Genomic DNA, 57671 nt, shown 5'->3' with positions numbered 1-57671 from the left:
CTGGTCGTTGCCATGGAGATGGTGAATACCGCTGTGGAGGTTTTGGTGAATCTGGAATCCCCCGCTTATAACAGCCTCGCCCGCATCGCCAAGGACGTCGCGGCCGGGGCGGTGTTGGTCTGCGCCATTTTTGCGCTGGTCATCGGCCTCTTGCTGTTCTGGCGGCCGGCAGTGCTTTTGAAGATTGGACAGACCCTGTGCGCCAATCCGGTGTGGGGCGGATTGTTTCTGTTTTCCATCCCGCTCGCGCTGGCGTTTATCTTTATCGGACCGGTCCGCATTTGGCGCTGGTTGGCCCGGCAAAAAAGCGAACGATAGGGGGCGCGCCATGAGGCTCGACATCCACACCGCAAAAAGGGAAGAGGCTGCGGCGATCAGCCGCATCTATGCTGCGAGCTGGAGACAGGCTTACCGGGGAATGGTGCCGCAGCATTATTTGGACGAGCTGCCGGACAGCCATTGGACAGAGGCCCTGGGGCGTTGGATCGACGACCCGGAGGTTTCGGTCGCGGCGGCTTACTTGGACGGCACTCCGGTGGGCGGCGTGGTTTACCGCGTCTCCCAGAGGCGGGAGTTGCCCGGGTGTCTGGTGTCGGCCGCGGCACAGGTGCTGGACGGCTGGGGCGAGGTGGTCTCGCTCTATGTGCGTCCCGATGCGTGGCGGCGCGGCTGCGGCGGGGCGATGCTGCGCCACGCGGCGGCTGAGCTGAGCGCCGCCAGCTGTGAAGGGGGCTTTCTTTGGGTGCTGCGGGAGAACCTCCCCGCGCGCCGGTTTTATGAGAGCAACGGCTGGTCGGATGACGGGGCGACCTGTACAGTGGAGCTGGCCGGCGTCCCCTTGACCGATCTGCGCTACCGGCAAAATTGGAAATAAGGGTGGATATAGAATCAAGATGGAGAAGAGTTATTCGGGATTTGTCGCGATCGTGGGGCGGCCCAACGTCGGCAAATCCAGCCTGATGAATCGCTTTGTGGGGGAAAAGGTGGCGATCGTGTCCCCCAAACCGCAGACTACGCGCAACAAGATCATCGGTATTGTGACGCGGGGCGGCGTGCAGTTGGTGTTTATCGATACGCCGGGTATGCACAAGCCCCGCACCAAGCTGTCGGAGTATATGGTCAAGCAGGTGAACGAGTCGGTCGCGGATGTGGATATCGGCGTACTGGTCACCGAACCCACCGGCGAGATCACCCGCGCGGAGCACGACCTGGTGGCTCGCCTCAAATCCGCAAAGGTTCCAGTGATCCTGGTGATCAACAAGATCGACCTGCTCGCACAAAAGGAACAGATGATGGCCAAAATCGCCGCATTTTCGCAGGAGATGGACTTTGAGGCGATCATCCCGGTTTCTGCGCGCACCGGAGAAGGGGTCGATATCCTGCTCGATAAGATCGAGAGTTATGCGCCGGAGGGTCCGCACTTTTTCGACGACGACGCGATGACCGACCAGCCGGAGCGGGTGATCGTCTCGGAGATCATCCGCGAGAAGGTGCTCGGCAACATGCAGGATGAAATCCCCCACGGGGTCGCGGTGGTGATCGAAAATATGAAGGAACGGACCAATGCTGAGGGTGAGGAGCTCGCGGATATCGACGCGACCATTTATTGCGAGCGGGACAGCCACAAGGGGATGCTGATCGGCAAGGGCGGCGCGATGCTCAAAAAAATTGGCACCCAGGCCCGTGTGGACGCCGAACGGTTCCTCGGCATCAAGCTCAATCTGCGCCTGTGGGTAAAGGTAAGGGACTGGCGCAACAATGAGGTTCAAATTCGCAACATGGGTTACAAATAATCAGTCATAACAGGACGACTATTGGCGAAAGACGCGCCCTTCCCCCAAAACAGTGAAAAAGCTGTTTGGCGGGTGGGGCGCGTCTTTACTCATTTATCATCACAAAAAATTTGACAAAAATTTATGCAAAAAACCTATTGATTTTTTGGGACAATATATATATATATATATATATACGTTTTTGAAAAAATTTGTGCACGAGCACGAAATAAATAATATTCTGTATGAAAAAAGTGATTTTGGTTTATTTAATACAAGCTGTTTAGTGTTTTTTATTTAATATTTTGTGCTCGGGCACAAAGCGAGATTGGAGGGGAACTGACATAGGAAAGAACACCAGACAGGGAAACTTTAAGGAGGAGGTGGCAGAAAAAGCAAAAGAATGGTCGGTTCCGCTGGTAGTATCGGCATGGGATCGGTTTTTGGCTGTTTTTGGCAGACAGTGAGGTAAGAAAAGCTCAGAGATGTTAAAAAATTAGGAAAGAGGAGGTCAACTGAATGTCAATAAAAAAGAGGCTATTGTCCATTGTTTTGGCGGCTTCCATGGTATTTGGGACTGCACCCGGCGGTGCTTTAGTTGCATCCGCGGCTGAAAATGACAGCTTTCTTGTCTTCAGCGACACCAGCAACAACAGGTACCTGACAACAGTGGATTCCAACGCGTTCAACGTCATCATGTACAACAATACGTTCTCTGGAACGTTCGGCGACCAGCACATGGGCGGTATTGAGCTGTCCCTGCACGGTTCCCGCATCGCCACAAACGGCGACATCCATCTGCTGCCCACCCCCGAGCAGTGGGATGCCACCCCGGCCCCGTCGAGAGGCACCAAACAATATGACGACGAAACCAATACCATCACGGTGCCGATGACCTTCAACGGCAGCCCGGACGGTAAACTTGGGTATGATCTGGTTGCCACCCCAACCGAAGACGGTGTGCAGCTCAAGGTCGTACTGACCACGGATATCCCGGCGGATCTGGTCGGCAAGGCGAGGTTCAACCTGGAATTCATCCCCTCTAAATACCAAAGCAAGAGCTTCCAGGCCGACGGCGACGACGACGGCGAATACGACACCTTCGGCGTGTTCCCGCTGCATCCCCAGGATGATATGGAAGACTCCGAGCGTGCAGACCTGCCCTCGCAGGCGTGGTATGTGCAGGATTGGAACGAGGACAGGGGCGACGCGCAGCCGCTCCCGTTTGCAACCGGTTATGAGTTCTCGTTCGCCCCTGAAGATGAGTATTACAACATCAACATCGAATCGAACTCCGGCGAGCTGGAGCTGTTCGACGGCCGCAACAGGGGCCAGAACGGCTGGTATGTGCTCAGCAACCTGATCACATCGGGCAAGGCTGGCGACACCATCGTCGAATGGAACATCCGCCCGAACGTCAAGGAGGGCTGGGTCCGCGAGCCTGTTGTCGGCTTCAGCCAGGCGGGTTATTCCCCCTACCAGGAAAAATTCGCGGTAATGGAGCTCGATAAGTGGGACAACGATTACCCGACCACCGCTTCCCTGGTACAGGTCCACGCGGATGGCACCAAAGAAGTGGTACATACGGGTTCCCTCACCGAGCCGGTTAACTGGCAGCGCTTTAAATATGCGCGGTATGACTTCACCGATTATACCACAGCCGGTATGTACGTCATCCGCTACGGCGATCAGGAGACCGAAGTGTTCCCGATCGGCAAGGATGTCTACGACAAGTCCTGGCAGTCTGCGCTGAGCGGCTTCCTCGCGGTCCAGATGGATCACATTGAGGTCCGCGAAGGCTACCGCATCTGGCACGGCGCTCCGCATATGGACGACGCCAGCATCGGCCCCCTAGGTGTGTCTTGGTTTGACGGTATGAGTATGCCCGGAAGCATGCCCGCCTCCATTGCCGAAAGAGGCATCGAACCCGGGGAGCATATTCCTGGCCTGAACGTGGGCGGATGGTTTGACGCGGGCGACTTCGATATTCAAACCAATAGAAACATCGAAGTTCTCGAAGACCTTATCTATGCGGCCGAGGCGTTTGACAACATGGAAGGCCACGATACCCTCACCGTCGAGTGGGACGACAAAACCGGCGGTACCGTTGAGATGCACCGTCCGGATGGCATCCCCGATGTCATCCAGCAGATTGCGCACGGTTCCAAACAGATTTTGGCGCAGTATGAGAACCTGGGCGGCGTAGGCGGCACCATGGAAGTGCGTACTCTCAGACAGTACACGCACCTGGGCGATCCCTCCTCCGACACCGACGGTTACATCTACGACCCCGATCTGGATGAAAATGAGATTATCGAGCGCGACGGCGTCGTCTACTCGGGCAAGCCGGACGACCGCTATCTCCTGCTTTCGGGCGGCGGCGGCAGCTTCACCAGCAATCTCACCGGCAACAATACCGCCAACTTTGCGGGCGCGGCTTACCTGCTCAAGGATTACTACCCTGAACTGGCGGAGCGCTGCAAGAAGGCCGTGCTGGAAATTTGGGAGAAAGAGCGCTCCAACCAGGAGCCCAATCTGAACACCGAGTGGAACACCCTGGTTCAGTTGATGCTGATGACCAAGGCGTACGGCATGGAGAAAGAATACGAATCCTTCAAGGCCCGTCTGACCGACTTGGTGGATCAGGCCGTCACTCCCAACAACATGTCCTCGAGATACAACGCTATGTTCATCATGGATCTCATGGACGATGCCTACAAAGCGAAGGTTGAAGACGCTGTCACTCAGTACGCGGCTTCGGTCAACTACGACACCCCGTACGGCGTACAGTGGACCACCGGCTCCGGCTGGGGCGGCAGTCCCAACATCATCTCGCTGGGTCAGCGTATGGGCATCATGTACAAGTTCTTCCCCGAAGTGGAGAACCTGAAGCTCTACACGCTGCGCGCTGTGGATTACATCCTGGGCCGTCACCCCGCCAACAACACCTCCTGGTTGACCGGCGTGGGCACCAAGTCCCATCAGCATCCCTACAACAGCAACCGCGGCGACGAGAGCTACATCCCCGGTTCTATCCTGCCCGGCCACATCACCTTTAACCCGGACTATGTGGAATCTCTGGATGATTTCAGCTTCCTGTGGTTCGAAAATGAGTCGATCATCAACTATCAGTCGCAGTGGATTTCCGCCGGTATGGCTGCCAGCCTGATTGCACAGGCCGAGCAGGAGCCTGAGCAGGCTGAGACCAAGGATTTCTACAACGACTTTATGATGAACATCAAAAAGGTAGGCGACGACGGATATCTGGAGACCAACGGTTTCAACGTGTTTATGTACAGCACCACGTTTGACCGCACCTTTGGCGATCAGCACTGCGCGGGTATCGAGCTGATTCAGAACGGCCGCCGCATTGCTACCAACGGTGATATCCACCTGCTGCCCACCCCCGAGCAGTGGGATGCTACTCCCGCTCCCGTGCGTAACAGCCGCACCTTTGATGAAGCAACAGATACCATCACGGTCGATATGACCTTCCCCGAGGAGTCCACAACGGGAAATCCCGCGGTGGATTATGAGCTGATTGCTGAGCCGGAAGCGGGCGGCGTCAAGCTGACCGTCAAGCTCGACAAACCGCTTCCCGAGGATCTGGTCGGTAAGGCGGGCTTCAACCTGGAGTTCATTCCCTCCGCATTCATCGGCAAGAGCTTCCAGGCCGATTCCGACGGCGACGGCAAATACGACAGCTATGGCGTGTTCCCGCTCGTACCCGAGGACGACATGGTGGATATGGAGAGAGCCAGAACCGGCGATCAGCTCTGGTATGTAAAAGACTGGAACGAGGATCGCGGCGATGCGCAGCCTCTGCCCTTTGCCACCGGTAAGAAGATGACCTTTGCCGCGGAGGACGACGAGAACCGCATCCGCATCACGTCTGATAGCGGTGACCTGATGCTGTTCGACGGACGCAACCGCGCACAGAACGGCTGGTTTGTCCTGCGCACCCTCATCCCCGAGGATGCAACCGAAATCGTGTGGCACATCAGCCCCGATGTTGAGGACGATTGGACCCGCGAGCCCAACATTGGCCACAACCAAGCCGGTTACGAGCCCGCACTGTCCAAAGTGGCCACAATCGAGCTCGATCCCGAGTTTGTCGGCCCTGACACAGCTTCTGTTGAGCGCCTGAACGACGACGGCACCTACACTGAGGTGTTCTCCGGCAAACTCGGCGAGGCGTCCACCTGGCTGAGATACAATTACAGAGACTTCGATTTCTCTGAAGTTACGGAACCCGGTATGTACGTCATCGACTACGCGGGCACCCGCACCGAGCCCTTCCCGATTGCCAAGGGCGTCTATTCCAACACCTGGCAGCAATCCCTGAGCAACTATCTGGCCGTTCAGATGGATCATATGAAGGTTCGTGAGGGCTACAAGATTTGGCATGCGCCCTCCCATATGGACGACGCGCTCCAGGCTCCTGCAAACATGAAGTGGTTCGACGGCTGGAGCATGGGCGACACCATTGAATCCGGCTATGAGCCCTACGAGCACATCCCCGGCCTGAATGTCGGCGGATGGTACGATGCTGGCGACTTCGACATTCAGACCTCCAGAAACCTGGGCGTGATCCTGGATCTGGCGCTGGCTTACAACGAGTACGGCGTGGACTACGATACCCTGGCGGTTGATTGGGACGCGCGCGATGTGGAACTGCATCGTCCGGATGGCATCCCCGATATTCAACAGCAGGTCAAGCAGGGCGTCCTGCAAATTCTGGGCCAGCTTGAAAATGTCGGTTTTGTGTTCCCGGTTCTGGAGGTTCCTTCGCTGCGTCAGTACACCCACCTGGGCGACGGCTCCAAGGACACCGACAACAAGTTTTATGATTCCAGCCTTGCTGAGGATGAGGTCGACGGCCTGCGATCCGGCAAGATGGACGACAGATTGGCGTTTGCAGGCACCAAAAACAGCAGACTCCAGCTCAGCGCCGCCGCTTCACTGGCAGCTGCCTCTAAGGCGCTCAGAGGCTTTGACGACGAGCTAGCGGATACCTGCCTGGATACCGCAATCGCTGTTTGGAACGAAGAAGATCACACCACTGGCGCCAACGACTGGGCTGCCGCTGTGGAGCTGACCATTGCAACCGATGGCGAGCAGGTTTATAAAGACCGTGTTCTCGCTTTGATGGATTCCGTGATGGTAATCGAGCCCGCCGGATGGTTTTCTCCCTCGTTTGGCAGCAATGGCTGGATGGCTGCCAGATTGATTCCGTACATGGATGAAGCTTTTGCAGAGCGTGTAAAGGCTGCTGCTGCGGAATATACCAAGTATTTCGACGGCACTGTGGAGAACAATCCGTTCGGCGTATCCGATACCCGCGGCATGTGGGGCGGCTCGACCAACGTTGTTTCGATGGGCGTGACCATGTCCATGCTCCACAAGTACTTCCCGGATGTTGTCAGCTCGGAATACACCTTCCGCGTGATGGACTACATCCTTGGTAAACACGCTTACAACGATACTTCCTGGCTGTCCGGCGTCGGCACCAAGTCTGTGGAAGTTGCCTACGGCAGCAACCGCGCCGACAGATACTACATCGCCGGCGGCATCGTTCCTGGTTATGTCAACATCAGCCCGGACTTCCCCGAAGCGCTTGATGACTTCGGCTTCCTGTGGTTCGAGAGCGAATATGTCATCGATACCGCAGCCAAGTGGATTGTCCTCGCCAACGGCGCTTCCAAGTTTGCTTCGGACGACGTGGAGTACGATGTTGACTTTGGCGACAAGATCTCCGTTGAAGTTATCAACAACAAGGCCGAGGGCATCGCGGGTCGTGCGACCCTGGAAATCTACGCCAACGATGGCACTCTGGCTACGAGCGAGTCCCTCCAGTTCGATCTTCCGAAGTTCAGCAGATGGAAAGAGAGCTTTCAGACTGATCTGAGCCAGTATCCGTTGGAGGACTATTCTTATCAGGTATCCTTTAAGGATGAAAACGATCAGCTTCTTTGTGAACCGTTTGAAAAGAATTATGATATGTCCAAGCCCAGACTGACCTCCCTGTTGATCGACGGCGCTCCTTTGGAGGGATTCGATGCGAACACCTTTGCCTACCATCTGTGCTTCAGCGAGGCCAGCGATGCGGCGCCGCAGATCTCGGCCACCGCTTCCGATAAACTTCAGGTGAGCATCGAGCAGGCCGAGGGCATTCCGGGTGTCGCGACCGCCACAGTATCCTCCGATACGACCAATGTGACCTACAGCGTGTACTTTGAGGTCACCCCGTTGTCTGACTCCTTCGTGGACGGCACCATGGACGACCTGTGGACCATCCACAACGAGGATCCCGAACAGTATTCGCTCGTCAGAGGCGTCGGACTGAGACTGCCCACTCTGCAGGGTGACATCTACAGCACCAACCGCAACTGGAACAACGCATTTACCCGTCCCGCTGGCGGCGACTGGGAAATTGTCAGCAAGGTCTTCTATGACACCAACGTGCCTCTGGCCACCTACCAGCAGATTATGATGATGGTATGGCAGGATGAGGACAACTATGTCAAGCTAAACTGCCAGCCCGGCGGCTGGGGCGGCGGCATCAACACGCAGATCAGTGTTGAGAGCGGCGGTTCCTCCGGAGCCAGCAGCAGTGTTGGTATGCAGCCCGACGAGGATGGCACCATTACGCTGTACTATAAGATCACCAAGAACGGCAACAACTACACCGGTGCCTTCTCCAAAGACGGTATCAACTACACCACCGTTGGCACCGTGACTGCTGCGCTGAGCAATCCACAGATCGGTTTGTTCGCGACCAAGAACAGCAACAATCCTGTCATCGATACTTACTGCGAGTATCTCACGGTGACTCAGCTCAACGGCGAAGAGGTCATTTCGTACGAGGATATGCTCAAGAATGCGTTTGACAATGCGTCGAATGTTATCTTTGAGGACTTCCCGACTGCCATCACCGAAGATATCGACTTCAATGCTATCTCCGCGCCGCATGGCTATAAGATTTCTGCTGTTTCCAGCAATCCCGATGTAATCACCAATGAAGGCGCGATTGCAGGCAAGGGTGAAGCTGATCTGGAGGTCACTGTGACCTATGGCGACCTCACTGTCAGCCGCACCATCGCAGTCTCTGTGGGCGGCGAGGCTCCCGATTATGGTGTATCTGAGACCAGCCTGAAGATGAAGAAGGGCGAGACCGGGACCTTCGACGTGACGATGGGCTCTGAAGCGGTGAAAGCCGACATCGAAGTCGCTGATGAGGCGGTCGCCTCCGTCGACCTTGCAAGCGTCGAAGAAGACGCAACTGTTACAGTTTCCGCGCAGAGTGAGGGTGAGACGGAGATCACAGTGACTTGGTACGGCGAGGATGACGTTGTGTTGGGTTCCAAGACCGTTTCGGTGGTCGTCACCGATCAGTCCTTGCCGGAGCCGGACTATGACGTATCTACAACCAGCCTGAAAATTGAAAAAGGCGAGACCGAGACCTTTGATGTGACGATGGGTTCCGAGGCGGTGAAAGCCGACATCGAAGTTGCCGATGAAGAGGTTGTCTCGGTGAATCCTGCAAGCGTCGAAGAAGACGCGGCCGTTGCAGTTTCCGCGCTGAGTGAGGGTGAGACGGAGATCACAGTGACCTGGTACGGCGAGGATGACGTTGTGTTAGGTTCCAAGACCATTTCGGTAGTCGTTACCGAGAAGTCCAAACCCAGCAAACCGTCCGGAAATGGTTCCTCCGCGAAAAATGATGATGACAACGAGCGTTGGGACAATGTAAAGGATAAGATCGCAGGAGCATCCGATGGGGATTCCATCAGCGCTACGCTGGAAGACGGCAAGATGGTTTCCGCAGTTGTGATCGATGTGCTCAAAGGCAAGAACGTCAACCTCGTAATCACAGTGAAGGACAAAGAAGTTGTCCTCAACGGCACCAACCTTAAGGGTTACAACGCGGCGGCAGTTTATTACACGGCGGATGAGATCATCGCTATGGCTGCGCCTGCCGTGGAGCTCCCCGCAGACAACGGCAAAGGAAACGAGAGTGTCAATCCGGAAACAGGTGGAGAGGTAGCTCCAGTAGGACAGGAGATTCCGACAGCTACTATTCCGGTTGAATCGACAGTTCCTGAAGCTCCCAAAGCAGCCGTTCTGGTTGCCCCCGAGGCGACGATTCCGATGGAACCCGTGGTACCCGAGGCTCCCGCAGTGATCGAGCCCACGGTCCCGGCTGAGCCGGAAGCCCCTGCGGCGCAGGTTGCGCCCGCGGTGGGCACCGAAACCGGCATGCCGATTTGGGCAATCGTGGTGATTGTCCTCGCAGCGGCGGCTGCCATCGGCGGCGTGTCCCTGATTGTAATTCGCAAAAAGCACAATAATTAACCTTCTCCTTTCTTTTTTATAGTTGGTTCCGGAGGCGCAAATTATCTGCGCCTCCGGAACCGCTCTATAGGGGAAACCATAGCAATTTATAATTGTGCAGTTGGGCAACCCCTTTTTGTCCATTGAAAATAGTTGGCTGAGCCAGCGCTTTTCAATAGACAAAAAGCAACGCCAACCATGGTTGGCGTTGCTTCTGATGCACTTTTTTAGATGTTGTCAATGACCATAGTAGGCCGTTCCATCCCGCGGCCAACATAGAATGGGGGCTTTTGGGGGAATTTAATTTTGTCCACAGTGGATTGCAATGGCGTCGCTCAGAAAGCGGGCCAAGCCCGGTGCATACCGGTCGATGTTGTCGGTGAAGCGCCGGTCGGCGACGTACATCTCCCCCAGGCCCGCGAGAATTTCGTCGGTACAGGGGTAATAATAACGGGTGATCAGCGCCTGCCAATCGCTCACCAGCTTTTGTACAGATGGATCGCTCGGTGCGCGGCCCATCTGGGAGGCGAGCGCGCGGTAGAACTGATCGGCCTCAGCGTTGATGCGCGCCCAATCCTCCTTTTGGTAGTGTTTGGTTCGTTCGGCGCTTTCGCGGTAGGCATCGGTGCCGCTCCAGCGCTGTCGAGCTTCGTCGGCGTAGCGCTCGCACGCCGCTTCGATTTCCGTCGTATCAAATTCAGCAAAACTCATTTCGCTTTCTCCTTTCAATGTTTGGTCCACCAGGCGGATCAACCCGTTCAGCCGTTCGCGCTTGAGTATCAGCAGCGCGCGGTGGCGGGTGAGCGCCTCATGTTCGTCGAAGGAGGGATTGTCCAAGATGCGCTGGATCTCCTTCAGCGGGAATTCCAATTCCCGAAAAAACAGGATCTGCTGTAACCGCGCCAATTCCTCATCGCCGTAGAGGCAATATCCGGCCGGGGTGGTTTCGGCTGGGTGCAGCAGCCCGATCTGATCGTAGTGGTGCAGGGCGCGCACACTGACACCGCAGAGGTCGGCCACCTGTTTTACCGTTCGTTTCATCCGCTTCATCTCCTTCGATGAGTATAGCATACCCTATAACGCAGCGTAAGGGTCAAGCGGAAATTTTGATTTTTTAACGCATCAGGGACAATCCGCGCGGGTTGAGAATCGGGCGGATGTATGTTACAATGAGACAGATATCTGGGAACGGAGGTCGATGGATCATGAAGATGCAGGAATCCGGTGAGAACTATTTGGAGACCATTTTGGTGCTCAAACGGGAGAAGGGCGCGGTGCGGTCGATCGACATCGCACAGAGGATGAATTTTACCAAGCCGAGCATCAGCAGGGCGATGTCCCTGCTGCGCGAGAATGGCTATATCACCATGGATGAGTCGATGTTTATTGAACTCACCGACGCGGGCATGGAAATTGCGCAGCGCATCTACGAACGGCATACCCTGCTCACCCAATTTTTGGAGCGGTTGGGAGTCTCCCCTGAGACGGCGGCGCACGACGCCTGCAAAATCGAGCACGACCTGAGCGACGAATCGTTTGAAAAGATCAAGGAACATGCCCGCAGCGGGCAGATTCCAGACGGCGGCTGACGCCTGTCAAGTAAAAATAATTGGCAGGCTTGGATTCCTTTCCCGTTCATAACAGCGGCTGGTGCGGCAACACTGATAGCAAGCTAGAAACGGGAGGTATCGTCTTATGGATCCTTTGATGAACGCATGGGAACAGTTTTTGCGCACCGGCCGGGTGAGCGATTATCTCAGCTACCGCCAGTCCCTCGGCGCCTGGGCCGATGACGACGAGAACATTCCGCAGGAGGATGACCCGGATGCAGATGACTACGCAGGCAGTGGTGATTGGTACCCGAAATATTGAGGAAGAAGACCGCCTGCTCACCCTGCTTTCCCGGGATCTCGGGGTAATTCACGCCTATGCAAAGGGTGCGAACCGAATGAAGAGCCGGCTGGCCCCCACCACAGAGCTGCTGTGCTACTCCTCTTTTGTACTATTTAAAAATAAAGATCGCTATACCGTCGATCATGCGGACAGCTTAAACTTGTTCTTTGGACTTCGCCAGGACGTGGAGAAGCTGTCCCTCGCTACATATTTTGCGGAGCTGACCGCGACGGTCGCGCCGCAGAGCGAAGGCGCGGAGGACTTCCTGCGCCTGCTGCTCAACACATTATTCCTATTGGAAAAGGGAAAGCGCAGCGCCGACTTTTTAAAGCCGGTGTTTGAACTGCGTGCCCTCACGCTGGCGGGTTATATGCCCAACCTTGTCGCCTGCCGTTCGTGCGGCCGGTATGAAGCCGGCCCCATGACACTGTTGCTCACAGACGGGGAATTGCTCTGCGCCGAATGCCTCGCGCAGGATGAGCCGGATACTTGGAAACGCGTACCGTTGCCGGAGGGGGTTCTCGCCGCGATGCGGCATATCCTCTACAGCCCGCTCGAGCGGCTGTTCCAGTTTGGCCTGTCCCAAGAGGGGCTGCGCAGCCTGGGGAGCGTGACCGAACGGTATTTACTCGAACAAACCGAAAAGAATTACGCGACGTTGGATTTTTATAAAAGCCTGCGATAAGTTTTTTTACAGCGCCGCGTTGCGACCTGATTGAGGTGAAACGATGGAACAAAACGACCAAAAACATTACCGGGCGCTCGAGCTGGATAAAATATTGGCGCGCCTCGCCGACTGCTGCAGCTGCGAGGAAAGCCGCGCGCGGGCGCTCGAAATCGAGCCGCAGACCGATTACCCCAGGGCAGTGCGGCAGATGCACTACACGCAGGATGCGCACTTGCTCGCCCTGCGGTTCGGGATGCCCACGGTGCTGCACATCAAAAACGTGAAGGGGATGCTCAAACGGGCGCAGGTGGGCGCGCTGCTCAACCTGCGCGAGTTGATGGACATTTCCAATGTACTGCGCACCATTCGCAACCTGTCGTCTTACCGCAAAAACTGCGACGATATGGAGACCGCGCTGGATGCGATGTTTGAGAGCCTGACCCCCCACCGCGACCTGGAGGATATAATCAACAACAACATCCTCTCGGAGGAGGAGCTCGCCGACACCGCCAGCCCCGAGTTGCAGCGCATCCGCCGCAGCATCCGCAACACCGAGCTCAAGGTGCGTTCCCAGCTCGACAAGCTGGTGAAATCGCCGACTTATCAGAAATATTTGCAGGACAGCATCATCACCATGCGAGACGGCCGCTTTGTCGTCCCGGTCAAACAGGAGTACCGCAACGAGATCAAGGGCATGGTGCATGACACCTCCTCGAGCGGTGCGACCTTGTTTGTGGAGCCGATCGCGGTGGTGGAGGCGAACAATGAAATTCGTGTGCTGCAAAACAAGGAGCAGCAGGAGATCGAGCGCATCATCGCCGGGATGTCCGCCGAGGTGGGCGCGCGCGCAGATGTGATCTGTGCCGATTACGACACGGTGGTGGAGCTCGACCTGTACTTTGCCAAGGCGCGTCTGGGTCGGGCGATGAAGGCCACCGTGCCCACCATCACCGACGACGCTGTCATAGACCTGCGCCGCGCGCGCCACCCCATGATCGATCAGGGCAGGGTGGTGCCGACCGACATCCGCCTGGGCGGTGCATTTGATACGCTGGTGATCACCGGCCCCAATACCGGCGGCAAGACGGTATCGCTCAAAACGCTGGGCCTGTTCACCCTGATGGCGATGTGCGGCCTGATGTTGCCGGTGGCGGATTCCAGCACGGTGTCGGTGTTCGATCATGTGCTGGCCGACATCGGCGACGAGCAGAGCATCGAGCAGAGCCTGTCCACCTTCTCCGCGCATATGACAAACATCGTCTCTATCCTTCAGCGCACCGACCACAGGACGCTGGTGCTGCTCGATGAGCTGGGTGCGGGCACCGACCCGATCGAGGGCGCAGCCCTCGCTATCGCCATCCTTTCGGCTCTGCGGGAGAAGGGCGCCAAGATCGCGGCCACCACCCACTATGCGGAGCTCAAGGTTTTTGCGCTGGAGACCGATGGGGTGGAGAACGCATCATGCGAATTTGACGTGGAGTCGCTCAGCCCCACCTACCGGCTGTCGATCGGCGTGCCGGGGCGTTCCAATGCGTTTGCCATCTCTGAGCGGCTCGGTCTCGACGCCTACATCATCGAGCAGGCCAAACAGCATGTCAGCAACGAGAACACCCGCTTCGAGGATGTGGTCTCCCAGTTGGAGGACACCCGGCTGGGCTTGGAGAAAGAGAAGGACGCGGCACAGCAGATACGGGAACAGGCCGAGCGCATGAAGAGCGAGATCGCCGACTATAAAGCGAAGCTGGAAAAGGAGAAGGAGCGGGAGATTGAGCGCGCCAAGAACGAGGCGAAGCGGCTGATCGACAAGGTTCGTGTAGAGTCGCAGCGGCTGGTCGACGAGCTTGAGGAGATCAAAAAGCAGAAGGACAGCGAGCACTATGCCAACATGCCGGCGATGGCCAAGGCGCAGATGAAGGCCGGCATCAACAAGCTGTATGAGCTGGCTGATCCGGTGCGGCAGGAGAGGGAGAACGACTATGTCCTTCCGCGTAAGCTGGTGCGCGGCGATATCGTCTCAATCGTGGATCTGGGCAAGGACGGCACTGTGCTTTCCCCCGTGGACAATGCGGGCAATGTGATGATCCAGGTCGGCATCATGAAGATCAAGGTCGCGCAAAGCCGCCTGCGTCTGGACGAGCGCAAGAATAAGGTGACGCTGGGCGGCAAGAAGGGCAGCGTCGGCAAGAACATCACCAGCCGCGCGGAGCGCACCGGAAAAAACGAACTCGATTTGCGCGGTATGACGGCTGAAGAAGCGCTCATCGAGCTCGATAGGTTTATCGACGGCGCGGTGCTCGCCGGCCTCGGGACGATCACCATTATACACGGCAAGGGCACCGGTGCGCTGCGTGCCGCCGTCCACCGCGACCTCAAGCAGAACAAGAGCATCAAGACCTTTCGCTTGGGGGTTTATGGGGAAGGGGAAGACGGAGTCACTATAGCGGAGCTTAAGTAAAAGCAGTATACAAGGCGGGAGCGCCGTTCCATTTGGAACGGCGCTCCCTTTTTGTACCATGTCGATTGAGTTGACGCGTTGCCGCGTCGCCCGGACTTCAGCCCGCTGTGCGGAGGGCGGCATGGTACTTACGCCCGTGCCGGGCGATATCATATGAAACGCGGCTCTATGCCGCGGGAATCAGTCGCTGCACCAGCAGAATCTGGGGAAGAAACCGTTAGAAGAATTGCGGTTGTTACAGCCGCAGCCGCAACCACAATCATTGCCTTCACGCTCTTCAGAGCGGCAGGCTCTATCCAGAATCTCATCAGCGATCGCACGGGCAAGGGCCGAGTTATTTCTATTGCAACCGCAGCCACAACAGCAGCCACAGCCGCAACCACAAGAATTACAACGATTACACATTCATTATCCACTGCCTTTCACATACTTGTTTTTTATCCTTGGGGGACAATAACAGTCTATGCGGTGCTGTGAGAAAGGGTGCAAGGAGGGACTTGGCCACGACGCGACGGAAATAGACATTTTTGTATGACACCGAGCGACCAAAAATCTGAGCCGCCGCCGTTATACTGGAAATATCGGCGGAGGACAACGCTGGAAGCGGAAAGCGGGGCGGGGAAATGGTTGTTTATGCGGATATCCTCTTTTGCATCAACCTGATTGTCAACTATTTCCTGATGCTCGCCACCGCCCGGCTGTGTAAGCGGGAACAACACCGCTGGCGCGCCCTGTTTTCCGCGGCGGCGGGCGCAGTGTACGCCATGATTTTATTTGTACGTGGAATTCCACCCTGGATTCTTTTGCTGTCCAAGCTGCTGATGTCCGCGGGGATGCTGCTGATCGCATTTCCATATCGCACCTTGCGGCTGTTTGTACGCGAGTATCTGGTGTTTTTCACCGTAAATTTTCTCTTTTCCGGCCTGATGTTGGCCTTATGGCTATTTTTTGCACCGAAGGGCATGGTGTTTTACAACGGGATCGTCTATTTTGATATCTCAGCGCTGGCTCTGGTTGGTTACACCATGGCGGCCTACCTGTTGACCGAATTGTTTTCCAGAATTTATCAAAAGAGGAGTGTGGGCGAAACCATGTATTATGTCACCATCGAATTGGGACAAAAACAGACGATGCTGACCGGATTTTTGGATACCGGAAACACCCTCACGGACGCCTACACCGGCTACCCTGTGGCGATCTGCGATTTTGAGGCGATCCGCGGAATTTTACCGGTGGGTATGCTGGATCTGTTTTCCCAACCAGTCGACCTCGAGCGGCTGGAGAATTTGGTCACAGCGCGCACAGCCAATCATTTTAAGTTGATCCCCTATCATACGGTGGGGTTCAGCGGAATCCTGCCCGCATTCCGCCCCGACAAAATGGTGTTGCAGGGCGGCAGCCTGCTTTATCCGGTAGAGAATGTCTACATTGCGGTGTCGCAGCAGAGGCTCTGCAAAGGAGATTACGACATCCTGCTGAGCCCCGATATGCTGCCGCTCGACTATGCGCCGCAGAGCCGGGGTCAGAAGGCAAAAGTGGGGTAGCGAAAGCGGTACATAGAGAAAATCGACGGAGAAGGGGTAGTGGTAGATGGAGCGGAGTTTGGAAATTGGACGGTCGAAATGGAGGTGGCAGGACACCTGGATCGGGCGGCTAATTCGGGTGTTGTGGCCCGAAGAACAGGATGTATTCTACATCAACGGGCCGGAGAGCCTTCCGCCGCCCCTCACCCGGGAGGAGGAGGCAAAGGTGTTCGATGGGCTGGAACGCAACGACGGCGAGGCGCGGCAGACGCTGATCACCCACAATTTGCGGCTGGTGGTATACATCGCCCGCAAATTTGAGTCCACCGGCGTCGGGGTCGAGGATCTCATTTCAATCGGGACGATTGGGCTGATCAAGGCGGTCAATACGTTTTGCCCCAGCCGCAACATCAAGCTCGCCACCTATGCCTCACGGTGCATTGAAAATGAAATTTTAATGTTTTTGCGCAAGACACAGGGGCTCAAGAATGAGGTGTCGATTGATGAACCGCTGAACATCGACTGGGACGGCAACGAACTGTTGCTTTCGGATATTCTGGGAACCGAGAGCGACAGCGTGAATAAAAACATCGAGAGCGACGTGGAGAAGAGCATTTTACATGAGGCGGTCAATCGCCTCTCCGATCGGGAACGCAGCATCATGCAGCTTCGCTTCGGTCTGCTCGACGGTGTGGAACATACGCAAAAGGAGGTGGCGGATAAAATCGGCATTTCTCAGTCCTACATATCACGCTTAGAAAAAAGGATTATTAAACGGCTGAAAAAGGAGTTGGAGCGAATCGCATAAATCAGAAGGGTCCCGGAATCAATCCGGGACCCTTTTATTCGTCGTGCCAATAATGAAATGTGTTTAGATACTTATTAATATGATCGATTGCTTCAACATGCGCAACAGATTGTCAGTTGTCAGAAAAAGCTGTCACGGTCAAATATCCTTTTTGATTTTGGCGAGCGCGCCCTTCTCCAGACGGCTGACCTGAGCCTGGGAGATGCCCACCTCGGCCGCCACCTCCATCTGGGTTTTGCCCTTAAAAAAGCGCAGCGACAAAATCCGTTTTTCCCGTTCATTGAGAGCAGAAATCGCCTCTTTGAGCGCAATCTCGTCCAGCCAGTTGTTGTCGTCATTGTTGTCTCCAACCTGGTCCATCACATAGATCGTGTCGCCCGAATCGGAGTAGACCGGCTCAAACAGCGAGACCGGTTCCACAATCGCCTCGAGGGCCAGCACCACGTCCTCCTTTTTCATCCCCATTGTTTCTGCGATCTCTTCAATGGTGGGTTCCTTGGAGTGAAGGTTGGTCAGCATCTCTTTGGTCTGCATCGCCTTGTAGGCGGTGTCGCGCAGCGACCGGCTGACGCGAATCGAGTTGTTGTCGCGCAGATAGCGGCGGATCTCGCCGATGATCATCGGGACGCCGTAAGTGCTGTAGCGCACATCCAGATCGAGATTGAAATTGTCGATCGATTTGATCAGGCCGATGCAGCCCACCTGGAACAAATCGTCCATATTTTCTCCCCGATTGGCAAATTTCTGCACCACCGAGAGCACCAGCCGCAGATTGCCCTGAATCAGCTTGTCCCGCGCGGCGCGGTCGCCATCCTGCGCCTTTTTGAGCAGTTCCCGTGTCTCTGATTCCTTCAATGTGGGCAACTTCGCCGTGTTGACCCCGCAGATTTCGACCTTGTTCAGATACATCAAAACCACTCCTGTTGCTTCATTTGCGGCCGTGCGACGGTCACAAACTCAGTATGGGGGCGATTGGGATTTTTCATACAACGCACGCTCTGGCAATTTTTTCTCAGGACAAAATCTTTTTGTACAGAACAGCGCATACACTTTAGGAAAAGGTGAGGTGATGCTTGTGCAGTGCAGAGTGGTGGATTTACGTTATCGGGATGTGATCAACATCAAGGATGGGTGCCGCCTGGGTTGCGTCAACGACATCGAGATCGACACCTGTTCCGCGCGGGTCCTGTGTATTGTGATCTTCGGCCATGCGAAGCTGTTCGGCCTGCTCGGGCGGGAGGACGATGTGATTATCCCCTGGGATAACATTGAAGTGATCGGGGAAGATACCATCTTGGTGTGTTACGACCACAAATATCCGCCCAAAAAGAAGAAATTCTTCGATAAACTCTGGAATTGAGGCGGAAAGCGTATGAAAACAGCAAAATCGCAGAAAATACTTGCCAAACTATCCGATCCGTGGTATACTAATTCAGCAAAAATATGACACACGTTCGGTCGCATCCGCGCGTGGTGCCGTCGGTTACAAGGCGGTGGTAAGGATGCAAAGACCGGGCGGCGGTACAAACCGAAGGAGGAAATTATTATGGCAGTCGTATCCATGAAACAGCTTCTGGAGGCCGGTGTGCACTTTGGCCACCAGACCAGACGTTGGAACCCCAAAATGGCGCCCTACATTTTCACCGAGCGCAACGGCATCTACATCATCGATCTTCAGAAGACGGTGAAAAAGCTGGAGGATGCCTACATGTTCGTGCGCGAGGTATCGGCCGAGGGCGGCGAGGTGCTGTTTGTCGGCACCAAAAAGCAGGCCGGCGATTCCATCCGCGAAGAAGCTGAGCGCTCGGGCGCACACTATGTCAACGCGAGATGGTTGGGCGGTATGCTCACCAACTTCAAGACCATCCAGCGCAGAATTGCGCGCCTTGCGCAGCTGCGTAAGATGGAAGAAGACGGCACTTTCGACCGCCTGCCCAAAAAAGAGGTCATCAAACTCGAGCTTGAGATTGAAAAACTCGAGAAGTTTATGGGCGGTATCAAAGAGATGAAAAAACTCCCGGGCGCGATGTTTGTCGTTGACCCGCGCAAAGAGAAAATTGCGGTTTCCGAAGCGAAAAAACTGGGCATCCCCGTCGTGGCGATCGTCGATACCAACTGCGATCCCGATGAGGTCGACTATGTGATCCCCGGCAACGACGACGCGATTCGTGCAGTCAAGCTGATCGCGCAGACCATGGCCGATGCGATCATCGAAGGCCGTCAGGGCAGCACCGCTGTTGCCGATGTCGATGCCACCGATAAGATCGAGGAGACCGACGCGGAATAAAGCTGAAATCCTTTTGACGCATGTGCGGGGCTGGGCTGTGAAGCCGAGCCTTCGCGTTACCCAATGCCCGTGCCAGCTGCCCGGGCATTTTTGGGATATGAAAGAGAAAACTAATTGTGAAAAAACTTACTAGGAGGAATGTTAACATGGCTTTTACAGCAAAGGACGTGCAGGCGCTTCGCGAGAGAACCGGCTGCGGAATGATGGATTGCAAAAAAGCGCTCACCGAGGCGAACGGCGATATGGATAAGGCGATTGAGCTGCTGCGGGAAAAGGGCCTGGCGGCTGCGGCGAAAAAAGCGGGGCGCATCGCTGCGGAGGGCGTTGTCCTTTCCTATGTGGATGAGGCGAAGAAGATCGGCGTTATCATCGAAGTGAACGCTGAGACCGATTTCGTCGCAAAGAACGATAAATTCCTCGCGTTCGTCGAGGCTTGCGCCAAGACGGTTGCAGAGCAGAACCCCGCCACGGTTGAGGAGCTGCTGGCTTGCAAAATTTCCGGCATGGACGCCACGGTGGAAGAGGAGCTGCGCGACAAGATCCTGACCATCGGCGAGAACATGAAGATTCGCCGCTTTGTCCGCTATGAAGGCGATCTGGTCACCTATATCCACGGCGGCGGCAGAATCGGCGTCATGGTTGATTTTGAAGTTGAGCCCGCTGAGCTCGTCGGCAAGGACGAGTTCAAGGCGATGGCGAAGGATGTCGCGATGCAGATTGCCGCCATCTCGCCCCTTTATCTGGACGAGCAGTCGGTTCCCGCCGAAGTGGTTGCGAAAGAAAAAGAGATCATGATGGTGCAGATTCAGAACGACGAGAAGACCAAAAATAAACCCGCCCAGGTCATCGAGAAGATGGTCGAAGGCAAGATCAAAAAGTTCTACAAAGAGAACTGCTTGATCGATCAGGCGTTTGTTAAGAACGGCGATGTCTCTGTGGGGCAGTTTGTTGCGGATACCGCGAAGGCGCTCGGTGGCAAAATCGCTGTCAAATCCTTTGTTCGTTTTGAGAAGGGCGAGGGCCTGGAGAAGAGAGAGGACAATTTCGCAGATGAAGTTGCCAGCATGATGAAATAATTTTGTATTGAGCTGTGAAGAGGGCGCCGGAGCTATCCCGCAATGGGACGGTTTCGGCGCTCTTTTTAGAGGAAGACGCTATTTTGTATAAAATATGCGAAAAGCGCCCTTGTATCTCGGTGCCTTTTGTAATATAATAAAAAGAACGACCTGATCCATGGTCTTTTGTGGGAATTTTCAAATGGAGGGCAGACACAATGCAAAGAACAGAGATAAAAGCGCTGTTTCAAAACTCGGCGGAGCTGGCGGACCGTCAGGTGACCGTCTGCGGTTGGGTGCGCACGCTGCGCGATTCCAAGCTACTGGGCTTCATCGAGCTCAACGACGGCTCGAATTTTCAGAATCTTCAGGTGGTTTTTGAGGATGCCAAAATCGACAACTTCAAGGAAGTCACCAAATATAATGTGGGCGCTTCGATTGTCGTCACCGGACGGGTGGTGCTCACCCCCAATGCCAAACAGCCGCTGGAAATCCACGCGGATAAAATCGAGCTGGAAGGCGCGTCTGATCCGGCCTATCCGCTGCAAAAAAAGCGGCACAGTCTGGAATATCTGCGGTCGATCGCCCATCTGCGGCCCCGCACCAACACGCTTGCCGCGGTGTTCCGTGTCCGTTCGGTGGCAGCTTACGCCATCCACAAGTTTTTTAATGAGCGCGGGTTTGTCTACGCTCATACGCCGCTGATCACCGGCAGCGATTGCGAGGGCGCGGGCGAGATGTTCCGCATCACCACGCTGGACGCCAAAAACCCTCCGCTTACCGAGGATGGCGCTGTGGATTTTAGCCAGGACTTTTTCGGCAAGATGACCAGCCTCACCGTGTCCGGCCAGTTGGAGGCCGAGGCGATGGCGATGGCGTTCGGCAAGGTGTACACCTTTGGGCCGACGTTCCGCGCGGAAAACTCCAATACCGCACGCCATGCGGCGGAATTTTGGATGATCGAGCCTGAGATCGCATTTGCCGACCTGGAGGACGACATGCAGCTCGCGCAGGATATGATCAAATATGTGCTCGCCTATGTGATGGAGCAGTGCCCGGCCGAGATGAAATTCTTCAACGATTTCTATGACCCGAACAAGGCGCTGATTCAGCGCCTCACCGATCTGGTCAACTCCGACTTCGGCAAGGTCACCTATACCGAAGCGGTGCGTCTGCTCGAGGAGCACAAGGATCAATTCGACTATCCCGTCTATTGGGGCTGCGACCTCCAGACCGAACACGAGCGGTATCTCACCGAGAAGATTTTCCAAAAGCCGGTGTTTGTCATCGACTATCCGAAGGAGATCAAGGCGTTTTATATGCGTCTTAACGATGACGGCAAGACGGTAGCGGCGATGGATCTGCTGGTGCCGGGCGTCGGCGAGATCATCGGCGGTAGCCAGAGGGAGGAGCGCTTCGATGTGCTGACCGCGCGGATGGAGGAGCTCGGCCTGCGCGAGGAGGACTACTCCTGGTATCTTGATCTGCGCCGGTTCGGCGGCACCAAGCATGCGGGCTACGGCCTCGGATTTGAGCGCCTCATCATGTATATGACGGGTGTTTCCAACATCCGCGATGTGATTCCCTTCCCGCGTACCACGGGCTCGGCGGAGTATTAAGTTCTCGCTATCCACAGGCGATTTTTTGAGTTTGGCCGGCTTTGACGATGCGCAAAGCTGGCCCTTTTCTTGCCTGAATTCATAAAGTTGCCCCTTTTTTCTGCAATTGAAGGGACACTTTTTCCAAATTAAGCATAATATATGCAAGAAGAAAAAATAGAACTTGCAAAATTGGCGCGGATAGGGTAAAATCTTGGTTAGGTTCATCTGAATTATGCGAATTCAGACAGATTAAAATTTCATGCAAAGGCGCATGGCGGCAACCGTTTTCCGTTGCGCCTGGATTTGGAGGATGGCTATGGCGTCGTATCAGTCAATGAGTAAGGAAGAGCTTGTGCAGCTAAAGGAAAAGCTGAATGCAGAATATGAGGCGTTTCGGGCAAAGGGGCTCAAGCTGGACATGTCGCGTGGAAAACCGAGTGTGGAACAGCTCAACCTTTCGATGGGCATGATGGATGTGCTTTCGAGCAGCGCGGACCTCAAATGTGAGGCCGGCGTGGATTGCCGCAACTACGGCGTGCTCGATGGCATTCAGGAGGCAAAGCAGCTGCTCGGCGATATGATCGAGGTGCCCGCCGATAACATTATCATCTATGGCAACTCCAGCCTGGATGTGATGTACTCCACGGTAGCCCGTTCGATGACCCACGGCGTGATGGGCGGCACCCCCTGGTGCAAGCTAGATCGCGTGAAATTCCTCTGCCCAGCGCCCGGTTACGACCGCCATTTTGCCATCACCGAATATTTCGGCATCGAGATGATTACCGTGCCCATGACGCCCGCCGGTCCCGACATGGATCTGGTGGAAAAACTGGTCTCGCAGGATGAAGCGATCAAGGGCATCTGGTGCGTCCCCAAATATTCCAATCCGCAGGGCATCACCTATTCGGATGAGACGGTTCGACGCTTTGCACGCTTGCAGCCCGCGGCGAAGGATTTCCGCATCTACTGGGATAACGCTTACGGCATCCACCACCTGTACGATGACGATCAGGATTATCTGCTGGAGATTTTGGCGGAGTGTGAAAAGGCGGGCAATCCCGATCTGGTTTATAAATTCTGTTCCACCTCTAAGGTGAGCTTCCCGGGCTCGGGTGTCGCGGCTATCGCCGCTTCCCCAGCCAACCTGGAGTCAATCCGCAAGCAGCTCGCCATCCAGACGATCGGCTTCGACAAGCTCAATCAGCTGCGCCATGTCCGCTTCTACAAAAACTTGGACGGCATGGTGGAGCACATGAAGAAGCATGCGGCGATCCTGCGGCCCAAATTCGAGGCTGTGCTCGCCACGTTGGACCGCGAGCTTTCCCCCTGCGGTATCGCTACCTGGACCAAACCGAAGGGCGGTTATTTCATCTCGTTCAACTCGCTGGACGGCTGTGCGAAGGCGATTGTGGCCAAGTGCAGGGAAGCCGGTGTTGTCATGACCCCAGCGGGTGCGACCTATCCCTACGGCATCGACCCGCACGACAGCAACATTCGCATCGCGCCCTCGTTCCCGACGCCTGAGGAGCTGGCGCTTGCGAGCGAATTGTTTGTCCTGTGCGTCAAGCTGGTCAGCATCGACCGAATTTTGGCCACCAAATAAACCTGAATAGCAAAAAATCAGGACCGCCTCCGGATGGGGGAGGGCCCTGATTTTTTGCTGCCCCTTTGCGGGCAGTTATGTCATACTATGTCTATTGCGTGGTGCACAATTTTTCGATAGAATAGTAGTCGGATAGCTCAGAAAATTAAAATAGACGGTTGGAGGATACAGGATGAGCAAGCAGTACGAAAGTCCTTTCAGTTCCCGATATGCGAGCCCTGAGATGCAGGAGCTGTTTTCGGCGGACAAAAAGTTTAAAACCTGGCGCAGATTGTGGATTTCCCTGGCGCGTGCGGAGATGGAGCTCGGCCTTCCCATTACCCAGGAACAGATCGATGAGTTGGAGGCACACAAGGACGACCTCAATCTGGATGTGGCGGCCGCCCGCGAAAAGGAGTGCCGCCACGACGTGATGAGCCACGTATACGCCTACGGGGTGCAGTGTCCCAAGGCAAAGGGAATCATCCACCTGGGCGCGACCTCCTGCTATGTGGGGGATAACACCGACGTCATCATCATGAAGGAGGCACTTCAGGTGGTCCGCCGCAAGCTGATTAACGTCATCGCTCTGCTGGCGGATTTTGCCCTGCGTTACAAGGACATGCCTGCGCTGGCCTATACCCATCTGCAACCGGCGCAGCTCACCACCGTAGGCAAGCGCGCCACCCTGTGGATCAATGAGCTTTACATGGATGTGGAGGAGATCGATCACCGCATCGCGTCGCTCAAGCTGCTCGGCAGCAAGGGCACCACCGGCACCCAGGCCAGCTTTGTGGAGCTGTTTGAAGGGGATGCCCAGAAGATCAAGGCGCTCGAGCAGAAGATCGCAGAGGCGATGGGTTTTGCCGAGTGTGTGCCGGTTTCCGGCCAGACCTATTCCCGCAAGATGGACAGTTTTGTGCTGAACACCCTGTCGGGTGTGGCGCAGTCGGCCAGCAAATTCTCCAACGACCTGCGCATCCTGCAAAATTTCAAGGAGATGGAGGAGCCGTTCGAAGCGCATCAGATCGGGTCCTCGGCCATGCCGTATAAGCGCAACCCCATGCGCAGCGAGCGCATCACCTCGTTGGCCCGCTACGTGATGGTGGACAGCCTCAACCCGGCGTTCACCTCGGCGACCCAGTGGTTTGAGCGCACCCTGGACGACAGCGCCAATAAACGCATCGCTGTGGCGGAGGCGTTTCTGGCGGTGGATTCCATCCTCAATATCATGCTCAATGTCTGCGACGGCCTGGTTGTCTATCCGAAAGTGGTAGAACAGCGCGTCATGAAGGAGCTGCCCTTCATGGCCACCGAAAATATCATGATGAGCGCGGTGAAAAAAGGCGGTGACCGCCAGCAGTTGCACGAAAAACTGAGGGTGCATTCGATCGCCGCGGCCAAGCGGGTCAAGGAAGAGGGCCTGGAAAACGACCTCATCGACCGCGTCTGCGCCGACCCGGACTTCCAGATGAAGCGGGAGGAGATCGACGCGATCCTCCAGCCGATCCACTTTGTGGGACGCAGCGTGGAGCAGGTGGAGGAGTACATCGGTGGGATCATCCGCCCGCTGCTCGATGCGAACCGCGAAATTTTGGGAGAGCGCGCGGAGCTTTCGGTCTGACAATACATTGATATAAAAACAGCCGCCCCACGGGGCGGCATTTTTTATGTTCTGAGTTCACAGTTTCAGCAGCATACCCTCCAGTTCAGCCGGGGTGGCCGCGATCGCATCCGCACCGGCGCGCTCAAATTCTGCACGGTCGCCAAACCCATACAGCACACCGATGCAGGGAAGCCCGAACTGATGTGCGCCCTCGATATCAAATTTGCGGTCGCCCACCATGACCGAGCTGCCGATCTGAATCCCCGTGTGTTCCAGCGCGTAGGCGATTACCTCCGGCTTTTCGGTGCGTGTGCCGTCCAAACAACTGCCGCTGATAAAATCAAAATAGCGCATCAGGTCAAACCGCTCTAAAATTTGTTCAGTGAAGAGCTGCGGCTTGCTTGTGGCAAGCAGCACCCGCTTTCCGCGCTCCTTTAGATGCCGTAGGAGCCGCTCCACGCCGTCATAAGGGCGGCATTCCCGTACGCCTGTCTCCCTGTAGTAGCGACGGAACCAGGCGGCCGCTTCATCCGCCTTCTGCTCGTCGAATCCGTAGAACTCCCGGAACGCATGTTTGAGCGGGGGACCGATAAAACGGCGCAGGGTTGCGCGGTCATCCACCTGAATGCCGTATTGTTCCAACGCAAAGGCGGCCCCCTTTGTGATTCCCTCGGAGGTGTCGACAATCGTGCCGTCAAAGTCAAACAGGATAGTTGTTTTTTCGTTCCACATATCGGAGACTCCTTTCGGCAAAATAGAAAAATGTTAAGATTTTTTTCGGCGCGGCTTCCAAACTGAAAGCCGTTATTTGATCCATTATATCAGCCTTTTCGCCATGAGACAACCGATTGCGTGGGAAAGAGGCAAAAATCCATATCGGCCGGGAGATTAAGATTGACTTTTTCTGTCAGATAAAATATAATAGCAAGTATGAATGTCAACGGGGAAGTACGTATGGCCGGTGCAGGTTCCCGCCGACAGGACAAGAAAAAAGTGGAGGTTTACGCATGAAAAGAGTTGGCAAACCAGTGTTTTTCATCGTGGTATTGCTCATCGCGCTCTTCACTTATGCCGCATTTTTTGGCATAAGTAGCACGTTTGGCGATAATACCACGACCTACATCAAAGGTGCGAACGAAATCCGGTGGGGAATTGATATCCGCGGCGGCGTGGACGTGACGTTTAGCCCGCCCGACGGTGTGGATGCCACAGACGCGCAGATGGACTCGGCGACTTCGGTTATCAAGCAGAGGCTGCTTTCGCTGAACATCACCGATTCCGAGGTCTATACCGATTACAATCGCGACCGCATCATCGTTCGTTTCCCGTGGAAATCGGATGAGAAAAACTTTGACCCTGAGGCGGCGATCGCCGAGCTGGGCGAAACCGCTCTGCTCACCTTCCGTGAGGGGATCAATGTCGATGAGACGACCGGGGAACCCACCGGCGTCACCAAGGACAATGTCATCCTGCAGGGTGAGGATATCAAATCCGCCTTTGCCAGCATGAATGAAAAGAACCAATATGTGGTTGTCCTGGAGCTCAATGAGAGCGGAAAAGGAAAATTTGCCGAGGCGACCGGCCGCCTGGTGAGTGAATCCTACCCCAACAACATCATCTCCATCTGGATGGACAATACGGTCATCTCCTACCCGACTGTCAACGCGCAGATCACCGGCGGCGAAGCCACCATCGAGGGCGATTTCACCCTGGAGGAGTGCAAGTCGCTGGCTGATAAGATCAACGCGGGTGCGTTGCCCTTCAAGCTGCAGACTGAAAATTTCAACACCCTGTCGCCCACGTTGGGTATGGGCGCAAAAGACGCCATGGTGATGGCTGGTTTTATCGCGTTCGGCCTCATCGCGATCTTCATGATCGTGGTGTACCGGTTGCCCGGCTTTGTCGCGTCCATCGCGCTGGTGGCGCAGGTTGCAGGCACAATCGCTGCAATTACCGGCTTCTTCCCGACAATCCCGAGCTTTACGCTGACCTTGCCCGGTATCGCGGGTATTATCTTGGCGATCGGCATCGGCGTCGACGCCAACGTGATTACAACCGAACGCATCCGTGAGGAGCTGCGCGCGGGCAAGACGCTCGACGCTGCGATCGATATCGGCTTTAAGCGCGGCTGGAGTGCGATCTTCGACGGCAATATCACCGTTATCATCGTGGCTGTTGTGCTGATGGGCGCGTTCGGCGCGCCGGGCACTTTCTTTGCGAAGATGTTCAGCTGGGCGTTCTTCCTGTTCGGTCCTTCGACGGCAGGTACCATCTATTCGTTCGGTTATACCCTGATGGTGGGCGTTATTTTGAACTTCCTGTGCGGCGTTCTGTTCTCGCGCTTGATGCTCAAATCTCTGTCCCGGTTCCAGTGCTTCCGCAAAGCCTGGCTGTATGGAGGTGAGAAAGCATGATCGATTTTTGCGGTAAAAGAAAGATATTTTTTGGCATTTCCATCGCACTGGTCCTGATCGCGGTGCTTTCCACCTTTATTTTCGGCGCGCGGCTGGATATCCAGTTCAAGGGCGGTTCGATCCTCACCTATTCGTACACCGGTGATGTGGACAAGGCTGCGGTACAGAACCTGATCGAAAGCACCCTTCAGGAGAAGATCACGCTTCAGGAGGCGACCGACGTTGCTTCGGGCATGACCAACCTCGTGGTGTCTTTGACTGCGGACAAGAGCCTTTCCTCTGAGAAGCAGACGCTGCTCACCGACACGTTGCAGCAGACCTATCCCGACCTCAACTTCCAAGCGGTCAAGATCAATAACGTCGATCCCACCATCGGTAAGGAGTTCTTTGGCAAGTGCCTGATGGCGCTGGCCCTCTCCGCGCTGCTGATGTGCATCTATATTGCGTTCCGTTTCCGCAAGATCGGCGGCTGGAGCGCGGGTGCGATGTGCGTGCTGGCGCTGTTGCACGACGTGGTGATGGTCTATGCCACCTTCATTCTGTGTGGCATCGCAATCAATGAAAACTTCATCGCGGTAACTATGACCATTGTCGGTTACTCGATTAACGCCACCATCGTTATCTATGACCGTGTGCGTGAGAATGAGAAGCTATACAACAAGACCATGTCTATTGCGGAACTGGTCAATAAGAGCGTCAATCAGTCGATGCGCCGCACGGTGTTCACCACTGTGACCACTGTGATGGCGATGGCGGTTGTCTGCATCGTGGGTCTGATCTTCCATCTGGATTCGATCCTCTCGTTCGCATTCCCGCTGATCATCGGTATGATCTCCGGTCTTTACTCCTCTACCTGCATCGCTCCCACGCTGTGGGCGTCCTGGCAGGAGCACAAGCTGGCGAAAGCTGCTTAATCAGTTTTTTCAAGACAGAGCGGGGCTTCAGCTTCCGCTCTGTCTTTTTGTTTGCAAAAATGCTATAATAACCGCAAGCGGTTATTATAATTTGATGGCCAAAGCGATCCGCTTGCTGTGCTTGCTTCTGCCTTGATGGCCTATGATATATAATGGCAGCGAGCCAAACGGCATGGCTGGTTGGCCGCTGCGATTCGCTAAACAGCGGCGCGGTTGCAGCTTGATACTTCTTTCAGCGGGAACGGATCCTTTTATGGTAAATAGGAGCGAGCTGAGGGATAGCATCAACGCAATTATGTTGGATAAAGTCAGTGAAGGAGCGGTGAACTTGCAAATCGGGGTATCCACGGCATGTCTGTATCCGATGGAGACGGAGCATGCCCTTGAGACGCTGGGCCAACTCGGCTTTGAGGCGGCGGAAATCTTTCTCAATGCGCCCAGCGAGCATACGGAGGAGTTTGGTTTGCGCCTGAAAGAAATTGCTCAGCGGTATCAGATGCGCATTGTGTCGATCCATCCCTATTCTTCCGCGTTTGAACCGCTCCTGTTTTTTTCCGGCTACGAGCGCCGTTTCCAGGATGCGATGAAATTTTACGAGTCCTTCTATCGGGTCGCCCAGATGCTGGGTGCTGGCATCGTCGTATTGCATGGCGACCGACGGGAGGGCATTTTGAGCGAGCAGGAGTATTTTGAACGCTATCGCCGGCTTTTCCGCCATGCGCGTCGGTGCGGCGTGCTGCTGGCACAGGAGAATGTGGAGCGCTGCCGCAGCCGGAGCTCCGGGTTTATCCGGCGGATGCGGGATTACCTGGGGGATGAGGTGCGGTTTGTACTCGACCTCAAACAGGCGATCCGGGCGGGGGAGACGGTAGAAGATATGCTGAACGCGATGGGGGAGCAGCTCTGCCATGTCCATCTGAGCGACCACCGTCCGGCGGAGGACTGCTTGCCGCCTGGGCAGGGCGATTTCGATTTTTCGCAGCTATTTGACCGGCTGAACGGGCGGGCGGCCGATCTCTTCGGAATGATCGAACTCTACCGGCAGAATTACAGTTCCCTGGAGGATTTGCAGCGTTCTTACGGCTATTTAAATGGGCTTCTCCGCTTTTTTCATGAAAAGGAAACGTAATAACGTTCGATTTTTAACGACATATGTCGAAAATTTGTTCTTTTCAAATTCGAGAAAAAGGGTATAATGAAAAGAGCATAAAGGAGGTTGTTGCGTTCATGCAAGAGTCAAGTTCGGCGGAGGAAAATCCATTTTCTGAAGAAATATCCTTTCAGCTGACCCAGCGGTCCTGTATGGCCGAGGAATGTGAGGAAAATATAGTTTATGGCATGGCCCTTTATCGGGGGACCGCGCTGGAGGGTGAAGTGGCGGATGTTTCTTCCCAACGCTCGGTGGTGGAGCGTCTGATGGAACTCTGCCGTCGCAATGGGGTGACCGAGACTACCCTGTTTGATGTCGTCGAGGATTTTTTAGATTGATGAACGACATATTCTAGCAGGAAAACGATTGCCGGGATTCACAATTTAAAACAGCAGGAGCAGTTTGTTTGCGGCGGAAAATCGTGCAGATCCACCGATTTTTCTTGTTTCAAGAGGACAATTATGGTATAATAACTGTAATCAGCTATTATATTAAAAAATTGCCGTGTTTTCTTTCCAGTTTGTGCTGGAAACCGAAACTACATGGCTGCATGGTACTACTTCGCTTTGTTTCATGGTATGATCGTATCAGATACATAGGAGTTGAAACGATGAAATGTCCTTTTTGCGGTTTTGAAGAGAGCAAGGTGATCGATTCCCGGCCGACGGATGAAAAAATTCGGCGCCGGCGCGAATGTCTAAACTGTGAGAAGCGGTTTACCACCTATGAGGTGGTGGAGACAATGCCGCTGATCGTCATCAAGAAAGACAAGTCCCGCGAAATGTTTGACCGCAACAAGCTGATGAACGGCTTGATGCGGGCATGCGAAAAGCGTCCTGTTTCGGTAGAGATGCTCGACAATATTGTAAACGATATCGAATCACAACTTCTCAACTTGCTCGAACGCGAGGTTTCGTCCTATCAGATCGGTGAGATGGCGATGCAAAAGCTCAAAGAGGTCGACGAAGTGGCCTATGTGCGTTTTGCTTCGGTGTATCGCCAGTTTGCGGATATCAATTCCTTTATGGAGGAGCTCAAGCTGCTGCTTAAGGAGAAGTAGGGTTCCGCAGGGACAAACAGGTCGTCACACATCGTAAAAAGGGGCTCGATCCTAGACTTGGATCGGGCCCCTTTTGCATGTTTAAAACACTGTGCGAATGCGCGGTACCTGGGTCTCCCACAGGTGATTGATCTGTAGCTGAATCCGGTTGATTTCGGCGGTCAATTCCGCCATATCGCCGTACTTGGCGAGGTAAGGCAGGCGGGCACAGTCCCAGGTGATCTGCTCCAGGTCGGTGTGCCGGATGAACCGTACCAGCTTTTCTTCCCGATCGAGCCAAAGCTGTTGGAATTGCTGTGTGTCCTCAACGACATCCTGTGCCTCGCCACCCTCCAGTTTTTGCGCCATATTGTTGAGGTGCTCGTTCAGCTCGCCGCGGACGTTATAAAGGGTGACTGTGTTGGAGATGCTGAAGGCGATGATGAGCGCGACCATCACCAACGAAATAATCAGGCGCTTCATGCCGACTCGCCCTCCTTTTTGCCGGATTTTTTGTCGTCACGCAGCACCAGATGGTAGTTTGCAGCCTGGTTGCAGGTCATCAAGAACACGTCCTTTTGTTTAACGCCCTGCTTTTCCAGCGTTTTTTGCAGCCAATCCTCGCGGAGATTGCAGTAGTTCAAAGTATCTGGGACCAGCTCGCCGTCGCAGATGAGCACCATCTGCGGGGAGTTGGCGCAGCTCGGCTCGGGCAGATTGAGATCCTGGTTGGTCACGGCGCGGTTGGGATATTTGGGAAAGACGCTGAGTTGGCCGGTGGTCTCCACAATGGCGTAGGCTACGTCGGCGATATCGAATACGTCTTTGCTGCGCAGCTGTTCCAACAGGTCGTCGATCGAATAGCGCAGCTCCCGCATCTTTTTTTGGTCGATCACCCCGTCGCGGATAATGATGATGGGGTTGCCTGAAACCAGCTTGCGCACTATTTTACATCTGAGCCCGATGGAGGATATAATCACTTCAAAGCTCACCAAGGCCAGGATGGGGACGATACCCGCCACCAGCGGGATGTTGGTATCCTCGATAGGAAGGGTGGCGATGTTGGAGATCATGATTGCCACGACGAATTCCGAAGGCTCCAATTCACCGAGATGTCGTTTGCCCATCACCCGCAAAGAAAAGACGATGATAATATAGAGGATCAAGGTGCGCAGAAAAAAGATTGACAAAATTCCGCCTCCCTGTGAAAAGTTGCTTTTACCGGCCTGTCCGGCGCAAAACACTGTCAGTAGTATGCTGAGCGGTGTTTTTTTTATTCCCATGCAACATAAAACCCCGAAAATTGGCAATCCTTAGGGTATTAAAACTGCGATTTTTCGGAGGTGTTTGGCCGATGCTTTTTAATCGAATGGAGCGGAAGCTCCAGCGGTCGGCGGGTGCGGAGTATGTAAAAAACTCGCCGCCGCAAGGCGACGATATCCGCCTGGGGAGCGATTTGACCCAGAATATGATCAATATTCGGCAATACCTGCATGATACTGCGGACTTTGTCAATAAAGAGGTGCTGGTTTGCGGCCAGCGGGTGCAGCTGCTCACCTTTGAGGGGATGGTGAGCACCGCAAACATGACGGAAGCGCTGCTGGAACCCCTGTTGAGCCTGCGATTGGAAAATCCTACGCCGCAGAGCCTGCTGTGGTGGATGCGCAATGAAGCGGTGCTCGCGCCCGAACAGAAAGAGGTATACAGCCTCGGCGAGCTCTATAAGGCGCTGATGTCCGGATTTGTCGGGGTGCTGATCGACGGGGTGGATGTCGCGGTGATCGCGGGCATCCAGGGGTTCGCTTACCGCTCGGTTTCCGAGCCCGATTCCGAGGTAAACGTGCGAGGCTCGCGCGAGGGCTTGGTTGAGCCGATCCGTACCAATATGTCGCTCATCCGCCGCCGTATCAAGTCGTCGCGGCTGGTGTTCGAGCTGACCAGTGCGGGCTCCACCAGCAAGACCGATTTGTGCCTGTGCTATCTGGCCAATATGGTCTCGCCGGAGATTTTAGAGGATGTGCGCAGCCGCCTGGCCCGCATGGATTTGGATATGATCCTGGACTCGGGGTATGTGCAGCCTTTTTTGGATACCAACCTTTCTTCGCTCTTTTCCAACGTGGGGGTGACCGAACGCCCCGATACCGTGGCGGCCAAGATCTCAGAGGGTCGCGTGGTGGTGTTGGTGGACGGCACCCCCTTTGCTCTCATTGTCCCGTACCTGTTCAGCGAGAATTTTCAGACGCTTGACGACTACGCCCACCGCCCGTACTACGCATCGTTCATCCGCATTATGAAATACGTCTCGTTCTTTTTTACCATTCTGCTGCCCGGCGCCTATGTGGCGATCGCGAGCTTTCACCCGGAATTGTTCCCTGAGGCGCTCTTGTTTAACATCGCCGCGGCCGAGGAAACCACCCCCTTTCCGCTGATGTTTGAGGCGCTCATCATCCACATCATCTATGAAATCATGCGCGAAGCGGGCCTGCGCCTGCCCCGCCCAATCGGGCACGCGGTGGGCATCGTCGGCGGCCTGGTGATCGGCGATGCGGCGGTGACCGCCGGGCTGATCGGCGCGCCCATGGTGATGGTGGTGGCGCTCACCGCCATCAGCTCGTTTGTGGTGCCCTCACTGTATGAGCCGGTCACCATTCTTCGCTTTTTGTTCATCATCGTGGGCGGCGTTTCGGGTCTTTACGGCATCACGTTGGTGCTCTGCATCGTGTTTGTCAACCTCTGTGCGATCAACGCATACGGGGTGCCCGCCACCGCGCCCGCCACACCCACCAAGCTGTTCGATCTGCGCGATGTGCTCATCCGATCGAGCTGGAAGACATTGGGCCGGCGCACCCTGCGGGTGCAAAAGCTGCCCGGCAGCGAGGTCGGGGATAAGGGGGGAGACATTTGACGCGCAATACGATCATCAGCTCCAAACAGGTGGTGCTGCTTCTGGTTCTGTTCCGGGTCTTCGATCTGCTCACCTTTGTGCCGCAGATCGGCGGACGCCAAAACGGCGCAACGGTGATGCTGGCCCTCCCGTTTTCCTATCTGCTTCTGGCCCTTATCCTGGTTCCAGCGCTGCTGCTGCTTCGCGGGCGGCGCGAGGGCAACGTGGTGGACTGCGCGCTGGCGCTCAACCCAGCGGCGGGCAAAGTGCTGGCCGCCCTGCTGTTTCTGTTCTCGGTGTTCGCCGCGGCGGATACCGTGAGCAACTTTGAATTCTTACTCACCTCGGCTATTTACCCCGAGACGCCGTCCCTGTTTTTTGTGCTCACCTTTACCGCCGTCTGCCTCTACGGTGCATTTCTGGGGCTGGAGCCGGTGGCTCGGGTTAATACCTTTGTATTTGTGCTGTTTGTGGGCGCGCTGGTGTTCATCTCCGCGTCAGTGCTGCCCAAGTCGGACTTTGTCTACCTCAAAAATCCCCTGCAAGGCGGGCTTTCCGCCGTGTGGGGCCATGCCCTCTCCGCTGCATTCTCGAACTTCGACGCGGTGCTTTTTCTGCTGTTCGCACCCAATTTTAAGGGGAGCCTGTCCAAGTGCTTTTGGGGCTGGGCGCTGTTGACGGTGGCCATGGTGGAGTACCTGGTGATGCTTTTGACAGTCGGCCTGGGCGACTTTGCCGCCTCGCAGATGTTCCCGTTTTACTCGCTGGCTGCGTTTGCAGACCTGTCGATCTTCCAGCGGCTGGACAGCCTGCACATCACCCTGTGGACGTTCATCGCTTTCGTCAAGGTGTCGGTATATCTCTATTTTGCGTCCCAGTGCCTGGGCTATCTGGTGCCGCGCCGCCTGAAAAAGACGCGGCTTGCCGCGACCGGTATCCTGACAGCTGCCGGCGCACTGGTGATTTCGTCCGATCTGCGTTTTTTGACCGCTGTACAGAAGGCAATGGCCACGGGAATCCCGGTGGCGGTGTTGGCGGTATTGATTCCATTTGTCCTCCTGCTCTGGAGCCTGATTGCCAGAAGAAAGGAGCGGGCGAGATGAAACGAATTCGATTGATTGCGCTGCTATTTGCGCTTTGTCTGCCGCTGTGTGGCTGTATGCAGGCGGTAAGGCTCAACAACCGCGCGATCGTGCAGGGGATCGGCATCGATTTGGCTGAAGACGGGTACTTGGTCACTTTGCAGATCTTCGACGCCAAGGGGGGCGGCTCTCAGACGGCGGTGGACGCCAGCAAGGCCAACAGCATGACGTTGCAGGCGAGCGGCCGCACGATTGCAGAGGCGATTTCGGCGGCGGAGCTCAAACAGGGCAAGGAGATCTTCTACGGCCAGAACAAGCTGATCGTGGTCGGGGAGGAGGTCGCCAGGCAAGGGTTGGAGACGATCATCAGCTTTTTCAATGCCAATCCGCAGTCGCGCCCCAATGTGGACATCGCCATGGCGGATGGACGCGCCGTGGATGTCATGACCGCACAGATCAGCCAGGGGGTGCTGCCGGTGCTTTCGGTCAAGAGCCTGCTGGAAAACAGCAGAACCAGCGGCCGCATTCTGCGCGGTCAGGTGCTGGATGTGGTGGATGCGATTGAAAACGGCAGGCTGGGCACCTTTATGCCGATTTTGGTGAAGAGCGGCGAGGGTGAAGAGGAAACGGTAGAGGTGCTGGGGACGGCGCTCTACCGGCACAGTCAGCTTGTCGGGCGTGCGGACGAGCCGGCTACGCGCGGTCTGCTTTGGCTGCGGGATGATGTTAAACGCACCGACCTGGTGGTGCAGCACCCAAAGCTGGGCGATGTTTCGCTGGCGGTGGTTCGCGCGGATACCCACATCCAGCCACAGATTGTCGACGGCGTCCCGCATTTTGTCATCACCTGCAAGACGCGCAGCCATATCAATGAGAGCATCGTGACGCCGGAGAACGCGGCGCTCTTCCAAAGCATCACCGATTTAGAACGGATGGAAACGGACGTGATCCGTGCGGAAATGGAGCGGGCACTGGAGCTATCCCTGCGGGATTGCGGCACCGATCTGCTCGAACTCGCCAATTTGCTGGATAAATACCAGCACGAATGGTTTGTAGCCAACTGTGAACGCTACGACGAGTTGCTGCCGCAGTTCACCTGGGAATTGCAGGTGTCCTCCGAGATCACGCGGTACGGGCTGCAAACCTGACCGTGCGCGAAAACCACAGGGGAGAAAAGGTATGAACAAACAAGCAATCACCGATACCGTGCTGAACACGCTGAGGGATCATCCCGTATCTGCTTGCCGCCGTCCCGCTGCGCTGCGCAAGAGCCTGCGGAAAAAGCTGCGACGAATAAAGCAGAGCTACCGCTCGGGTATGGCGCGGGAGGATAAATCGCCGGTACAGCTGTGGCTGTGCGACAATTTCTATGTGTTGGAGAAGGAAGCAAAGCAGACCTTGCGGGAACTGAGCGGTTGCCCCAGGCTGCCCAGCTCCGCAGGTGGCCCGCAGCTCTATTTTGTATGCGAGGCGGCGCTGGACGGGCGCCCCGCAGTCGATCAGGACCTTGCGGAACAGTTGGTCAAGGGGATGCAGGAGAGGCGCGACTTAACCGTACCCGAGTTTGGGTTTCTGCCGCTGGCGCTCAGGACTGCGCTGTTGGGGATCGCCTGCGCCGCCTGTGTGGACGGGGAGGACGATGAAGCGATCTCCTACGCGGTGACCTCGCTCACCCGCCTCTCCTCAGTCGATTTCGACGAGTTAGTCTGCAAACACAGCATTGTGGAAGCAACCCTGATGCTCGATCCGGCTGGCATCTACCCGGACATGGAGGATGAGAGCCGGGGCAACTACCGGGCGTTGGTGAGCCTGCTGGCCGAGAGGCGCGGGGTCAGCGAACGCGCAACCAGCCAGGAGATTTTAAATCTGGCCCGCGCGGGCTCGGATGAACGCTCCCGCCACGTGGGAAGCCATCTGCTTCGCACCCCGGATCTCGAACGCAGCAACAGCTGGCGCCGTTGGATGACTTTATGCGGCACACCGGCAATTTCTCTGGCGCTTGCGGCCTCGATGGGCGTCTGGGCGCGCAGCATCTGGGTGGGGATTCTCTCGATTTTGCCGGTCTGGGAGGCGGTCCGCTATACCTTGGAGCGCATCGCTATGGCGCGGGTGCGCGTCGAGCATATCCCGCGCATGGACCGCGCGCGCAGTGCGGAGATCGCATGTTCCACAGTTGTCGCGGTGTCCACGCTGTTGCCGTCGGCCGCCGACGCACCCAAGGCTGCCCGCCGGTTGGAAGAGCTCTACTGGAGCAATGCGGCCGACGATCTGACCTTCTGCCTGTTGGCCGATTTCAAGGAGAGCGCGACTCCGATGAATCCGGAGGACGAAAGCCGCGTCAAGGCGATGTCGGCGGAGGTCGCGCGGCTCAACGAGCGGTACGGCGGGCGCTTTCTGCTGTTCGTGCGCAAGCGGGAATACAACAAGACGCAGGGGCGCTTCTCCGGCTGGGAACGCAAGCGCGGCGCAATCACAGAGCTGATCCGCTACGCGCACGGCGATGTGACAAGCGTACTCGCCTTTGTCGGGGAAAGGGAGCGCCTCACCAGAATGCGCCACCTGTTGGTGCTGGACGCCGACACTAACCTGTTGTTCGACACCGCCGGACAGTTCCTTTCGGCCGCGGCCCATCCGCTCAACCGGCCGGTGGTGGATGAGGCGCGCGGCATTGTTATTGAAGGCTACGGCATCCTGGTGCCCCGCATGGCCACCGCGCTGGAGAGCCAGGCAAAAACCCCCTTTTCCCGGGTGATGGCGGGTGTGGGCGGTGTGACCACCTACGACCGCTCGGCGGGAGACTTTTATCAGGATCTCTTCCATGAGTCGATCTTCTCCGGTAAGGGACTGATCGATACCGAGTGCTTTTACAAACTGCTCAACGCGCGTTTTCCGGAAAACCTGATTTTGAGCCATGATATTCTGGAAGGGGCGTATCTGCGCACCGCGCTGTTGTCCGATGTGGAGCTGACCGACAGTGTCCCCACGCGGCCGTCCTCCTGGCTGGCCCGCCTGCACCGCTGGGTCCGGGGGGATTGGCAGAATCTCCGATACATTTTTTTGCGCCGCGGAAATCCCATCAACGCCCTCAGCCGGATCAAGCTGCTGGACAACCTGCGCCGTTCCCTCACTCCGGCGGCGGCTTTGGCATGTGTGCTGGCGGCGTTTTTTCTGCCAGTGCGCGCCGCACTGGCCCTGTTTTGGGCGGCGCTGCTGCCGGTCGCCTGGGCGCCGCTGTGGGAAGCGGCGCTGGGGGTGGCCTCCAACGGCTGGCAGGTCTTTTCCCGCCGCTTTTTTACCCGCGTGCTTCCGCAGGCAATAGAGCCGCTCGCGCGCGGGGTGTACAATCTGGTGCTTCTGCCGCAGACCGCCTTATGTGAATTGAACGCTGCCGGCCTGGCCCTGTGGCGGCAGTGGGTCAGCAAAAAAAAGCTGCTCGAGTGGGTCACCGCTGCGGACAGCGAGAGAGGGGGCGGATTTGCGGCGGCGGTGCGGCAGTACTGGTTGGCCGAGCTGATCGGCCTCATTGTGCTGCTCTTTGCGCCGCACGCCTTTCTTCATCTTTACGGCCTGGCCTTTTCCGCTCTCATTCCGCTGGCGCTTTATAGCGGGAGGGAGAAGCCGCATACCGGTCCGGAGCTAAGCCGCGCCGACCGGGAGGAGCTGACCGGATACTGTGCATCGATGTGGCGCTTCTTCGAGACCTTCGCCACCGAACAGGAAAACTGGCTTCCGCCTGACAATATCCAGCAGTCGCCGACCTACGCAGTGGCGCGCCGCACTTCTCCCACCAACATCGGCCTGATGCTGCTTTCCATGCTGACCGCCCGCGACCTCGATTTCATCAGCAGCAGTGAGCTGTGCGGGCGCGCCGGACATGTCATCGAGACCCTCGAGCGGATGGAGAAGTGGAATGGCAACCTCTACAACTGGTACGATACCGGGAGTCTGACCCTGCTGGAGCCCCGGTTCGTCTCGGCAGTGGACAGCGGCAACTTTGTATGCTGCCTGGTCGCCTTCCGCGAGGGGCTGCGCGACTACCTGCCGGAATGCCCCGCGCTCGCCACGCTTATGGTGCGGGTGCGCGCGCTGATCGACGCCACCGATCTCTCGGTGTTTTACAACGCGCGGCGCAGCCTGCTTTCGATCGGCTATAACGCCTCTACCGGCGAGATGATGGACAGCTATTACGATTTTTTTATGAGCGAGGCGCGCATGGCGGGCTACTATGCCGTCGCGTCCCGGCAGGTGCCCAAGCGGCACTGGGGTGCAATGAGCCGGACGATGTCGCAGCAGGGGGGATATGCCGGTCCTGTGTCCTGGACCGGCACCATGTTTGAATATTTTATGCCGCACCTGCTGCTACCGGTCTACGAGGGATCTCTCCTCTCGGAGGCGCTGGATTACTGCCTCTACTGCCAGCGCCGCCGGGTGCGGGAGGAAAAGACCCCCTGGGGCATCTCGGAGAGCGCGTTTTACCGCTTCGACGGTCAGCTCAACTACCAGTACAAGGCGCACGGGGTTCAGAAGCTGGGGGTCAAGCGCGGCTTGGACGACGAGCTGGTGATCTCGCCCTACTCCACCTTCCTGGTGCTGCCGGTCGCGCCGGTGGCCGCCATGAAGAATCTGCGCCGTATGCGGGAGGAGGGCTTTTCCGGCGCGTACGGCTTTTTTGAGGCGATCGACTACACGGAGAACCGCGTACCTTCCCGCTACGGGGTCTGCCGGAGCTTTATGTCGCACCACATCGGGATGAGCCTCACCGCGGCCGACAACGCCCTGTTCAGCGGACGGATGCAGCAGCGGTTCCTGCGCGACCACCGCATGAATGCGGCCAAGGAACTGCTGCAGGAGAAGGTGTGCCGCGACACCGTGATGTACGACGATGTGAAATTTAAGGATATGAAGGAGCGTGATCCTGTGAAAACCGTGATTGCGGAGGAATATGAACAGATTTCCCCCGAGCGCCCGCAGGCGATCCTGCTCGCCAACGGCGCGCTTTCCGACCTGTTGACCGATACAGGGGCGGGATGGCTGTCCTCGGGGCGCATCGACCTCACCCGCCGCCCGGGCGATTTGCTACAAAATCCGGCGGGAATCTACGCCTTTTTGCAGGTGGGGGAGCGCTCGTTTTCCCTGACCGCCGCGCCGCTTTACGACGCCCAGGTGCGCTACCGTGTGCAGTTCGCCGAAAACAACGTCATCTATAAGGCCAAGTACCGCAGCGTCAAAACCGGTTTGCGGGTGCTGTTGCACCCCACCCTGCCCCTGGAACAGCGCGAGTATCAGATCAAAAATCTGACGCAGCAGCGCACCACAGCGCAGCTTTTGTGCTATCTGGAGCCAACGCTCGCCCCAACTGTGGATTACAAAGCTCACCCGGCTTTTTCCAAGCTGTTTGTCACCGCCGAATATGAGGCGCAGAGCCGCATCCTGCTGTTTACCCGCCGGGAACGGAGGCAGAAGACCCAGACCTATCTGGCGGTTGGGTTCCTGGAGGATCTCCCATTTGAATATGAGACCCGCCGGGAAAGGTTGATGAACGCACCGGATGGTCTCGCCGGTCTCGCAGAATTTGCCACCCGGGAGTTTGCGGGCGGCGCCGGTACGCCGGATGCCGCGTGTGCCCTGCGGCTGCATCTGGAGCTGCCCGCAGGCGGCCGTGCGCAGGTGACACAGTTGATCGCAGCCGGGGAGACGAGGGAGGAGGCGATCGGGGCGATCGTCTCCCAGCGGGCGCAGGGGAGGATTCAGTCGGAGAAGGCGCCGAACAGCCTGTTGGTGGGGGATACCATCGAGGGCAGGCTGGCCTTCGCGGTGCTGCCCTCGCTGTGCTTCCCCGCTGAGGCGGACAGCGCGATGCGGGCAGCACGTGCCCAGAACCGGCTGGGGAAGGACGGCCTGTGGGGCATGTCCATCTCTGGCGACCGGCCGATCGTGCTGTATCCCACAGATTGGGACTGGGAGCGGGGGCAGGCGGAAGCATACCTGGCGCTCTACAAAAAGTGCAAGCTGGCCGGTGTGCCGTTTGACCTGGTATTTACAGCGCCTTCGGATCTCCTCCCCGTGCTGCGCGATTGTATGGAACAGATGGGCTGCGCCGATCAGATCGGAAACGGCGTATTTCTCATCGACAGCGGCACGGTGGGGGAGGCCCCCCTGCGCTTGCTGGAGGCTTCGGCGGTCCACATCGCACCCCGCTCCGGGGTGCGGGTATGGGAACCCGGGCGGCCCCACCGCCCGGTATGCTTCCTGCCGGTCTCCCCGCAGGAGATCGACCGGCGGCCGGATGACCTCGAGGTCACAGGGGGCATCTTTTCCCAGGGGCGGTTTTATGTCCAAAAGCAGCCGGGACAGGCACTGCCCTTTTCCCACATCCTCGCCAACTCCACCTTTGGGACGTTGGTGGGGGACAGCTTTCTCGGCTTCACTTGGGCGGTCAACGCACGTGAGAATAGACTGACCCCCTGGCATAACGATATCACTGCAGGCAACCTGGGCGAACGGCTGGTGCTGCGCCTGGGGGATCGTTTTTTTGATCTGATTCACGGGTCGCTCTGTTCCTACGGGCAGCGCAGCGCGCGCTATGAGGGGCGGATCGACGGGCTGTCCACCTGTGTGGAGGTAACGGTTCCGGCCAAAGGATGCGTCAAACAGGTGGAGGTGCGGCTGCAAAATCGCGGTGCCGACCCGCGGCGTGTGACGCTCGCTTACTATACCGAGCCGGTGCTTGGGGTCGACCGCGGCGACGCCCGGCAGATTACCGCTGAGTTTTCCGGCGGCTGTCTCGTCTGCCACAACCCATTTCAAACGGCGGTTCGCGGGGTGAGCGCCCTGTGTTGCGGGGAAAAAGCTGCCCTTCCCGTCACCAACCGGGCGGACTTCCTCTGCGGGCGCTGGGACGAGGCCGAGGAGGCGGACAGCGAGCCCTGCGCAGCGCTGCTCGTGGAGCTGGAACTCGCGCCCTGGGGGGAGAGGGCCGTCCACTTTCGGTTGGTCTGGGCGGCCCATGCGGACGCCGCGCGGCGGCTCGCATCGCTCGATCTCCCGCCGGCGGAACCGGTCTCCGCGCTTGTTCTGCATACGCCGGATGAACCGCTCAACCGGCTGGTAAGCGACTTTTTGCCCCATCAGATTCTACAATGCCGCATCTGGGGTCGCACGGCGTTCTACCAGTGCGGCGGCGCATACGGGTTCCGCGATCAGCTTCAGGATGCGACCGCCTGCCTGTTGTTCGCCCCGCATGCCGCAAAGTATCAGATATTGCGCGCAGCAGCAGCTCAGTTCCCAGAGGGAGACGTGCTGCACTGGTGGCACAACCTGCCGCACAGCGGCGGCGGATTGCGCGGTGTGCGCACCAAATACAGCGACGACCTTCTCTGGCTGCCCTACGCGGTGTGTGAATACGTCGAGACGACCGGTGACCGCTCGCTCCTGTCCATCCCGGTTCCATTTGTGGAGGGGGAGCTGCTCGGCGCGGAGGAGAAGGAGCGCTATTTTGAGCCGCGGCGCAGCGTGGAGCGGGCCAGTGTCTATGAGCACTGCGCGCGCACGATCAGGCGCGCTGCCGCCCGATTGGGACCGCACGGCCTGCCGCTGATCGGCAGTGGAGACTGGAACGACGGCTTCAACACGGTTGGTACCGAGGGAAAAGGGGAGAGCGTCTGGCTCGCCCTGTTTCTGGCCATGGTGCTGCGGCGCTTTTTGCCGCTTGCAGAGGCTCAGGGGGACGCTGAACTGGCGCAGCTGTGCGCCGAGCGCATGGAGTCGCTGAAAACAGCGGTGGACGCCCACTGTTGGGATGGGGCGTGGTATCTCCGCGCATTCTACGACGACGGTTCCCCGATGGGGAGCCGCGAAAACGACGAATGCACCATCGATTCCCTGCCGCAGAGCTTCGCGGCGCTCTGTCCCATGCCCGACCGGGCGCGCGTGTCCACCGCGCTGGACAGCGCCCTGCACTTCCTGGCCGACCCGCAACTGCGCATCGTCAAACTGTTCGACCGGCCGTTTGCTGATTCCAGTCAACAGCCCGGCTATGTCAAGGCCTATCCGGCGGGCATCCGTGAAAACGGTGGGCAGTACACCCACGCATCGGTCTGGCTGGCGATGGCGCTGCTGCACGAAGGCAGGGCGGAGGACGGCTGGCGGTTGCTCGATTGGTTCAACCCGGCCTCCCGCTGCCGCGATCAGGCGCTCGCCCTGCGCTACCAGCTCGAGCCGTATTACCTTGCCGCAGATATCTATTCCGCGTCGGGCGCCGCTGGACGGGGCGGATGGAGCATGTACACCGGCGCATCCAGCTGGTACTACCGCACAGTGGTTGAACGCCTGTTGGGCATCCGCCGGATGGGAGGAACCGTGACCTTTTCGCCCTGCATCCCTCCGTCCTGGAAGGGCTGCTCCTTCGAGCTCAACCTCGAGGGGACAGCGATCCATTTTACGGCCAGGTGGGGCGATCATCAGGGTATGTCGGTGAACGGCCTGCCGGCCGATGCCGTAACCCTTGACGGGACACCCAAAGATGTGGAGTACACCTTAGAAAAAAGTTCATAATTTTTCCCAACGAATGCCCCGTGAGATATGGCGATGATAAAAAATCTATGTTATAATGCATAGCGTGGGATCTTATGTAAACTGGAAAAACCAGGAAAAGCAAATCCGCGCCGCACTGCGGGGCGAACTATAGGAGATGACCCGATGAGCAACAAAATGGTTCGAAGGCAGCTGTGCGACGGCGTCTATTGGAACGCCATCACCGATGCGAAATTCAAAGCCAACCGGATATCCTGCAACCTGATTCTGCCGCTGGACGCCGAAACAGTCACCGACACTGCGGTGGTTCCTTTCCTGCTGCGCAGGCGGTTCCGCGATTGCCCTGATTTTACAAGGCTCAATGAACGCCTGTGCGAGTTGTACGGCGCGTCGCTCGACGCGGACGTGCGCAAGCACGGCGCCTACCAAATTTTAAACCTTTCCATTCAAACCCTGGACGACCGCTATACGATGGACGGCGAGTTGCTGACCAACAAGTGCGCTGAGTTGGCGGCGGGCCTGCTGCTCGACCCATACTTTGTGGATGGGGTGTTCGATGAGCAGGACTTTGAACTCGAGCGGCGGTCGCTGGTCGATACAATCGAATCGGAGATCAACGACAAGCGCAGCTACGCGATCAGCCGCTGCCAGTCTGTTCTATTTGAAGGCGAGCCGTTTGCCATCAAGAAGTACGGCACCAAGGAGCGAGCAGAGGCGATGACCCGCCAGAGCGCCACCGAGGCGTATCACCGGGCGGTCCGCGACGCGGCGGTTGAAATCCTGTTCATCGGCTGCGGCGACGGGGAAGGCGCGGCGAAAATATTCGCCGACCGTTTTTCACGGTTAAAGCGCAGCCCGATTGCGCACCGTGAGGCGTCCACCAAGGCGAAGGCCGAGCGGGTGACCGAAAAGACCGACCGCATGGATGTAAGCCAGAGCAAGCTGGTGATGGGCTTCCGCATCGGCGAGCTCGAATCGCAGGAGGAAAAGAACGCGGCCAAGCTGATGGCGGCGCTGTACGGCGGCACGCCGTTTTCGCGGCTGTTCCTGAATGTCCGCGAGAAATACAGCCTGTGCTATTACTGTGCGGCCCGGTTGGATAAGGCCACCGGCACCATGCTGGTGGACAGCGGCGTGGAGGCTGCCAACAAACAGAAGGCGCAGGATGAGATCCTGAACCAGCTGGATGTTGTGCGCAACGGCGAGTTCACCGATGAGGAGCTTGACAACACCATCCTGGCGCTGACCAGCGCGCTGGGTTCGGTCACCGACACGCTCGGCGGTATGGAGGGCTGGTATCTCGATCAGATTTTGTCGGGCTCCAGTCAATCCCCCGAGGAGAACGCCCGCCAGATTTCGTCGCTCACGCGGGAACAGGTGATGGAAGCGGCGGGCAAGGTCACGCTGGATACCGTCTATTTCTTAACCAGCAGGGAGGAAAACGCGCATGAATCTAACTGAAATCCGTTCGCAGCGGTTGGGAGACCGGTATTATCGATATCAGCACAGCTCGGGCCTCACCATGCTGCTCTGCCCAAAGCCGGAGTTCAGCTCCGCATACGCGCTGTTCGGCGCGGAGGTCGGTTCGATCGATACCACCTTCAAAACCAGCAAGGACGGCGACTTTGTCACGGTCCCTGCGGGGATCGCGCACTACCTGGAACACAAGCTGTTTGAAAGCGAGGACGGGGACGCCTTTGCGCGTTATGCCAAAACTGGGGCCTCGGCCAACGCCTACACCAGCTTTGATAAAACCTGTTACCTGTTCAGCTGCTCGGAGAACTTCAAAGAATCGATCGAGATTCTGCTCGATTTTGTCACCCACCCCTATTTCACCGAGGAGACGGTGCGCAAGGAGCAGGGGATCATCGGGCAGGAGATCAAAATGTATGACGACAACCCCGATTGGCGGGTGCTGTTCAACCTGCTCGAGGCACTGTATCAAAACAACCCGGTGCGGGTGGACATCGCGGGTACGGTGGAATCGATCGCGCAGATCGACGCCGACCTGCTCTACCGCTGCTACAATACCTTTTACAATCTCAACAACATGGTGCTGGCCGTGGCGGGCAACTTCGAGATCGACACCGTCATCGAAGCGGCCGACCGCATCCTGAAGCCCGCCGAGAATCTATCTATCGAGGCCAAGGTGCCGGACGAACCCCGCGAGGTCGGCGAGCACCGCGTCGAGATCAAGTTGCCGGTCGCTATGCCGATGTTCAACATCGGCTTTAAAGAGCTGCCCGGCAGCAAGCGGGAAAACGCACTGGGCCAGGTGCTCGACGAAATCCTGCTTGAGATCATCGCGGGCGAGGCGTCGCCCCTCTACCGGCGTCTGTACGATGCGGGCCTTATCAATTCCACCTTCGGAACAGAATCCTTTACCGGGCGGGATTATTGCGCCGCACTGTTCTCGGGTGAGAGCCGCGACCCCGACCGCGTCTATGAGGAGCTGTGCGCCGAGATCGAGCGCATTCAGCGCGAGGGCGTCGACGCGGCTGCGTTTGCCCGCTGCAAAAAGGCCATCTACGGCCGGTATATCCGGATGCTCAGCTATGTGGACGACATCGCCAGTGCGATGCTGCAAGCTCATTTTTCTAATTTTGAGCTGTACGAGCTGCTCGATGTCATCGCCGACTGTGAGATCGAGACGCTGAACGCCCGTCTGCGCGACAACTTTGCGCGGGAATACAGCGCGCTTTCGGTGGTTGCACCCGCTTGATTCTATTCTGACAAAATGGGAGGTTCGATTATGGGCGAACTATTGAGTTTCCCGGGCCTGGGATTGGAATTTCATCTGGATCGCGTGGCATTTCACATCGGCAGTTATACAATCGCCTGGTACGGCATTCTGATGGCGCTGGCATTTTTGGTGGGTATTTCCTATGTGATGCTGCGCACCAAGACGTTCGGCCTGGACGGCGACCGGGTGATCGATGTCCTGTTGGTCGCCGTGATGGGCGGTATCGTCGGCGCCCGCATCTACTATGTGGCCTTTTCCTGGAATGAGTATAAGGACAATCTGGCCGATATCTTTAAAATCTGGGAGGGCGGCATCGCCATCTATGGCGGTCTCATCGGTGCAATCCTGGTCGGCCTGTGGATGTGCCGTGTGCGCAAGGTGCGCGTGCTGCCGATGCTGGATATCGCCACGGGCGGCGTCATCATCGGACAGGCTATCGGGCGCTGGGGCAACTTTGTCAACATCGAAGCGTTCGGCAGCAACACCACCATGCCCTGGGGCATGACCAGCCCGGTCATCGAACGCTATTTGACGGCGCACCAGCAGGAGCTGGCCGAAGTAGGGGTCATCGTCGACCCCTCCATGCCGGTTCATCCGACCTTCTTTTACGAATCGATTTGGTGCCTGCTCGGCTTCATCCTGATCGCCTGGTACACCAAGCGCCGCCGGTTTGACGGCGAACTGGTGCTGTTCTACTGCGTCTGGTATGGCGCGGAGCGCGCCGTGGTCGAAGGGCTGCGCACCGACAGCCTGATGTGGGGCAATTTCCGCGTGTCCCAGGTGCTGTCGATTATCGGCGTGGTCGTCGCGTTGGCGCTGTGGATTTGGATTCGCGTCAAGATCAAACGCGCAAACGACCCGGAATATTTGAAACTCTATGTCAATACAGAGGAGGCGGAGATGATCCGCCAGGGAACCTTCTATCCGAAAAAGGAGACCGCGAAGGGGGAATCCGCCGCAGAGGAAACCTCCGCCGGCGCGCCTGCCCCGGAGACAATCAATGACGACGAAAGAAAAGAGGAGAACAGCGATGGCAGTGATACTTGATGGAAAAGCGGTTTCCGCAAAGGTGCGAGAAGAAATCAAAGCGGAGGTGGAGCGGCTCGCGGAGGTGGGCGTCACGCCCGGGCTCGCGGTGGTGATCGTGGGGGAGGACCCCGCGTCGCAGGTCTATGTCCGCAATAAGGAGAAGGGCTGCGAGGAGGTGGGCATTCACTCGGAAAAATACGCGCTGCCCAGCAATACCACTCAGGAGGAGCTGCTCGCGCTGGTGCGGGAGCTCAACGGCCGGCCGGATATCGACGGCATCCTGGTGCAGCTTCCGCTTCCCGCGGGCTTGGATGAAAAGGCCGTGATCGAGGCGATCTCGCCAGACAAGGATGTTGACGCGTTCCATGCGGCAAATGTGGGAAAAATTATGATCGGCGACTACAACTTCCTGCCCTGTACGCCGGCCGGCATCATGGAACTGATTAAGGAGACCGGCCTGCCCGTCGAGGGCAAGGAGTGCGTCGTAATCGGCCGCAGCAACATTGTGGGCAAGCCGATGGCGATGCTGCTGTTGCATCAGAACGGCACGGTCACCATCTGTCATTCGCGCACCAGGAATCTGGCGGAGGTCACCTCCCGCGCCGATATCCTGGTGGCAGCGGTGGGCAAGGCGAAATTTGTCACCGCCGATATGGTGAAGGAGGGCGCGGTGGTCATCGATGTGGGGATGAACCGCGACGAAAACGGCAAGCTGTGCGGCGACGTGGATTTTGCGTCGGTCGAGCCCAAGTGCAGTTACATCACGCCGGTTCCCGGCGGCGTCGGCCCCATGACCATCTCAATGCTGCTGCGCAACACAGTGACCGCGGCCAAATTGGCGGCGGGGTGCGCCGATCTGTAAGGGCGCCGTCTAAGTAAGAATAGAACCGCGCGTATCGGCGCGCGGCGGGGAGCGGTACGGCAAAATGCCGCCGCTCCCGTTGCTTTTTGGGGGTGTTTGAGAAATGCTTCGTTTTATCACCGGTACGGCGGGCAGCGGCAAGACGACGCTGCTGCGCCGTCAGGTCTGCGCGGATGTTGAGGCCGGGGAGCGCGTCATCGTTGTGGTGCCGGAGCAGGTCTCGTTTGAGACTGAGCGGAGCATTTACGATGTGTTGGGAGCGCGTAAGGCGATGGGGGTGGAGGTGCTCAGCTTCACCCGCCTGTGCAACCGCATCTTCCGGGAATACGGCGGATTGGCTGGGGATTACATCGACGACAGCGCCCGCCTGTTGCTGATGAGCGTCACGCTGGAGGAATGGAAGGATGCGCTGCGCCTCTACGGAAACCGCAGCGGCAGGCTGCAGTTCGTTCAGGCGCTGGTGTCCCAGATCAGTGAATTTAAAAACGCGGGCGTTACACCGGACGCGCTGGAGGAGTTTGCGCGGTCGGCTGGAGAGGGCGGCTTGGCGGAGAAGACAGCTGAGCTTTCGGTGATCTTCCGCGCTTACCAGGCGCGGTTGGCGCAGAGCTACAAGGATGCGGAGGACGACCTGATGAGCGCCTGCGCCCTGCTGGAGGTCAATCCCTTTTTCTCCGGTTACAGGGTTTACATCGACGCCTTCAAATCCTTCACCGCGGGGGAATATCGCCTGCTCACCCACATCATCGCGCAGTCGCCCTCGGTGACAGCGGCCCTCTGCACCGACTCGCTGGAGGACTGCGAGCACGGGATGGGTTTGTTCTCGTTGGTGCAAAAAACAGCGGCGAGGCTGTCCCGCATTGCTCGCGAAAATCGCGTGCCGGTCGAGACGATTGCAGTGCTGACCCAAAATCACCGCACCCCCCATCCCGACCTGCGGCATCTGGAGCAAAACCTGTTCCGCAGCGCGGCGGCGCCCTATCCCGGCGCCGCTCCGCACCTGCGTCTGGTGCGGGCCGCCAACCTTTACGACGAGGCCGAATATGTCGCGGCCTCCATCTGCGAGCTGGTGCGGGAGCGAGGTCTGCGTTACCGGGAGGTCGCGGTGCTCAGCCGCGATCTGGACACCTACGGCCCGGCGCTGGAAAACGCCTTTGAGCGCTATGATATCCCCTGTTTTTTCGACCGCCGCGACGAAATTTCGCAGAAACCGCTTGCAGCGGCGCTGCTGCACGCGGTGGAAGCGGTGCGGCGGCGGTTCGACACCGATGAAATCCTCGCCCTGATGAAGACCTCGCTGCTCGGCCTTTCCGCGCGTGAGATCGGCGAGCTGGAAAACTACTGCTTTGTCTGGCGGGTCAGGGGCGACGCATGGCTCTCCGGTTTCACCGCCAACCCGGATGGATACGGCAAATTGACAAGCGAGGGCCGGGAGGCGCTCGAGCGGATCAATGCGACCCGCGCGCGGGTCGCCGGGCCGCTGCAAAAGCTGTCGGATGGACTGCGCGGCTGCGACGGCGCGGGATTCGCGCACGCGGTGTACGCCTACCTCGGCGACAGCGGCATTCTGGATGGGCTGCGCCGTGCGGGGGAGGACGACCCGGTTGCTGATGACAATGCGGCGCTCTACGACGCGGTGGTTGATCTGCTCGACCAATTCGCCTGCGCGCTCAAGGGGGTGCGGCTTACCGTCGGGCAGTTTTCCGAACTGCTGCGGCTCACCCTTTCCGCGCTCGATCTGGGTGTGCTTCCGCAGACGCTCGACCAGGTAACAGTGGGCGCTGTGGACCGCGCGCGCCTTTCCGCACCCAAAGCGGTCTATCTGGTGGGGGTCAACGAAGGGGTATTTCCGGCGGTCTACCAGCCGGGCGGGTTATTCTCCGACGCCGAACGGGAACGGATGCAGGAGGCCGGGCTGGAAATCTCGGACACCGCGCAGAGCCAGGCGGTGGACGAGCTGTTCTGCGCCTATGCGGCGCTGTGCGCCCCGTCCGAGCAGGTGACCGTCAGTTGGCCGGAATCCAACCTCAAAGGGGAAAGCCTGTACCCCTCCGCGGTGGTGCGTGCGGTGCGCGCCGCCTTGCCGATGGCAGAGACAGTGGAGCCTCAAAGCCTGCCCCGACTTTTTTACATCCGCAACCAAAAGACAGCGTTTGATAGCTTTTGCGCCGGGCTTCGTCGGGACGACTCGCTGACCGCGTCGCTCGCCGTTTGGCTGGGGGAGCAGGGGCTGACCGACCGCGTGGCGCTGCTCTCCCATCCGGTGGCCCCCGACCGCTACCGCTTGGCCGACCAGGAGACCATTGACAGATTGTATGGGCGAAGCCTTAATCTCTCGCCATCCCAGCTCGATCAGTTCCATCAATGCAAAATGGCTTATTTTTGTCGGTATGGGCTGTGCATCCTGCCGCGCCGCCGCGCCGAGCTCGATCCGATGCAGTCGGGCACGGTGGTGCATTACGTGCTTCAAATGCTGCTCTCGGCCCATCGGGATAAACAATCGCTCGAGGCGCTGGTGGGGCAGCGGGGGGCTCTGCGTCGTGAGGTGCGCGAGCTGCTGGACGCCTACATCGAACAGAATATGGGCGGCCGCACAGGAAAACCCGCCCGCTTTGATTATCTCGTCAAACGCCTGGAGGATACGCTGGTCGCCCTGGCGCGCCATCTGGCGCGGGAGTTCGCCCAGAGCGATTTTGTCCCGGCCTATTTTGAGTTGCCCATCCGCCGGGGAGGCGGAGACACCGGGAAAGGCGCTCCTGCGGCCGAGCCGATGGAGTTTACCCTTGCGGACGGCGGTCGGGTGCGGGTGGAGGGCGTTGTAGACCGGGTGGATGTGATGGAGAAGAACGGAAAGACCTACCTGCGGGTGGTGGACTACAAGACCGGCAGCAAGGAATTCGACCTCACCGATGTTTACAACGGCCTCAACCTGCAGATGCTGCTCTATTTGTTCACTCTGCGGGAAAACGGTGTTGAGTCGCTGGATCACCCGCTTCCCGCGGGCATCCTTTACATGCCCGCGCGTACCCAATTCGTGGCGATGGAGCGCGGCCAGAGCGAGCGTGAGACCGAGGCCGAACAGGAGAAAAACCTCAGAATGAACGGCCTGCTGCTGGACGATCCGCTGGTCATCCGGGGAATGGAGCGGGAAGGCGCGGGCGTCTACGTCCCGGCGCTGATCAGGCGGAAGGAGGAGACGGTCTCCGGACGGGGCAAGAACAAGGTCACCCGCACGGTTGAGGAGATCAAAGGGGATGTCGCCACCCTCGCCGAGTTCGGGCGGCTGGAGCGGTATATCCAAAGGCTGGTGGTGCAGATGGGGGAATCCCTGCGCGCCGGGGAGATCGCAGCCCTGCCCACCTACACAAAGAAGTACAACAATACCTGCGAATACTGCGCCTACCGCGCAGTGTGCGGTCGCGAGGAGGACGGCGCCCGGCTGGATGCGGATGTAATTCGCGATAAAGACGCGTTTTTCCAGAGGCTCGAAGAGGAAGAACAAGCGGCGGGAAAGGAGGGGAGCGGCGATGCCGGACATCCGATGGACCAAGGAACAACAGGCGGCGATTGAGGCGCGCGGTGGGTCGCTGCTGGTCTCGGCGGCGGCGGGCAGCGGTAAAACGGCCGTGCTCTCCGAACGGGTGCTGCGGCGGATGATCGATCCCGTGCGGCCGGTGGACATCGACCGGCTGCTGATCGTCACCTATACGCGGGCCGCCGCACAGCAGATGCGGGACAAGATCGCGGCAAAGCTGCAAGCGCTGCTCGATACCCCGGCGGACGATCCGGACCTTGAGCGGGACGGGCCCATACCCGACCGGGCCCTGCTGCGCCGCCAACAGCTCCTGCTGGGCCGCGCCCAGATCAGCACTATCCACGCCTTCTGCTTCGATTTGATCCGGCAGAATGCGCAGGCGCTCGGTCTGCCGCCCGACCTCACGATCGGCGACGAGCGCGAGATCGAGACCCTGCGCGACCAGACCCTGCGCGAGTGCGCTGAGGATTACTATCAGGGGACGCGCGGAGCGGAATTCACCGAGCTGGCGGAGCTCATCAGTTCCGGGCGGGACGACCGCGCCCTGTTCCAGACGATCGGCCGGCTGTACGATTTCATCCGTTCCCACCCGTTTTATGAGGACTGGCTGCGGGATAAGCTCGCACTCTACGACCCGTCGAACGGCGTCTGCGAGACAGCCTGGGGGCGGATTCTGCTTGATTACACCCGCGAGACGCTCGAATACTGTGTCGAGTTGACGGATGAGGTCCTCGCCCTTTGTGCGCAGAGCGATGCGATGCAGGCCGCCTATGCCGCGAGCTATCAGACCGACCGGGAACGCCTCGCCGGGGCGATCGAACGGCTGAAGGCCCCCTTCCCGGACGACGGCAGCTGGGATGCTCTGCTCGAGGCGGTCCCCGACGGCCTCACGGCGATCGGGCGCGTCATGGGGGAAAAGGGCAATCCGGCGAAGGAGCGGGCCGATGCGATCCGCAAAGAGCTGAAGGGTGCGCTGGAAAAACTGCATACCCGCATCCTCTGCTGCACAGCTTCGCAGTTCCGTGAGGATGTCTCCTGGCTGCGGCCGAAGATCGAGCTGCTGTTTGAGGTGACGATGGAGTTTTCCAAGCGGTTGGACGCGCTCAAGCTGGAGCGGCGGCTGGTCGATTTTTCCGACCTGGAGCACCTCGCGCTGTCGCTGCTGTACGATACTCCGTCCCCCGGGGTACACCGCCGTTCCGCGCTCGCGCAGGAGCTCGCCGAACGCTACGAGGAGATCATGATCGACGAGTATCAGGACAGCAACCGGGCGCAGGATATGATCTTCAGCGCCCTGGCTCGCCAGCCGGAGGGGGAGCCGGAGAATCTGTTCTTAGTGGGGGATGTCAAACAGAGCATCTACCGCTTTCGGCAGGCGATGCCGGAGATCTTTTTGGAAAAAAAGGAGCGTTACGCCCCATACGACGGAATAGCCTATCCAGCGAAGATCGATTTGGGGGCGAATTTTCGCAGCCGGGCAGGGATCACGGGGGCGGTTAACTTCCTGTTCCGTCAGCTGATGAGCGAACGGCTGGGGGAGCTCGATTACGGCGACGGTGAGGCGCTGCTGCCGCGGGCTCCCTACCCGCCGCGAGAGGAGCCGGACGTTGAGCTTCAGATCATCGACCGGCCGGGGGAGGCGGAGGAGGACAAGACGGTGCTGGAGGCGCGCTTCGTCGCCCGCCGCATCGCGGAGCTGCTCACCGGGGGCTTTCGCGTCTCCGATGGGGAGGGCGGCACCCGGCCGCTCACCCAAAGCGACTGCTGCATCCTGCTGCGCTCGAAAAAGGACCGGCTGGGGGTGTTCCTCAAGGAACTGAGCGACAGCGGCGTGAATGCCTGCGCGGAGGCCCAGGGGGGATTTCTCTCCACGCGGGAGGTCTCGGTGGTGCTTTCACTGCTGCGGGCGATCGACAACCCGTTGTTGGATGTCCCGATGGCGGCCGTGATGCTGTCGGAGCTGTTCGGGTTCACCCCAGACGATCTGGCGCGCCTGCGGTTGACCGATCGCAAACAGCCTCTCTACCTGTGCGCCTGTCGCGCGGCCGAACAGGGGGATGAAAAGTGCGCGGCGCTGGTGGATACGCTGGCGCGCTACAGCCGCCTGGCCGCGAGCGAGCCGGCCGACCGGTTGCTTGCCCGCATCTATCAGGATACCGATTACCCCGCGATCGTGTCCGCCCTGCCGATGGGGGAGAATCGCCGCGCCAATTTGCGCCTGCTGGTGGAGTACGCCGCCGGGTATGGGAAGAACGGTCGGCGCGGCCTGGACGGATTTGTCCGCTTTATTGACCGCGTGTTGGAATGCGGTTCCGATTTCACCCCGGCCGGAACACTGGGGGAAAGCGCCGATGCAGTGCGGGTGATGACCATCCACCGCTCCAAGGGACTGGAATTCCCGGTGGTGTTCCTGTGCGATACCGCCAAGCTGCACAATACGGGCGATTACACCCGCGAGCGCACTATCCTGCACCCGGAGTATGGGTTTGCCTGCCGCCGCCGGGATTACGAACAGATGAAGGAGTACACCACCCTGCCGATGGAGGCGCTCAAGCTGGAGTGCGAGCGGGCTGCACTTTCGGAGGAACTGCGCGTGTTGTACGTCGCGCTGACCAGGGCCAGGGAGAAGCTGATTGTCACCATGGTACAGGACCGCCTGCCCGCAAAGCTCAAGTCGCTGGCAGGGGGGCTGCCGGATGGGGAGAAGATTTCGGCCTACGCTGCGCGCCGGTGCAAAAGTTTTGCCGATTGGCTGCTGCTGGGCTTGCTGCGCCACCCCGACGGCGGCTCCCTGCGGGAACAGGCAGGACTGCCGCAGAGCTTTACGCTCCCCGCGGATTTTGCGCTGCGCGTCGCGGTCAATCTGCCGCTCGCGCCCGTAGCCGATGCGCGCGAGGTGCTGAATGCGGAGTACACCGCTGAACCGGAGGAGCCGATTCTGGAGGAGCTGCGCCGCCGCACCGCTTATCGCGATCCACACGCGGCTGCGCAGAGGGTACCGGCGAAGCTGGGGGTCTCCGCCATCGCACACGCGCAGGAGGGGGTGGGCCACCGGTTTTCGCGCGTGCCCAAATTCCTGACGGGGGAGGAGCTGACCGGCGCACAGCGCGGCTCAGCGCTGCATCAGTTCATGCAGTTTGCCGACTACGGAGCGGCCCACGCCGACCTCACAGCAGAGCTTTCCCGCATGACCAAGCTGGAATACTTGACGCCGGTGCAGCGGGACAGCATCGACCCGAATAAATTGAAGCTCTTTTTCGATTCGCCGCTCTACAGGCGCATCGCCGCTTCTAAGGAGGTGCGGCGGGAGCTGCGGTTCCTCTCCCGCCTGCCCGCGCGCGAGATCGGCTTTGCGGACGCTGCCGAAGAGGACCTTGTCACCGTGCAGGGGGTGGCCGATTGCGTGTTTTGGGAGGATAACGCCTGTATCATTGTGGATTACAAGACCGACCGCGTCAAAACGCCGCAGGAGCTCGCCGACCGCTACCGGGCGCAGCTTGTCCTTTACCGGCGCATCATCGAGGAGAGCCTCAGCCTGCCGGTGAAGCAGTGCGTTTTGTATTCCTTTGCGCTCGACCGGGAAGTTCTCATCGAATGAGATGAAAAATATATTGATGATTCTGTTGACAAACCGCAATCGGTCTGATAAACTAAATAGGAAAACAAAGTAGAACATCAATTCGTTCTCACCTGTGCACAGCCGTGTCACATGGTCAATACCTGCCGAATCCCGCAGAACAGCGGGGGAGGCCGTATTGCGGGTGCGCGGACGAATTTTAGTCCGCGCTTTGTTATTTTATTAAGGGCTTATAATGGAGGTGCTTAACATTAGCAACAAGGAACTACTGATCAATGAGGAGATTCGCGATAAGGAGATCCGGGTGATCGGTGCTACCGGCGAACAGCTGGGCATTATGCAGACCCGTGATGCCATGAACATGGCGATGGAAAAAAATCTCGATCTGGTGAAGATCGCTCCTCAGGCAACGCCGCCCGTCTGCCGCATCATGGACTACGGCAAATATCGCTTTGAACAGGCGAAACGGGAAAAAGAGGCAAAAAAGAATCAGAAGGTCATCGAAACCAAAGAGGTGCGCCTGTCGCTCAACATCGATACGCATGATTTTGAAACCAAGCTGAATAACGCGCTCAAATTTTTGAAAGCGGGCAACAAGGTGAAGGTTTCTATCCGTTTTCGCGGCCGCGAAATGGCGCATTGGCAGTTGGGCGAGGGTCTGATGAAGAAATTTGCCGAGGCCTGTGCCGAAGTGGGAACCGTTGATAAGCTGCCGAAGATGGAGGGCCGCAGTATGGTCATGTTCGTCTCGGCGAAGCCTGCGTCTAAGCCCGCCAAGTAATATAAGGGAGGATACAAATCTCATGCCGAAACTGAAAACACATACCGGTGCGAAAAAACGCTTTAAGATGTCCGCGACCGGCAAAGTAAAACGCGCCCACGCTTTCAAATCCCATATCCTGAACAAGAAGGACACCAAGCGTAAGAGAGGCCTGCGTCAGGCCACCTATGCCGATCAGACCAACGTCAAGGCCATCAAATTGCTGATGCCCTACAAATAATCGGCGGCGGTTCGTACCATTTCATAAAAACAGAATGACCGAAAACGGAGGTATATCGATATGGCTCGTGTAAAGGGCGCAATGATGACTCGCAAGAGAAGAAAAAAGGTACTCAAACTTGCCAAGGGCTACTTCGGCGGCAAGAGCAGATTGTTTAAAACCGCAAAACAGGCGGTTATGAAATCCGGTAACTATGCGTACATCGGCAGAAAACAGAAGAAAAGAGATTTCCGCAAGCTGTGGATCACCAGAATTTCCGCTGGCTGCCGCATGAATGGGATGAACTATTCCACCTTCATGAACGGGCTGAAAAAGGCGGGTGTTACCCTCAACAGAAAGATGCTGTCTGAGATTGCGATCAACGACGCCGCCGCTTTCACCGCGCTGGTGGAGAAAGCGAAAGCCGCTCTGTAATATGGAAACCTGCCGCCCGTGTCTCATCTGGCACGGGCGCATTTTCAATTTTGCAAGGGAGAAAGATCGTGTCGAACGAACGGTTCATGGAACGCATCACCAGCCGGGAAAATCAGAATATTAAGCGAATGGTCAAGCTGATGAAGAGTAGGAAGGAGCGGATGGAGTCCGGGCGGTTTGTCGCTGAGGGCCCTAAGCTCTGCGCGGAGGCCGCGTCGGCAGGGATCGTCCTGGACGAGCTCTACTGCACCGCTGAAGCGCGGGAAAAATACTCGCAACGGCTTGCTTTGTTGTATCCAAAAGCATCCGTCTGCTGCGAGATTTCCGGTGATCTGGCGCGCAAACTGGCGGATACCAATTCCCCGCAGGGGGTGTACGCGGTCTGCCGGCGCCCGCAGCCGGTTTTGGATGAGTGCAGCCTGCCGTTTGGGCGGTATCTGGCTCTCGAGTCGCTCCAAGACCCTGGAAACGTGGGGACAATTTTGCGTGCAGCCGACGCATTCGGTGCGGATGGGGTGATTCTCACGGCCGACTGCCCGGACCTGTTTTCGCCGAAGGTGCTGCGCTCCACCATGGGCAGCGCCTTCCGGGTGCCGGTGTGCGTCACCGGGGATCTCCCCGCGCTGCTTGTCCAGCTGGGCGCCACCTACGCGACCTACGCGGCGACGCTGAGCGACGACGCGGTATCAATCCGCTCCTGCGATTTTTCCGGCCCTTCGGTGGTCGCAGTGGGAAATGAGGGGAACGGCCTATCCCGCGCGGCGATCGACGCCTGTGCGCATAACCTTATCATCGATATGCGCGGTGGCGCGGAGTCACTCAACGCGGCGATGGCGGCGACGGTCATCCTGTGGGAACTTTCGGGAAAACGATGACAGAGTGGGGAGGTGTGCGCGATGGCGGATCTGGAAT

Annotated in this window: 41 protein-coding genes (2 of these 41 only partly in view); 36 read left to right on the top strand and 5 right to left on the bottom strand. The window is 57.7% G+C overall.

Translation table 11 applies throughout. The features are described from left to right. From H8711_RS01310 to H8711_RS01295, 4 genes are all read left to right on the top strand, one after another. Positions 1 to 318, top strand: the 3' portion of a protein-coding gene (locus H8711_RS01310; RefSeq protein WP_249281726.1) for a diacylglycerol kinase family protein. 183 nt of this gene lie to the left of the window's left edge; only the last 318 of its 501 coding nucleotides appear in the window; its start codon lies off the left edge, out of view; its stop codon occupies positions 316 to 318. Positions 319 to 328: 10 nt separating this feature from the next. Further along, positions 329 to 874: a GNAT family N-acetyltransferase gene (locus H8711_RS01305; protein WP_249281725.1), complete on the top strand. Its 546-nt coding sequence runs from the start codon at positions 329 to 331 to the stop codon at positions 872 to 874. Positions 875 to 893: 19 nt separating this feature from the next. After that, complete coding sequence (era, locus tag H8711_RS01300; protein ID WP_249281724.1) at positions 894 to 1793, top strand: GTPase Era; 900 nt, start codon at positions 894 to 896, stop codon at positions 1791 to 1793. Positions 1794 to 2291: 498 nt separating this feature from the next. Continuing rightward, positions 2292 to 10127 (top strand): glycoside hydrolase family 9 protein, encoded by a 7836-nt coding sequence (locus H8711_RS01295; protein ID WP_249281723.1) that lies wholly within the window; start codon positions 2292 to 2294, stop codon positions 10125 to 10127. A gap of 279 nt (positions 10128 to 10406) precedes the next feature. Here H8711_RS01295 and H8711_RS01290 read toward each other — a convergent pair whose 3' ends face one another. After that, positions 10407 to 11147 (bottom strand): MerR family transcriptional regulator, encoded by a 741-nt coding sequence (locus H8711_RS01290; RefSeq protein WP_249281722.1) that lies wholly within the window; start codon positions 11145 to 11147, stop codon positions 10407 to 10409. 164 nt (positions 11148 to 11311) lie between these two features. Here H8711_RS01290 and H8711_RS01285 point away from each other — a divergent pair, with 164 nt between their 5' ends. The 6 genes from H8711_RS01285 (at position 11312) to sigE (ending at position 17452) form a co-directional block, all read left to right on the top strand. Continuing rightward, complete coding sequence (locus H8711_RS01285; RefSeq protein WP_249281721.1) at positions 11312 to 11695, top strand: metal-dependent transcriptional regulator; 384 nt, start codon at positions 11312 to 11314, stop codon at positions 11693 to 11695. 106 nt (positions 11696 to 11801) lie between these two features. After that, positions 11802 to 11978 (top strand): hypothetical protein, encoded by a 177-nt coding sequence (locus H8711_RS01280; RefSeq protein ID WP_249281720.1) that lies wholly within the window; start codon positions 11802 to 11804, stop codon positions 11976 to 11978. Beyond that, positions 11932 to 12684 (top strand): DNA repair protein RecO, encoded by a 753-nt coding sequence (gene recO / locus H8711_RS01275; protein WP_249281719.1) that lies wholly within the window; start codon positions 11932 to 11934, stop codon positions 12682 to 12684. Before H8711_RS01280 ends, recO begins: the two co-directional genes overlap by 47 nt. A gap of 43 nt (positions 12685 to 12727) precedes the next feature. Further along, on the top strand, positions 12728 to 15121 hold the full coding sequence (locus H8711_RS01270) for an endonuclease MutS2 (RefSeq protein WP_249281718.1): 2394 nt from the start codon (positions 12728 to 12730) through the stop codon (positions 15119 to 15121). 623 nt (positions 15122 to 15744) lie between these two features. Continuing rightward, on the top strand, positions 15745 to 16665 hold the full coding sequence (locus tag H8711_RS01265; RefSeq protein ID WP_249281717.1) for a sigma-E processing peptidase SpoIIGA: 921 nt from the start codon (positions 15745 to 15747) through the stop codon (positions 16663 to 16665). A gap of 46 nt (positions 16666 to 16711) precedes the next feature. Then, positions 16712 to 17452, top strand: a complete 741-nt coding sequence (gene sigE, locus H8711_RS01260) for an RNA polymerase sporulation sigma factor SigE (RefSeq protein ID WP_249281716.1) — start codon at positions 16712 to 16714, stop codon at positions 17450 to 17452. 138 nt (positions 17453 to 17590) lie between these two features. Here sigE and sigG read toward each other — a convergent pair whose 3' ends face one another. Continuing rightward, a complete protein-coding gene (gene sigG / locus H8711_RS01255) occupies positions 17591 to 18361 on the bottom strand; it encodes an RNA polymerase sporulation sigma factor SigG (protein ID WP_249281715.1) in 771 nt (256 codons plus the stop codon). Between the two features lie 181 nt (positions 18362 to 18542). On the opposite strand from sigG, the gene H8711_RS01250 reads away from it, so the two are divergent. The 6 genes from H8711_RS01250 (at position 18543) to purB (ending at position 25601) form a co-directional block, all read left to right on the top strand. After that, entirely contained in the window at positions 18543 to 18812 is a 270-nt protein-coding gene (locus tag H8711_RS01250; protein WP_343274494.1) for a YlmC/YmxH family sporulation protein, read from the top strand. A 186-nt stretch (positions 18813 to 18998) separates the two neighbouring features. Further along, the gene (gene rpsB / locus H8711_RS01245) at positions 18999 to 19739 is read left to right on the top strand and encodes a 30S ribosomal protein S2 (RefSeq protein WP_249281713.1); all 741 of its coding nucleotides are present in this window, start codon (positions 18999 to 19001) and stop codon (positions 19737 to 19739) included. Between the two features lie 146 nt (positions 19740 to 19885). After that, the gene (gene tsf, locus H8711_RS01240; protein WP_249281712.1) at positions 19886 to 20815 is read left to right on the top strand and encodes a translation elongation factor Ts; all 930 of its coding nucleotides are present in this window, start codon (positions 19886 to 19888) and stop codon (positions 20813 to 20815) included. Positions 20816 to 21012: 197 nt separating this feature from the next. Continuing rightward, entirely contained in the window at positions 21013 to 22413 is a 1401-nt protein-coding gene (gene asnS / locus H8711_RS01235; RefSeq protein WP_249281711.1) for an asparagine--tRNA ligase, read from the top strand. 298 nt (positions 22414 to 22711) lie between these two features. Then, complete coding sequence (locus H8711_RS01230; protein ID WP_249281710.1) at positions 22712 to 23998, top strand: aspartate aminotransferase type Ic; 1287 nt, start codon at positions 22712 to 22714, stop codon at positions 23996 to 23998. A gap of 172 nt (positions 23999 to 24170) precedes the next feature. Next, on the top strand, positions 24171 to 25601 hold the full coding sequence (gene purB / locus H8711_RS01225) for an adenylosuccinate lyase (protein ID WP_249281709.1): 1431 nt from the start codon (positions 24171 to 24173) through the stop codon (positions 25599 to 25601). A gap of 57 nt (positions 25602 to 25658) precedes the next feature. Here the strand turns inward: purB and H8711_RS01220 are convergent, their stop codons facing one another. After that, the gene (locus H8711_RS01220) at positions 25659 to 26315 is read right to left on the bottom strand and encodes an HAD hydrolase-like protein (RefSeq protein WP_249281708.1); all 657 of its coding nucleotides are present in this window, start codon (positions 26313 to 26315) and stop codon (positions 25659 to 25661) included. Positions 26316 to 26590: 275 nt separating this feature from the next. Here H8711_RS01220 and H8711_RS01215 point away from each other — a divergent pair, with 275 nt between their 5' ends. From H8711_RS01215 to nrdR, 5 genes are all read left to right on the top strand, one after another. Then, the gene (locus H8711_RS01215) at positions 26591 to 27997 is read left to right on the top strand and encodes a preprotein translocase subunit SecD (RefSeq protein WP_249281707.1); all 1407 of its coding nucleotides are present in this window, start codon (positions 26591 to 26593) and stop codon (positions 27995 to 27997) included. Beyond that, positions 27994 to 28911, top strand: a complete 918-nt coding sequence (secF, locus tag H8711_RS01210) for a protein translocase subunit SecF (protein ID WP_249281706.1) — start codon at positions 27994 to 27996, stop codon at positions 28909 to 28911. Before H8711_RS01215 ends, secF begins: the two co-directional genes overlap by 4 nt. Positions 28912 to 29239: 328 nt before the next feature. Next, complete coding sequence (locus H8711_RS01205) at positions 29240 to 30040, top strand: sugar phosphate isomerase/epimerase family protein (protein ID WP_249281705.1); 801 nt, start codon at positions 29240 to 29242, stop codon at positions 30038 to 30040. 98 nt (positions 30041 to 30138) lie between these two features. Continuing rightward, positions 30139 to 30399 (top strand): DUF6514 family protein, encoded by a 261-nt coding sequence (locus tag H8711_RS01200; RefSeq protein ID WP_249281704.1) that lies wholly within the window; start codon positions 30139 to 30141, stop codon positions 30397 to 30399. A gap of 272 nt (positions 30400 to 30671) precedes the next feature. After that, entirely contained in the window at positions 30672 to 31121 is a 450-nt protein-coding gene (nrdR, locus tag H8711_RS01195) for a transcriptional regulator NrdR (protein ID WP_249281703.1), read from the top strand. Between the two features lie 81 nt (positions 31122 to 31202). Here the strand turns inward: nrdR and H8711_RS01190 are convergent, their stop codons facing one another. Then, positions 31203 to 31583 (bottom strand): DUF4363 family protein, encoded by a 381-nt coding sequence (locus tag H8711_RS01190; RefSeq protein ID WP_249281702.1) that lies wholly within the window; start codon positions 31581 to 31583, stop codon positions 31203 to 31205. Continuing rightward, a complete protein-coding gene (locus tag H8711_RS01185) occupies positions 31580 to 32290 on the bottom strand; it encodes a DUF421 domain-containing protein (RefSeq protein WP_249281701.1) in 711 nt (236 codons plus the stop codon). Before H8711_RS01185 ends, H8711_RS01190 begins: the two co-directional genes overlap by 4 nt. A 164-nt stretch (positions 32291 to 32454) precedes the next feature. On the opposite strand from H8711_RS01185, the gene H8711_RS01180 reads away from it, so the two are divergent. The 15 genes from H8711_RS01180 to dprA all read left to right on the top strand — a co-directional run. Then, complete coding sequence (locus H8711_RS01180; RefSeq protein WP_249281700.1) at positions 32455 to 34005, top strand: spore germination protein; 1551 nt, start codon at positions 32455 to 32457, stop codon at positions 34003 to 34005. Then, positions 34002 to 35087 (top strand): GerAB/ArcD/ProY family transporter, encoded by a 1086-nt coding sequence (locus tag H8711_RS01175; RefSeq protein WP_249281699.1) that lies wholly within the window; start codon positions 34002 to 34004, stop codon positions 35085 to 35087. Before H8711_RS01180 ends, H8711_RS01175 begins: the two co-directional genes overlap by 4 nt. After that, entirely contained in the window at positions 35084 to 36214 is a 1131-nt protein-coding gene (locus H8711_RS01170) for a Ger(x)C family spore germination protein (protein WP_249281698.1), read from the top strand. The genes H8711_RS01175 and H8711_RS01170 overlap by 4 nt, the downstream gene beginning before the upstream one ends. A gap of 31 nt (positions 36215 to 36245) precedes the next feature. After that, on the top strand, positions 36246 to 43619 hold the full coding sequence (locus H8711_RS01165; RefSeq protein WP_249281697.1) for a GH36-type glycosyl hydrolase domain-containing protein: 7374 nt from the start codon (positions 36246 to 36248) through the stop codon (positions 43617 to 43619). Positions 43620 to 43763: 144 nt separating this feature from the next. Further along, positions 43764 to 45059, top strand: coding sequence for an EF-P 5-aminopentanol modification-associated protein YfmF (gene yfmF / locus H8711_RS01160; RefSeq protein WP_249281696.1), 1296 nt, complete (start codon positions 43764 to 43766; stop codon positions 45057 to 45059). Continuing rightward, positions 45046 to 46320 carry an EF-P 5-aminopentanol modification-associated protein YfmH gene (yfmH, locus tag H8711_RS01155; protein WP_249281695.1) on the top strand — a complete coding sequence of 425 codons (1275 nt, stop codon included), beginning with the start codon at positions 45046 to 45048 and terminating at the stop codon, positions 46318 to 46320. The genes yfmF and yfmH overlap by 14 nt, the downstream gene beginning before the upstream one ends. Positions 46321 to 46350: 30 nt before the next feature. Next, positions 46351 to 47388, top strand: a complete 1038-nt coding sequence (gene lgt / locus H8711_RS01150) for a prolipoprotein diacylglyceryl transferase (RefSeq protein ID WP_249281694.1) — start codon at positions 46351 to 46353, stop codon at positions 47386 to 47388. Next, positions 47372 to 48232 carry a bifunctional methylenetetrahydrofolate dehydrogenase/methenyltetrahydrofolate cyclohydrolase FolD gene (folD, locus tag H8711_RS01145; protein WP_249281693.1) on the top strand — a complete coding sequence of 287 codons (861 nt, stop codon included), beginning with the start codon at positions 47372 to 47374 and terminating at the stop codon, positions 48230 to 48232. The genes lgt and folD overlap by 17 nt, the downstream gene beginning before the upstream one ends. A 103-nt stretch (positions 48233 to 48335) precedes the next feature. After that, a complete protein-coding gene (locus tag H8711_RS01140) occupies positions 48336 to 51803 on the top strand; it encodes a PD-(D/E)XK nuclease family protein (protein WP_249281692.1) in 3468 nt (1155 codons plus the stop codon). After that, positions 51760 to 55365, top strand: coding sequence for a helicase-exonuclease AddAB subunit AddA (gene addA, locus H8711_RS01135; RefSeq protein WP_249281691.1), 3606 nt, complete (start codon positions 51760 to 51762; stop codon positions 55363 to 55365). The genes H8711_RS01140 and addA overlap by 44 nt, the downstream gene beginning before the upstream one ends. 214 nt (positions 55366 to 55579) lie before the next feature. Further along, positions 55580 to 56125 (top strand): translation initiation factor IF-3, encoded by a 546-nt coding sequence (infC, locus tag H8711_RS01130; RefSeq protein ID WP_249281690.1) that lies wholly within the window; start codon positions 55580 to 55582, stop codon positions 56123 to 56125. Between the two features lie 22 nt (positions 56126 to 56147). Continuing rightward, entirely contained in the window at positions 56148 to 56345 is a 198-nt protein-coding gene (gene rpmI, locus H8711_RS01125; RefSeq protein WP_249281689.1) for a 50S ribosomal protein L35, read from the top strand. A 60-nt stretch (positions 56346 to 56405) separates the two neighbouring features. After that, positions 56406 to 56759: a 50S ribosomal protein L20 gene (rplT, locus tag H8711_RS01120; protein WP_249281688.1), complete on the top strand. Its 354-nt coding sequence runs from the start codon at positions 56406 to 56408 to the stop codon at positions 56757 to 56759. A 68-nt stretch (positions 56760 to 56827) separates the two neighbouring features. Next, entirely contained in the window at positions 56828 to 57634 is an 807-nt protein-coding gene (locus tag H8711_RS01115; RefSeq protein ID WP_249281687.1) for a TrmH family RNA methyltransferase, read from the top strand. A 21-nt stretch (positions 57635 to 57655) separates the two neighbouring features. Continuing rightward, positions 57656 to 57671, top strand: partial view of a DNA-processing protein DprA gene (dprA, locus tag H8711_RS01110; RefSeq protein WP_249281686.1) — the 5' end (the start) only. Its footprint extends 1124 nt past the window's final position; the window shows 16 of its 1140 coding nt (coding positions 1-16); the start codon lies at positions 57656 to 57658; its stop codon lies off the right edge, out of view.

The sequence above is a fragment of the Ligaoa zhengdingensis genome, assembly GCF_014384885.1.
Taxonomy (GTDB): Bacteria; Bacillota; Clostridia; order Oscillospirales; family Ruminococcaceae; genus Ligaoa; species Ligaoa zhengdingensis.
The sequence above is the reverse complement of the archived record's forward strand: the minus strand, read 5'-3'. Positions and strand labels throughout refer to the sequence as shown.

Excerpts from the sequence above, each read along its gene's own strand:
- H8711_RS01305 (WP_249281725.1), top strand. The coding sequence starts at position 329 with ATGAGGCTCGACATCCACACCGCAAAAAGGGAAGAGGCTGCGGCGATC.
- era (WP_249281724.1), top strand. The coding sequence starts at position 894 with ATGGAGAAGAGTTATTCGGGATTTGTCGCGATCGTGGGGCGGCCCAAC.
- H8711_RS01295 (WP_249281723.1), top strand. The coding sequence starts at position 2,292 with ATGTCAATAAAAAAGAGGCTATTGTCCATTGTTTTGGCGGCTTCCATG.
- H8711_RS01290 (WP_249281722.1), bottom strand. The coding sequence starts at position 11,147 with ATGAAACGAACGGTAAAACAGGTGGCCGACCTCTGCGGTGTCAGTGTG.
- H8711_RS01285 (WP_249281721.1), top strand. The coding sequence starts at position 11,312 with ATGAAGATGCAGGAATCCGGTGAGAACTATTTGGAGACCATTTTGGTG.
- H8711_RS01280 (WP_249281720.1), top strand. The coding sequence starts at position 11,802 with ATGGATCCTTTGATGAACGCATGGGAACAGTTTTTGCGCACCGGCCGG.
- recO (WP_249281719.1), top strand. The coding sequence starts at position 11,932 with ATGCAGATGACTACGCAGGCAGTGGTGATTGGTACCCGAAATATTGAG.
- H8711_RS01270 (WP_249281718.1), top strand. The coding sequence starts at position 12,728 with ATGGAACAAAACGACCAAAAACATTACCGGGCGCTCGAGCTGGATAAA.
- H8711_RS01265 (WP_249281717.1), top strand. The coding sequence starts at position 15,745 with ATGGTTGTTTATGCGGATATCCTCTTTTGCATCAACCTGATTGTCAAC.
- sigE (WP_249281716.1), top strand. The coding sequence starts at position 16,712 with ATGGAGCGGAGTTTGGAAATTGGACGGTCGAAATGGAGGTGGCAGGAC.
- sigG (WP_249281715.1), bottom strand. The coding sequence starts at position 18,361 with ATGTATCTGAACAAGGTCGAAATCTGCGGGGTCAACACGGCGAAGTTG.
- rpsB (WP_249281713.1), top strand. The coding sequence starts at position 18,999 with ATGGCAGTCGTATCCATGAAACAGCTTCTGGAGGCCGGTGTGCACTTT.
- tsf (WP_249281712.1), top strand. The coding sequence starts at position 19,886 with ATGGCTTTTACAGCAAAGGACGTGCAGGCGCTTCGCGAGAGAACCGGC.
- asnS (WP_249281711.1), top strand. The coding sequence starts at position 21,013 with ATGCAAAGAACAGAGATAAAAGCGCTGTTTCAAAACTCGGCGGAGCTG.
- H8711_RS01230 (WP_249281710.1), top strand. The coding sequence starts at position 22,712 with ATGGCGTCGTATCAGTCAATGAGTAAGGAAGAGCTTGTGCAGCTAAAG.
- purB (WP_249281709.1), top strand. The coding sequence starts at position 24,171 with ATGAGCAAGCAGTACGAAAGTCCTTTCAGTTCCCGATATGCGAGCCCT.
- H8711_RS01220 (WP_249281708.1), bottom strand. The coding sequence starts at position 26,315 with ATGTGGAACGAAAAAACAACTATCCTGTTTGACTTTGACGGCACGATT.
- H8711_RS01215 (WP_249281707.1), top strand. The coding sequence starts at position 26,591 with ATGAAAAGAGTTGGCAAACCAGTGTTTTTCATCGTGGTATTGCTCATC.
- secF (WP_249281706.1), top strand. The coding sequence starts at position 27,994 with ATGATCGATTTTTGCGGTAAAAGAAAGATATTTTTTGGCATTTCCATC.
- H8711_RS01200 (WP_249281704.1), top strand. The coding sequence starts at position 30,139 with ATGCAAGAGTCAAGTTCGGCGGAGGAAAATCCATTTTCTGAAGAAATA.
- nrdR (WP_249281703.1), top strand. The coding sequence starts at position 30,672 with ATGAAATGTCCTTTTTGCGGTTTTGAAGAGAGCAAGGTGATCGATTCC.
- H8711_RS01190 (WP_249281702.1), bottom strand. The coding sequence starts at position 31,583 with ATGAAGCGCCTGATTATTTCGTTGGTGATGGTCGCGCTCATCATCGCC.
- H8711_RS01180 (WP_249281700.1), top strand. The coding sequence starts at position 32,455 with ATGCTTTTTAATCGAATGGAGCGGAAGCTCCAGCGGTCGGCGGGTGCG.
- H8711_RS01170 (WP_249281698.1), top strand. The coding sequence starts at position 35,084 with ATGAAACGAATTCGATTGATTGCGCTGCTATTTGCGCTTTGTCTGCCG.
- H8711_RS01165 (WP_249281697.1), top strand. The coding sequence starts at position 36,246 with ATGAACAAACAAGCAATCACCGATACCGTGCTGAACACGCTGAGGGAT.
- yfmF (WP_249281696.1), top strand. The coding sequence starts at position 43,764 with ATGAGCAACAAAATGGTTCGAAGGCAGCTGTGCGACGGCGTCTATTGG.
- yfmH (WP_249281695.1), top strand. The coding sequence starts at position 45,046 with ATGAATCTAACTGAAATCCGTTCGCAGCGGTTGGGAGACCGGTATTAT.
- lgt (WP_249281694.1), top strand. The coding sequence starts at position 46,351 with ATGGGCGAACTATTGAGTTTCCCGGGCCTGGGATTGGAATTTCATCTG.
- folD (WP_249281693.1), top strand. The coding sequence starts at position 47,372 with ATGGCAGTGATACTTGATGGAAAAGCGGTTTCCGCAAAGGTGCGAGAA.
- H8711_RS01140 (WP_249281692.1), top strand. The coding sequence starts at position 48,336 with ATGCTTCGTTTTATCACCGGTACGGCGGGCAGCGGCAAGACGACGCTG.
- addA (WP_249281691.1), top strand. The coding sequence starts at position 51,760 with ATGCCGGACATCCGATGGACCAAGGAACAACAGGCGGCGATTGAGGCG.
- infC (WP_249281690.1), top strand. The coding sequence starts at position 55,580 with ATGGAGGTGCTTAACATTAGCAACAAGGAACTACTGATCAATGAGGAG.
- rpmI (WP_249281689.1), top strand. The coding sequence starts at position 56,148 with ATGCCGAAACTGAAAACACATACCGGTGCGAAAAAACGCTTTAAGATG.
- rplT (WP_249281688.1), top strand. The coding sequence starts at position 56,406 with ATGGCTCGTGTAAAGGGCGCAATGATGACTCGCAAGAGAAGAAAAAAG.